Below are 57,671 nucleotides of genomic sequence, written 5' to 3'. Positions count from 1 at the left end.
GCCGCCACCTCCTGCACCAGCAGCGCCTTCGCCCCGGCGTACGGGGCGTCGGTGCTCAGGCGCATGCCGCCGGGCAGGTCGGGGCGCTCGGCGGTGGCCTCGACCAGCGCCCGGTCCAGGCTGTGCCGGGCGATCAACTCCTGCGCCTTGCCGGTCAGCGCCTCCGCCTCGGCCGGGAAGGTGGTCGACTCGGCCTTGGCCAGCAGCGCCCGCACCCGGTCGAGCAGCACCGAACCGCTGCGCCCCGGGGCGGCGCGCCGGGTCACGGTCGGCCCGCCCCCGCCCGGCGGCGGGCGCAGCATCGCGATCGGTGGCAGGCCGTCCAGCAGCGCCAGCACCTCGACCGCGTCGCGCAGCGCGATTATCCGGTCCTCGCCCTCGCGGGCCGCCCACCGGGTCAGCCAGCCGGCGTCGTCGTCCCACCACACCCGGGCCGCCAGCCCGTCGAGCTGCTCGTCCCACCACGGCGGGACGTCGCCGGCCTGCCCCCGCCGCTGGGCGGCGAGCGTGTCGCGGACCAGCCGGCCGGGTCGCGCGCCGAGGCGGCGGGTCACCATCCTGGCCACGTCGACCGGCTGCCAGCCGCGCGGCCAGAGCCGGGCGAGGGCGCCCGCCAGGCGGTCGAGGAGGGCGGCGTCCACCGCCGCCGTGCCGTCCGGGGCGCCGGTGCCGACCACGAGCCGGTCCAGCTTCCGCTCCGCGTCGCGTACGTCGGTGCCGCGCACCGCCGCGACCGCGTCGGCGATGAGGGCGTGGGCGTCCGGCACGGGTGGTCCTTCCTGGGCGAGACGCCCGGGTGGTGTCCGGATCGTCGGGAGTGTCTGCCCGGCAACGGTACCGGGTGCGGATTGGACGGCCGCAGCACTCATCCGCACGGGCCCCGTCCGCGTACTACTGCGCGAGCGGACGGAGGGTCGAGGGTGGGCAGCCTCACGGTGAGCGGGTCGGCCGACCGGAGCCGGCACCGTGGTCGTCGCGGGGCCGGGGCCCGGGCGGTCGCGCTGGTGCTGGCGCTGGTGGTGGTCGCCGGCCTGGGCGGCGGCGCCTGGGCGGCCCGGCGCGGCGAGCTGGACCCCGGCGCGCTGATCGGTGACGTCCGCCGGGCGCCCGCGCCGGCCCGCGCGGCGGTGGCCGCCCCGCCGGCCGACGCCCCGCCCCCGGGCCGACCGGCGGCGACGCCCACCGCCCCCGCCCTGGGCTACCCCGAGCGGGGTACGGGCACCTGGCGGACGGCGACCGCCCGGGGTGCGGTGGCCGGACGCGTGGGCGAGCTGCTGCGGTACCGGGTGGCGGTCGAGGGCGGCATCGACGAGGTGGAGGTGGAACGGTTCGGCCGGGAGGTGGCCGTGGTGCTGGCCGACCGCCGGGGTTGGACGGGCGGGGGGCGGTGGCGGCTGCAACGGGTCGGCCCGGACGTCCCGGCCGACTTCACCGTGCTGCTGACCACCCCGGCGACCCGCGCCGACCTGTGCGGGGACGCCGACGACCGCTACACCTCCTGCCGCAACGGCGACCGGGTGGTGGTCAACGTGGCCCGCTGGGCGCGCGGCGTGCCCGGGTTCGGCGGTGACCTGGCGACCTACCGGGCGTACGTGCTCAACCACGAGGTCGGCCACCGGCTCGGGATGGGACACGAGCTGTGCCCGGCCCGGGGCGTGCCGGCCCCGGTGATGCAGCAGCAGACGCTGGGGCTGCACGGCTGCACGCCGAACGCCTGGCCGTACGTCGACGGCACGCTGCACACCGGCCGTCCCGGCGAGTACGACGACCCGGTGCCGGCCGGGGACTGACCCCGTCGTCGGTGTCCCGCCCACGGGACGGAACCGTGCTTTCCCCGCCGCCTGCGGCTAGGCTGGCGGCGCTGGTCTCTGCCTTCTGCTACGAGGGAACGAGCCCGGTGGGCGTAGGGAGCAGTGCAGTGCACACCGAGCCTGGGCAACTTCTGTCGATATCGGCGGCCGACCTCCGGATCACTCTCACCAACCTCGGCCACCTCCTGCGGGTGAGCGTCGCCGGTGAGGTGGATTTCGCCACCTCCGGCGAGCTGCGCGCGGCGCTGGACGCCGTGCTGGCCGACCTGGCCGGCACCCCCGTCGAGGTGGACCTCGCCGAGGTGCCCTTCCTGGACTCCTCCGGCGTCCACGCCCTGCTCGACGCGTACGCCTCGGCCGCCGACCGGGACTGCCCGCTGGTGGTCGCGAACGCGCAGCCCATCGTCCGTCGGGTCCTTGAGATCACCGGGGTGCTCGCCCTGCTCGGGCTCGCTCCCGCTGGCCGGTGACGCTCAGCTCGCCGGTCTCCACCAGCTCGCGGGCCACGTCGACCAGCTTGACGTTGATCCGTTGGCTCGCCATCACCAGCAGCTCGAAGGCCTGGGCGCCGGTGAGCCGGTGCCGTTCCATCAGGATGCCCTTGGCCTGGCCGATCAGGTCCCGTACGTCCAGCGCCCGGCTGAGCTGGTCGAGCCGCCGCGCGTCGGCGACCGCCACGGCGGCGTGCGAGGCGAAGATCAGCCCGACCCGTTCCGACTCGTCGGTGAAGGCGTGCGGCTCGCGGGCGTAGAGGTTGAGCGCGCCCAGATTGTCCCGAGCGACGTAGAGCTGGAACGACAGCATGCTGCCGACGCCCAGCTCCCGCGCCCGGGCGATGAACCTGGGCCAGCGCTCCTCGGTGTCCACGTCGGGCAGCCGGACGGTCCGCTCGGTGTACGCCGAGGTGAGGCAGGGCCCCTCGCCGGTCTCGTACTGCGCCCGGTCGACCCGCAGCACCACCTCACCGGTGCCGGCGGGGGTGCTCACCCGGCGCCGTCCCTCGATCTCGGTGATCCCGGCGTGCCAGGCGCCGGGCACGGTGTCCACGGCCGCGTGCACGATGGCCCGCAGGGTGTCCTCCACCGTCCGCTCGCCCTGGAACTCGCGGGCGAGCATGGCGAGCCGGGCGGCGAGGGCGTGACCGCTGGTCGCCTCGCCCCGGCTGCCGGAAGGGGACACAGCAGGTCGGGAGTGCGCTTGTTCGTTGGCCGGCACGGTGCCTCCTCCCCGCCGCATGCGGGGGTCCGGCACGCCACCGACCCCGACGCGGTCCTTGACGAATCCGCCGATACCCAGGGGCGTCGCGCGTCAATCCGGTAGGTGATCAGGTCGACGGCTGGCCGGCGGGGCGGTGCCAGCGCACCAGCAGCACGGTCGCGTCGTCGCCGAGCTGGTCGTCCTGGTAGGCGAGGATCGCGTGCACCAGGCGGCGGGCGGCCTCCGGCAGGGGCGAGTCGTCGGCCAGCGCCCGGACGGCGAAGTCGACCAGCCGGTCGACACCGAAGGCCGTACCGTCGGCGGAGCGCGCCTCGGTGATCCCGTCGGTGTGGAAGAGCACGACGTCGCCGGGCTCCAGCGCCTCCTCGACCACCACCGGCTCCCGGTGCTCGCCGAGGGTCACCGGCAGCGCGGTCGGGGTGGGCAGCACGGTCGCCACCCGGCCGCGGCGCAGCACCAGGCCGCTGGGGTGCCCGGCCGAGATCACCCGCAGCCGGCCACTGCGTTGGTCGAGTTCGGCCAGCACCCCGGTGATCAGGCCCCGCGGGTCGTGGTCCCGGACGGTGGTGTCGATGTGGTGGTACGTGGGAATCAGGTCGTGACCGGCCCGGCGGGCGTTCCGGTACGCGGCCAGCGCCAGGCTGGCCAGCATCACCGCCCGCATCCCACCCTGGGAGCCGTGCCCCACCGCGTCGAAGAGCGCCAGGTGGGCGATGTCGCCGTTCACCGCGTAGTCGAAGGCGTCCCCGCCCACGTCGTAGCTGGGCTCCAGGATGCCGCTGATGGTCATGCTGCCGGTGGAGAAGGTCAGCGGCGGCAGTTGGGCACGGAGCATCTCGGCGGCCATCTGCATCGGGGCGCGGCGGCGCACCAGCTCCACCGTGTCGCTGTACGCGGAGCGGGTGACCACCAGCTCGGCCAGGAGTGCGCAGGCCGCCTCGAACTCGCCGACCCGGTCGGCGGGGACCGGTTCGGCGGTGACCACCTCGACCACGCCCATCCGTTCCAGCCCGTCCAGCAACGGCACCCAGAGCCGCGCCGGCCCGGGCCCGCCGTCGGCGGCGTACGGGCGCATCATCGCGTAGGCCCGGCCGGCCAGGGTGCCGTCGATGTTCAGCGGGGCCTGGTCGGTGGCCCCGCCGTCGTCCATCAGCAGCAGTTCCCGCTGCTCGTGGTCGACCAGGTAAAGGCGCATGTCGATGGCGCCGAGATTCTCGGCCAGCCCCCGGGCCAGCCGCGGCAGATCCTCGGGACGGGCGTGATGGGAACGGTGCAGCAGCTCGTACAGCGCTTTCCGCTCGGTCATCGGTGTCCTCCACCCTCGGTCCGCGTGCCGGTACCGGGTACCCCGCCGGCCGCCGCTCGGAACGCCGGCCGGTCAGCTCCGGGGGAAGGCGGCCCAGATGTTCTTGGTGCGGTCGGTGGCGTACCAGCCGACGTCCAGCGAGAGGGCCTCGGCGATCTGCAGACCCCGGCCGCCGGCCCCCATCGGACGGGTGTCGACCAGCTCCGGGATGGTGCTCAGGTCGTGGTCGGCGACCTCCAGGATGAACCGGTCCTCGGCGACCAGCAGGCGCACGATGGTGGGCGGGATGCCGTGCCGCAGGGCGTTGGTGGCCAGCTCCGTGGCGACCAGGACCATCAGCTCGGGCACCTCGCCCAGTTCCTCCCCGACGAGCAGTTCCTCGCCGGTCAGCGCCTGGTGCAGGGACGCCCGTAGGCCGCGCAGGTCGGCGGCACTGGACAGCTGCCACCGCCGCAGCTCGGTAGCCTGCGGCGACGGGGGTGAGGTGCGCAGCTGTGCCATGATCCTGATTTACCCTCGGTAGCGGCTTCCTATGCCGGCCGGGGATGTGTCGTGACCCTGACAGCTCCTCCGCCGCAGGCAGTGGTCCCGGCCGTGCCGAACCCGCCGGGGGCCGCTGCCCGGGCGGGTGGCGCGGGCGCGGGCGGGTGCGTGCTTGTTCTACGCTCCTCTATGTGAGCGAGCTCATTCCGGAACCGGTGCACCCGGGACAGATCCGTACCTCCGACGCCGACCGGGAGCGGGTGGCGGCCGTGCTGCGGGAGGCGGCCGCGGAGGGCCGACTCGACCTGGGCGAGCTGGACGAGCGGCTGGGCCGGGTCTACGCCGCCCGCACCTACGCCGAACTCGCACCCCTGACCCACGATCTCCCCGCCGTGGGGTCGTCGCTGTTCCCGCCTCCGCCGCCCGCGTACGTCGCCGGGGCGCCGGTGTCGCGCAGCGGCTTCGCCCTGGCCGGCAAGTTCGAACGGTCCGGCCCGTGGAGCGTCGGCCCCGAGTTCACCTGCCTGGCGTTCTGGGGCGGCGGGCTGGTCGACCTGCGCGACGCGATCTTCACTGTGGGTGCGGTGCGGATCAAGGCCTACGCCCTGATGGGGGGCCTGGAGATCTGGGTGCCCGAGCAGGCCACCGTGCACGTGACCGGGGTCGGGGTGATGGGCGGCTTCGACCACCGGGCCACCGGGCCCGGCGCGCCGGGTGCCCCGACGGTCACCGTCGGCGGGTTCGCCCTCTGGGGCGGGGTGGCGATCAAGCGCAAGCCCTCCGAGCGGGAGCTGCGGATCCGCAAGCAGGAGAAGAAGCGCAGGAAGCTGGAGAACTGGTCGCCCGACTCGGACGACTGACGACCGGCCGGTCCGGTCGCCCGACTCCGACGGTGGGACCGAAAGCGGTCCGTTTCGCCGAGGTCCGGCCGCCCGGCCAGCCGATCGAGCTGCGGTAGTGGGCCACCGGGCGATGCCGATCAGACGCCGGTTGAGATACCGTCGCGAGGTGATCGTCGAGGAGCATTGGTGGAACGGGGACGCGACGGCACGCGGCCGTCGCGACGTGTACATCCGCAGTGACGGGCTGCGCTGGGAGGTACAGGCACAGATCGGCGGCGCCTACGGCCGGTCGAAGGTGCAGGAGTGTCCGAGTCGTACCTCGGCGAGCATTCTCGCCGGGGCGTGGCGCGGGGGTAATCCCGCGTGGCGCGAGCTGCCCCGCTGAGCGCGGGCGCGTTCGCGCGAAACTGACGCCGACCCCCGCCGGCGCGGTGTCCGCGCCGCCGGGGTTCCGCCGTCCGCGTCGGGTCACCCACCACAAACGTTGATCACGGTACGTCCGGCGACCGTCCGGCAGCCGTGGTGGCCCGGGGCCGGGGTTCAGATGCCCGCCGCGATGCCGGCCTGCCGGTTCGCCTCCGCCATGTCGAGGCCGGACGCCTGGAGCGTCTCGCGACCGCGGTCAACCCACCGACCAGGGCGTTCGCGGTCCGGGGTACGGCGAGGTCCGGCCCCTCCGGTGACACCGTCCCCAACAGCACGGCGGTACTGCCGGCCTGCACCATCACCGCGCCGCTGCCGCGGAACAGCACCGCCACCGAGATCGCGAGCGCCACCACGAAGCCGGTCTGCACCGGCCCTGCGCCGATCACCTCGATGATCAGGTCCCCGGCCAGCCCCCCAGGATCACCCCGGCCAGCAGCTCGGCGGTCCGGCGTACCCGGTTGCCGATCGCGGCGGCGATCGTGCCCACCGCCGCCGCGGGCGCGAACAGCGGTTGCGGGTTGTGCAGCACGTTGCTGGCGATGGACCAGGACAGTCCCGCGGCCAGCCCCGCCTGGAGGGCGACGATGAAGTAGGTGCGCAGCCGTTCGTACGCCTCCCGCACGGCGCGCCGCGTGTTGTCCACGACCGCGTTCATCGGGCGTCCCGGGACGGCCCGTCCGCCGGCGGGCGGGCCGGGGGCGTCGCGCCGCAGTCGGGGGGACAGTCCGCAGGCGCGCTCACCTCCCTCCCTACCCGGCAGGCGGGGCCGTGGTCGTTCCACCCGGGCTGCGGTGGGCGTCGCGGCCGGCCAGCCGGACCGGGACGCCTGTCTCACGCGCTACGCCGCCCTGAGCAGGAGGTCCTGCCCCCGGTGATTGTGCCGATCCAGGCCGTGAGGCGTACCGTTGGCTTGTCGCCCGGGCCCCCGGTGGCCGTCAGGTGCCGTTGCCGCCAGTTCATGGCGGCCTTGACCAGTCGTCATCCCCATCGGGACAGCTGCTCGCCGTGCTGGCTGATCGCCCACCACGTCCCGACCGCACGATCCGCCGGTCACGCACGGTTCAGGGCTTTCCCGCCCCGACAGCCGGCGATGGGCTCGACCGGCGCAACCACACCGCCGTCCGTGAGCGTGACCGCCCGGACGGCTTCACAAGGGAGCACCCGAATGAGGATCGCCAGACACCGGATCGCCGCCGTCCTTCGCGAACGCGGCCAGCAGATGAGGGCCGACTGGATCGAACGCGAACTGCCGGAACTGGTGGATCCGGCGCAGCACGTCGGGCTGCTCGCCACCCTGCACCTCGATCCGGCCGACCTCGTGGATGCGCCGTCCCGCTGAGGGTGGCGCACATCGAGAGCGAGCAGGTCGGCACCGGCGGCCGGTCACCGGTCGCCGGGGCCGGGGCTGGGAAGGCGGTGCCGGAGCGCCCGCCCGCGGCCTGACCACCACCACCCCCAGCTCACCGCTGTGTACGTACGCCGCAGCCCGGTCCCAGGTGCGACCGGGCTGCGCTGTGCGGGCCCGATGGCCCGCCTGCTCAGGGGCGCTCGCCGGCGAAATGGCCGCGCAGGGTGGCCAGCGCTCGGGTGATGAGCCGGGAGACGTGCATCTGCGAGATACCGATCTGCTCGGCGATCTGGCCCTGGGTGAGATTGCCGTGGAAGCGCATGCTCAGAATCCGGCGTTCGCGTTCCGGCAGGGTGGCGAGGGCCGGGCCGAGGGCGACGCGGAGCTCGACGAGGTCGAGGCCGTGGTCGTCAGCCCCGAGGGTGTCGCCGAGTTCCATGCTGCCGTCGGCGCCGGTCGGGGTGGACAGGGAGGTGGCGCGGTAGGCGCGGGCCCCTTCCAGTCCTTCCAGGACCGTCTCCTCGGGCAGGTCGAGGTACGTCGCGATGTCGGCCACGGTCGGTGAGCGCCCCAGGGTGTGGGTGAGCGTGCTGTTGGCCTCGGTGATGGACAGACGCAGCTCCTGCAGGCGGCGGGGCACCCGCACGGCCCAGGTGCGGTCGCGGAAGTACCGCTTGATCTCGCCGATGACGGTCGGGATGGCGTACCCGGTGAAGTCGACGCCCCGGGTGGGGTCGAAGTTGTCGACGGCCTTGATCAGCCCGATCACCGCGGTCTGGGCCAGATCCTCGTCGTGTACGCCGCGTCCGGAGTAGCGGCGCGCCAGGTGGCGGGCGAGCGGCAACCACGCCTCGATGGCGCGTTCCCGCAGCGCGGGGCGACGAGGGTCGCCGGCCGGAGTCGCGGCCATCATCGCCAGGAGGGCATCCGCGCTCTCGGCGCTCTGCGCGCTGCTGCGCTCGCCGATGCGGGTGCTGGTCGTCGGTTCGAAGGTGGTGACCATGAGTGTGGCCTTCCCGCCCGGGCCCGCTGATCGGAACGACCGGAAGATCTCCGAACCGGCTGTCGCCGGGGCGCACGTACGGGCTGGTGCGCTGTCGCAAGGCCACGATCACGGGCCTCGCCACCGCGTCATGTCGTTCACTTGATGCCGGGAACGCTACCCGAAAGACGGATCAATTGCTAGCCGAAAGGATGAGGCGTCCCAGCGTGGCGGCCGGTGGCGCGGCGACGGTGGGAGGATCGCTCAATCCGCCCCGACACGGCTCGGCGATGGCTGACACTGAAGGTGAAAGGGCGCCGGGTCAGCCGGTAGCCGGCCGTCAGGAGGGAGTGCATCGTGACGTCGGGATCGATGACTGCACGGATCAAGGGTCTGCTCAACAGCCCGAAGGGTCGTGACCTGATGCGGTTCGGCCGTACCCAGGCGGCCAAACCCAGCACGCAGCAGAAGCTTCGACAGCTCATGGAGCGGGTGACCGGAGGATCGGGTCGACGCCGCTGATCGACTGGCGGCTGCGACGAGCGGACATGCGATCGTGAGTGACACCAGCATCGGCGCCGACCGCCAGCGGGGCAGTGACTACGCCGACCTGTCCCGGCAGGTCCGGGCCGCGGGTCTACTCGCGCGGCGGCGGGGGCACTACACCGTGCGGATCGGCCTCGTCGTCGTTTCCTTCGTCGGACTGTGGGGCCTGTTCGCCCGGTTGGGTGAATCGTGGTGGCAGCTGGGTGTCGCTGCGGCCCTCGCGGTGGTCTTCGCGCAGGCCGGATTCATCGGCCACGACGCCGGGCACCGGCAGATAGCCCGCACGCGGCGCGGGAACGACCTGATCGGCATGGTGCACGGCAACCTGCTGACCGGGCTCAGCTACGGCTGGTGGGTGGACAAGCACAACCGGCACCACGCCCACCCGAACACCGAGGGCAAGGACCCCGACATCACCGTGGCGCCCCTGTCCTTCACCACCGGCCAGGCCCGGCGACGACGCGGCCTCGGTGCGCTGGTGGTCCGCTTCCAGGCGTACCTGTTCTTCCCGCTGCTCCTGCTGGAAGGCCTGCACCTGCACGCCAACAGCGTGAAGGCCCTCCTCGGCCCACGCCGCATCGCGCGTCGGCCCGCCGAAGTCGGACTGCTCGCCCTGCACCTGGGTGGCTACCTCGCCGCCGTCCTCCTGGTGTTGAGCCCGGCGCAGGCCGTCGCGTTCATCGCGGTCAACCAGGGCGTGCTCGGCCTCTACCTCGGCTGCTCGTTCGCGCCCAACCACAAGGGCATGCCGATCCTCGACGCCGAGGACAACCTCGACTATCTGCGGAGACAGGTGCTCACCTCGCGCAACGTGCGCGGTGGGCGGTTCGTCGACGCCCTGCTCGGTGGGCTCAACTATCAGATCGAACACCATCTGTTCCCGAGCATGCCGTGCCCCAACCTGCGCCACGCCCGGCCATTGATTCGCCGGTTCTGCGCCGAGCACGACATCGACTACCACGAGACGACCCTCGCCCGGTCCTGGGCCGAGGCCCTGGGCCACCTGGACGACATCGGATCCGGCGAGCCACGGACGGACGCCGCACTGCGCTGAGGCCGGTTCCCCCGTACCTCGTGAGTCTGGTCCGCGGGTGGTCCCGATGGCGGCGCGACCCGCTCGCCCGCTCCTCGACTCGTCCTGCTCGTGGTCGGCGGGCCGGATGCCCGACGGCGTCTGGTCAGTCGCGCTGCTCCGGGTCGTCACCCGTGGTCGCCGTCGGCCGCTTCGAGGGGCGGGTGGGGGTCACCGTGAAGGGATGGCGCAACTGCCGCATCGCCTCCTCGCTGCCGTCGAAGGTCACGCCCGCGTCGTCGCGCTCGTCGGTGTTCGGCGTGGCGAGAAACAAGGCGGAGCGATCATTGTCGTTCGATGTCATGCAACAGTCCCATTTCGGCAGGTGAGGAGCGCACTGGTTCGCGGGCAGTTTTCGCCGCGCATTCGTGGTAACCGTCCGGCGCTCGCAGTGGCGCTCGGTGGCGGTGTCTCGATCACGGGCGACCGCCCGGCGACACACACCGCACCTTACCCGGCCCTGCCCTCCGCCGTGCACCGCCGCCGCAACGGACCGCCCGTCGGCCGCGACCGCGGTCGGCCGCCGACGGCCGTCGGAGCCTCCAGGTGCCGGCGACCGCAGTCAGTCGCCGCCTACCCGGCATCCGTCATCGGACGATGTGCAGCCCGGCCGCGGCGGCGCCGCGGGAGTTGAGGTAGCCGGTGATGCGGTCCATGGCTGCGGTGTAGAGGGCCCGGCGGCGATCGACAGACGGCATGTGCTCGACGATCGCGGGGAGGTTGACGACGCGGAGGGTGGGTTTGAGGGACAGCCAGATGGGGGTGGCTTGCGCTCGGGTGACCTTCCAGCGGTGGTTGGGCTGTTCGGTGAAGGTGAAGCTGGCGATGACGCCTTCCCGGTTGGCGTCGACGGGGAAGTCGTGGCGGGCGAGGGTGTTGCCGACGCCGTAGGCGATCCACTTGTCGCCGACCTTCTCGAAGGGCTGCACGACGTGGGCGTGGTGGCCGATGATCAGGTCGATGTTCGGGTCCGCGATGAGTTTGCGGGCCCAGAACAGCTGGTCTCCGCTGGGCTCGTGGACGAGCTCGGTGCCCCAGTGGGCGGAGAGCACGATGATCTGCGCGCCGGCCTTGCGGGTGGCGGCGGCGGCCTTCTTGATGGCCGGCACGTCGATGCGGTTGGCTATCCATGCCTTGCCGGTCGGGGGCTTGAACCCGTTGAAGTGCATGGCGTAGGACAGGTGCCCGATCTTGACTCCGTTGACCTGGTAGATCGTCGGCCGGGCTTGCTCGGCGGCGCTGCGGAAGGTGCCGGTGTGGCGCAGGCCGGCGGCGTCAAGGGCGTCGAGGTTGTCGTAGACGCCCTTCTCGCCCTGGTCCAGGGCGTGGTTGCTGGAGGTGGAGCAGGTGTCGTAGCCGGCGGCCTTGACGGCAGGGGCGAGGTCGGTGGGGGCGCGGAAGCGGGGGAAGTCCTGCGGGCTGCCGGGGCCCATGGGGGCTTCCATGTGGCAGATGGCGAGGTCGGCGGCCGAGACGACGGGGCGGATGTCTTCGAAGAACGGGTCGAATTCGTAGCCGTCCTGGCCGGCCTTCTCGGCGTCGGAGCGGGCCTGCTGCCAGGTGGGCGGGTGAACGAGAATGTCGCCGGACCCGGCGATGGTGATCTGCCGAGGGCCCGCGGGTGCGGCGGTCTGGCCGGCGACGCGCGGCTCGGCCGACAGTCGCTCGCGGATGATGTCGCCGCGTAGCGCCCACACGGCGACGGGGGAGAGGACGAGCGCGACGATGAGGATGATGCGGAGTGCACGCATGAGCGTTCCTTAGAGGCGGATGACCCGGCGCAGCCGCTGCCCGAAGTAGCCGGAGTCGATGACCCCGTCTCCCCGTACGTCGCCGAAGGTGGGGCCGTCGATGGTGCCGCGGGACGACACGAACCGCATGCCGCCGTTCTGGTCCTTGCCCAGGTAGATGCCGGAGTGGGTGATGAGGGTGGGATCGTCGTGCAGCGCGAAGAACACGAGGTCGCCGGGCTGCACGGCGGACAGCTTGGCCGGCGGTTCGCTGGCGTTGCGGCCGGCGGCGACGAGCACCGATCGGGCGTAGGCGGCCATGCTCGACGCGGTGCGGGGCAGCGCGTCGACGGTGGTGGTCACGGGTTCGTTGAGCAGCGGGATCCCGAACCGGTAGCCGTAGATCAGCCTGATGTAGCCGGAGCAGTCCAGGTCACGGTCCCACCGCTTGGATGGCTTGACCCGGCCGCTGTCGCTGAACTTCCACGGGATTTCCAGGTAGTCGTAGAAGTCGGCGCCGTCCCGCTCGTCGGCGCTGTGCACGTAGCCGAACCCGGCATCGCCGATGTAGCGCACGCCGTCGTCGTTGTAGCCGTCCGGGGCGCCCGGCAGGTACTGGGTCGAGGCGGCCAGGATGTCGATCGGCGGGTCACGGTCCTCGAGCTTGTCGAGCAGCCAGCTGGCAACCTCCTCGTCGATGTGTCGCCGGGGCTGCCAGGGTCGGGGCGCCAGCCGCACCCAGGACGTCGAGTCGATCACCGCGGAGGTGCTCGACGGCTCGGTGAACCGGCGCTGTGGACCGGCGAAGACGACCGTGCGGGCACCGACGGTCAGGGTGGCGACGACAGCCCCGTCGGTCCGGCGCTGCACCTCGGTGCGGTCCGGACGGGTCTGGTCGACCAACTCGTATCGCTGCGCCAATCGCTCGGCGTCGTTGCGCGGGGCGGTGGTGGCCCGGGCCGTTCCGTTGGGCTTGGCGCCGGATGTCGTGGGCTCGTCGTGAGTGAGCCGAACGACGACAAGGCCGACGACGGCGAGGATCACGGCGAGGATCACGGCGGTGACCCCGGCGAGGATGAGCTGCGAGCGGCGCATCAGAGCGAAATCATCAGTAGGGCGACACCGCCGGTGCCGGCGCTGACCACGCCGGTGGCGGCGAGGGTCTGCAGTGCCCGCGGCCGCACCAACTGGTAGGTCATCAGCCCCGGGATGATGAACGAGAGCGTGTCCCCGCCGAACAGGAACGGGTAGCGCACGTGCAGCAGCACGAACGAGGTGACCGACATGAAGGACGAGACCAGCACCGCCACGGCGAACAGTCGCTTGCCGTACAGGATGGTGATGCGCTGCAGCAGCTTCATGAGGGCGACCGTGACGGCGGTGACCGCCACGACGGTGAGCAGGCTGCGGGCGTCCTGCAGCGCGGTCAGCACCAGGCAGCCCGGCACCATCAGCCCGGCCGGCGCGACGTTGGTGACCAGGTAGCCGACAAGCCCGAACAGCAGCCCCGAGGCGATGATCACGGCGCTGAGTTCAGAGGACAGGTCGAACGTAGGCATCAGAATTCCTTCGCTGCGGAGCGGGCCGCGCGCCGGCGGTCGGCGTGCAGGACGGCGATGTGGGCACTGTTGAGCACGGCGGTGGCCATCAGGTCTGCCCGCGACAGCACCACGGTGGCGTCCAGGTCGACAGGGCCCTTGCTGTCCGCGCCCGCCTTCGAGGCGCTGTCCAGCTTGTAGATGCGCTCCAACGTATGGGACAGCTCGTCGAACGGCGCCGCCGCCGTCGCCGCAACCGTGACCTGGTGCAGCGCCTCGAGTAGTTCCTCACCACGGCCGTGGATGTTGCCGATCATGAGCAGGGCGATGCCGGTCGAGCCCGCGCCCATCGCCGCCACGATCGCGTCGCGCAACTCGACGCCACTGCGGTGCTCGCCGTCAAGGTCGACCACCCGGTCACGCCACTTCTCGTCGATCAGGTGCGACGCGCTGCGGGTGGGCGAGCCGATGAGGAAGACCCGTTCCGGGTCGATGTCGGAAATGATGGAGCCCATCTGCCCGTTGCGCTCGATCCGGTCCGGCCGGCAGTTGATCACGACCGCGACCCGCTGGCCGATCAGGCGGCGCTCCCGCAGCAGCCGGATGTTCATCAGCGTCGAGGCCGGGTCGTTCGCGGCGAAAAGGTTCACCGCCGCGAACCGCCGCCCGTTGTGCGAGCAGGCGTCCACCCGCAGCACACCCGGGTCCGGCGCCGCCTGCCACATCCCCTTCAGCGCGGTGGCGCGGTCCACGCCGCACAGCTGCGCGACCGCCAGGGCCAGCGCCACGTTCTCCTTGAAGGTGATCCACCGGAAACGGCGCATCTCCGCATCCGTCACGGTGTCAGGATCGACCGCGACCAGCCTGGACTGGCGGCTGTCGGCCTCTTCCTGCAGGATGTGCAGCCTGTCCCGCTCCGCGGTGACCACCGTGCCGAAGTGCGGCATCGACCGGCTGAGCGATCGGGCGACGTCGTCGAGCGTCGGCCCCATCTCCTCCAGATGGTCCTCCCGCACGTTCGTGATCACCACGATGTCACTCTCGATGAGCAGTTCCTGGTTGACCTGCTGCAGCTCAGGCAGCACGGCCATGCACTCGATGACAAGGGTGTCGGCATCCGCGTGCACGGCCCGCCGGACCACCCCGATCTGCTCGATGACGTTGACCCCGCCCAGGCCGCGGCGGATCGGCACCTCACGACCGTTCGGATAGATCAGTCGGGCCGCCGTGCCGGTGGTCTTGGCGAACACGGTCCGCCGCTTGTTGGCGCGCAACGCGCCGGCGATGAGCCGAGTCACGGACGATTTACCCCGGATGCCGTTCACCACGATCCGGGTGGGAAGTTGCGACAATTGCCGGCGGTGGCGCGCCCGCTCCACCACCAGGTAGACGAGCAGGGCGGCGATACCGATTCCGAGCAGCCACAGCGGCACTTGCATCGCCGTCATCGGGCTGCCTCATGCCGACAGATCCGCAGCAGTTCCCACTCCCGAGTCCTGCCGCTGATGGCAGTTGGCGCGACGATCCAGCTCACCCGCCACATCCGAGTTCCGCACCGTCCGCGAGACCGACAGGGCGCGATTCCGCCAACCTCACCTGCGTAGACACGCCCGACCCCCGTAAAGCCGATGACCTGACCGACCGCCTGCGGAGCAGGCGGAGCGCTGCCGCCGGAGCGACGGCGGGCCAGGCCGGAAGGACCGGTACGCCTATCCCCACCGTTGGACGTAGCCCTGACAGCGCAACATGAGCTACAGCGCCAACGGGAAGCACCCTGTCACATGGCACCAGCGGCCAGATTCCTCGGGTGTGCCGGGCGGACATCACCCGAGGCGCGAGTTGCGTAGATTCGAGGTCCGGAATCACCTCGTGAGGACGATTCGCGGCAATCGCTCCGACCCCAAGGGATGAGGGCAATCCTGACCGAGCGAGGGGCCGGTATCAGCGCACCCTCCCTAAAGATCCACCAGCGTGGCCGACAAAAGTGAACCGAACGGCCGGTTGACGGCGGTGGGACAAGCTCTCCTGCACCAGCACGGACGCAGTGCCGCCGCCGATCGCCCAAGCCTGCTCTGCTTAGGTGCGAATCCGCCCGACGTCGGCGAGGAGATCCACTCCGCCGAAGGTGGCCGGCCTCCGCGGCTTCGGCGACAGCTGCCGCTCCGGTCGGCCCGACGGCCTGAAGAAGAATGGCCTGCGGCGATGCAGCCGCAGGCCATTCTCCTCGCCGTCGCGTTTCCTAGATCCGCTTCACCAGATGGGCCGTCGACACCTTTGGTGTCGCAGTTTCGGGGCGGCCCGTCCCGAGTCGGGGTTGCGGCGCAGCGGACGTGAGATTGCTACCCCACCCGACGGGCGGGGTCGGCGGATACAGGTTGAAGGTGCCGACGACGTCCACCACGAAGTTGGTGTATCCGAAGGCGTTGTGGACGTTGAACTTGTCGTCCTGGCTGATCATCGTCTGGACTGCGTTGGATACGAGCGAGCCTGCCTTGGGATTGAGGCTGGACGTGTTCGGCCGGGGCACCCCGGACGGCCATACCGTCATGACGGTCGTCGAGGTGGGCTTCACCGCGGTGACGTTCGTAGCCAGGCCCCACGTGTCGACGTTCGCGACTGTCCTCGGCGTCGGGACCGCCGCCGTGGCGCCCGGGCCGAGACGCGACGGCCAGCCCTGACCGGTACGCGTATCGGCGATCCGGGTCGGCGTGATCGACTGGAAGCGCAAACCGTTGGGCAGCGACCCGTCGTCGTAGAAGCCGACGATGTCGACGACGATGTGGGTCGGCGCGTGGGTGTAGACGCCGATCGACGGCCAACCCGACGCGCTGCCGCAGTTGGCGCACGGCGTGGTGGGCACGACAGCGAAGTTCGGCACCGTGGCCCCGGTCGAGTAGTTCAACGTGGAGGTGTTGGGCAGGTTGTCGGGGGATCCCTCCCAGGCGGTGAGGAAGCCCGACGAACTCGGCTGCGTCGCCGTGATGCTGACCGCGAACGCCCTGACCCTCGGGTTGATCGTCGATCCCCACGAGGCTGCGGAGTTGATGTAGTGCTCGCGGGGCACCCGACCGGTGCCCCAGGTCCGGGTGTCGGTGATGCGGATCGGCTTGGAGAGCGGGTGGTACTGGCCGCCCATGTAGCCCGAGCAGCATTCGTGGCCCTTGGAGTAGTAGCCGTCGACATCGACGATGATGTGCGTCGAGCCCGCGTGGTTGTAGAACTTCACCTTGCCGTCGGCACCCACCTTGACCGTGACCGAGTTCGCGCCGGTCCACCCCTTCGTGAAGTTCAGGGAGGAAGCGGTCGGGCGGGAGAGGCCGGAGGGGTAGGCGGTGACGAAGCCGTCCATCGTCGGACCGGTGACGGTCACGTTCAGCACCACGGTGGAGGCCTCGGTGGTCACTCCGCCGGATCCGGTGACCTGCAGGCTGACCACCCCGCCGGGCCCGACCATCCGTTTCGGAGCGCCCTTGCCGGTGCGGGTGTCCATGATGCGGTAGGGCGCCACCGGGTAGTAGGTGCCGCGGTCGTCGGGGTAACCGTTGACGCCCAACGAGAGCTGCGTCCTGCCGGCGAAGCTGTTGTCGGGAAGGGTCAGCAGCGCCCCCACCTGCGTCGGTGACGACGGACGGGCGACCGCGGTGACCGAGCAGCTCTGCCCCTTGCTCAGGGTCTTCTGGGAGCAGCCGTCACTGGTGATCTTGAACGAGGAGGCGTTGTCGCCGCCGAGCGTGGCCTGTCCGAAGGTGATCGGGAGGTCGCTCGCGCCGGTGAGCGTCACCGTCTGCGGCGCAGACGTCTCGTACGCCGGCACGTCCCCGAAGCTGAAGTACCCCGGAGCTGCGGTGGCGTCGCGAGGGTCGTAGCCGGTGAGCGAGAGCAGGCGGGTGACCTTGCCGGCGACCGAGTCCTCGACCAGGGTGAGAACCGCGCTCTGCTCGCCGAGGGCCGAGGCCTTCGGCGAGATGCTCAGCTGGCAGGTCTGCCCGTAGTTCAGGGTGTTGCCGGAGCAGGTGTTGGCCGATATCTCGAAGGCTCCAGGGTCCGTCCCCGAGAGGGACGCCGCGCCGAAGGTGGTGGGCACGGTGCCGTTCGCCTCGACGGTGACGTTCTGCGTCCTGCCGCGCATGCCGGCCGGCTGCGCTCCCATCTGAAGTTGGTAGGCCCAGGTGTCGGTTGCCTTGTAGCCGATGCTCGACTGGAAGCGGATCTCGCCCTTGGCACTGCCGCGCCAGCCGCAGGGGACGGAGAACGTGGCGGCGAAGGCGGTGAACCTGCCTGCATCGTCGTATGCCGCCTCCTTGACCTCGATGGTCCCCGGCGTGCTGCTCCAGCCGCAGCTCTGCCCGTCGCCACTGATATTGAGGACGGTGATCGAGTCCTGCGGCGAGAAGTTCGTCGTCGTCTGATACTTCTGGCCGGCCAGGAATCGGGTGCCCTTGGGTGGGGTCACATCCAGGTAGTGCCAGTTCTCTGCCGCGAAGCCGCGCATGACGAGCGCGTAGCCGTTGGCGTTCTGCTGGTAGATCTCGAGACTGTTCCGGGACGGCTCGTAGGAGAAGCTCCCGTCGATGTAGCCCCAGCCGTCGAAGTTCATGGTCAAGGCCGTGTGCGGGGCGGAAGGCACGGTGCTTTCCGCCGCCTGTGCCGCCCCGGCCGGTGCTGTGGAGGTGATGAGAAGTGCGATGGCGCCAGCGATGGCGCCGCGAAGGGTACGCACGAATGCCCCATGATTGTCAGAGACTTGACGCCGAGCATCCGCCCGGGCTCAGGCAGCGTAAATAGCCGAGTGATCTTCGGCAACCGTCAAAACGTCCGTCTGCGACGCGGTCGACGACGGCCTGCCCGTTGGCGAACGCCGCACCAATAGTGCTGCGTTGAACGTTGGTGTTCGCCCGGAATTGTCATTCCTGGCAGCACCCGAGCCTTGGCCCGGTCCGCGCCGAATCGCTTGGGCCGCAGGGGTCCGGCGGGCAGGCCGGGGGCGCGGCGTGGCGGCCGCTGCAGCGCCGACCGTGGGCCCAGCTGGGGCCACCCCGGCCGATGTCGACGAGCCGGTCGACGCCGCCACCGAACTGCTTCAGCCTCTGGACGTGACGGCGGCGATCTTAGGCCCGCTCGCACGCGCGACACGCCTCGCCGCAGATGCGGCAGTGCTCGTGCTTGTCGGCGCACTCGCCCCCGCAGGACTTGCAGGCCGTGGCGCACGCTCCAGCAGGGGCGGCTGATGTTGGCGCCGTAGCCGGTGTGTCGGGACAGCACCCGGGCGGTGGTCGCGCAGATGTCGGCGCAATCCAGGTTCGTCCGGAGGCACGTGGCCAGCTCGGCGGCCATGTCCTCGCTCAGGCAGGCGTCCGCGCACGCCGTGCAGGCCTGGGCGCAGTCGTTAGAGCGTCGATCGCCGCCGCCCTTCGAGCCGCGCGCGGCACCGGCGTGCTGGCCGCCGCCGTCCCCGATCTTCCGATCGGCGGGCCGGCTGCTCACCGACCGGCTGGCCTGGCTCGCGGTGCCTCACCGCGACGATCATCTTCGTCCCGGCGGCGGTCAGCCGGCGCGGTCATCCCGGGATGCTCCGGCAGCCCGGTCGACGAGGGCCTGTGCCACGTCACGGACCTTGCGGTTGGAGTCCTGAGACACCTTCGCCAGAATCGCGAACGCCTCTGCGGGGGTGCACCGGCGTTCGCCCATGATGATGCCCTTGGCCTGCTCGATGACCGCGCGGCTGGCCATCGCCTCCTGCATCTGCCGGGCAAGCGTGGCGGTGCTGTCGTAGAGCTGCGCGTTGGCCAGGGCGACCGCGGCGTACGCGGCGAAGGTCTGCAGGACCTCCACCGTGTCGTCGTCGAAGGTGTGCGGGGTGCGAGCGTAGACGTTGAGTGCTCCGACGACCGCATCCTGGATGGGCAGGCCGATCGACACGGAACTGCCCACTCCCGCCTTCACCCCGCGTTCGGCCCAGTCGGGCCACCGGTCCTCGGCGGCGAGGTCGGGTACGGACATGACGTCGCCGCTGGCGGCCGCGTCCAGGCACGGTCCGCGTCCCTGGGCGTACTGCCGCTCGTCCATGTCGCGGGCCAGGTCTTCGGTGAACGCCGCAGTGTGTGCGGTGCCGTCGCGGACCAGCGTCACCGACACCTCCACCGGTGTGGGCAGGGCACGTTTGGCGAGTTCGGTGACGCGTTGCAGGACATCGTCGAGGCCACCCTCGGTGAGCTTGATGCGGCCGAGTTCGGCGAAGGCGTCCGCAGGGTCCGTGGGCGGGTGGGTCATGGCAGCAGATCCTCACGACCGGCGCGCCGTCACAGAGCAGAACCGGGGTGGGCGCGCGGATGGCAGCCCGCACGTCGCGGACCGCTGCACGGACCCACCAGGGCGGAGCCGGGACCCACGCCGGTTACTTGACGCCGGTTCGCCACAACCGCTGCCGCGGAGGTGGACTACAGCTTCGTCAGAGTACTCGTCTTTCCATCGAGCCTCCCCATCGAGCGCTCCGGTCCGGGCACCACGCGAACCGGAACCCGCTTCTTCAGCGCCCACGGCATCACCGCCCTGCTGCGAACGCAGCGCGCCGCTACCTGCGCCCAGGTCACGCTGACCCTGCGCGAGGCCGCCCCGTGCGTCACCTACCTGCTGGCGGCAACCGGCACCCGGACGAACCTGGGCGCACCGGCAACCGGTGCGAGTCGGTGATCCCCTTCGGACTGGGCAGCATCGGCCGGGGAAGACTGAGCCTGCTCCGCGGCCACGGCGTGTGCCGATGGACGCCGGTTCGTGGCCGAGCACCTGCGCCGGTGGTGGTGCCGTTCCAGGTCTGCGACACTGCGACCGCGTCGACGTCGACGCGGTACGCCAGTTCACCCGCACCTGGTTCGACGACCCCCACTCCGGACGCGCCGAGTGGCAGCCGGCAGGCCGCCCCGGCGCGCCCGGCTGTCTTGTTGTCGGGCGTCAGTCGTGTTCGGGCTCTCCCGTGACACGGTGCGCGGCGGCGTTCAGGACCTCGGAGACCAGCCGGCGGACGTGTCCGCCGCGGGCGGTGTAGAGGGCGCGGCGGCCGTCGCGGCGCACCGTGACCAGCCCGGCCAGGCGCAGCTTGGCCAGGTGCTGCGACACCGCCGGTCTGGCCACGCCGACCGCCGTCACCAGCGTGGTCACGTCGTGCTCACCCTCACTGAGCAGACACATCAGCCGCAGCCGGGTGCCGTCGCCGAGCATCCGCAGCATGTCGACAGCAGCTGCCACCTCGGCGTCACCGGGCCGGCGTTGTTGCCGCTCGTTGGCACCTGCAACGTTGTCGCGTGCGTACATGAGCACATATTATCCGGACGGGATCCGGCGGGGACCGACCCCGCCGAGCCGTGCCCGAGGGAGCCTCAACCCGTGCGGGACCAGCACCAAGACCATGACCACGGCCACGGCCACGACAGCGCGGGCCGACGGCGACACGACGCCGGTCATGACGGCCACGACCGCCGGGACGCGCCGCACGACCACGACCATGACCACGCGCATGGGCGTGGGCCGGGGTCGTGGTGGGACCGGCTGCGGCACACGCTGGTGCCGCACTCGCACGACTCGCGGGCGAAGGTCGACCAGGCCCTCGAATCGTCCCGCGACGGGCTGCGCGCGCTGTGGATCTCCCTCGTTGGCCTCGGGATCACGGCCGCCGCGCAGGCGGTCATCGTGGTCCTGTCCGGGTCGGTGGCGTTGCTCGGGGACACCCTGCACAACGTCGCCGACGCCCTGACCGCGGTGCCGCTGGGCATCGCCTTCCTGCTCGGGCGCCGCGCCGCGACCCGCGCCTACACCTACGGCTACGGCCGCGCCGAGGACCTCGCGGGCATCGTCATCGTCCTGGTCATCGCCGGCTCGGCCGTGGCCGCGGCCTGGACCGCCGTCGACCGGCTGCTGAACCCTGCGCAGGTCACCCACCTGCCCTGGGTGCTAGCCGCCGGGATCGTCGGCTTCGCGGGCAACGAACTCGTCGCCCAGTACCGCATCCGCGTCGGCCGCCGCATCGGCTCCGCCGCGCTGGTCGCCGACGGCCTGCACGCCCGCACCGACGGATACACCTCCCTCGCCGTCGTCGCCGCCGCCCTCGGCGCCTGGGCCGGCTGGACCTGGGCCGACCCTGTCGTCGGCCTGGCCATCGCCGCTGCGATCACCTTCGTGCTCAAGGACGCCGCCCGCGAGGTGTACCGACGTCTCATGGACGCCGTCGACCCGGCCATCGTCGACCAGGCCGAGGACACCCTGCGCGCCGTCGACGGGGTCCGCGATGTCACCGCGGTGCGGCTGCGGTGGATCGGCCACCGCCTGCACGCCGAAGCCGACCTCGTCGTCGACTCGAACCTGACCCTGATCGCCGCGCACGAAATCGCCGCCGACGCCGAACACCAGCTCACCCACGCTGTACCCAGGCTGACCACCGCCACCGTGCACACCGACCCGCACAGCCACCCCGGCGCCCACCACCACACCGACCTGTCCCACCAACGCCGCAGCGCCGAAGCGTAGAACCAAGCCACCGTTTCACGCCCAGCCGCGGACACCGGGTCGTCACACACTCTGCCGAAAGATCTGGTGGCTGACGGCGGTGCTTCGTGTCCGTGCTTCCGGAACACCGCGTATCCCCCCGCCAGATCCGGAGCGAAACCAACGCCCGGCAGGCAACCGCCGGCGGGGGTGCGGCGTGACTAGGGGTACGACCAGGCGGGGAGGGAGGGACGCATGTCAGGCGAGGAGAGCTTTGACGCGTTCTACCGAGGTAGCAGGCAGCGGCTCTACGACTGCCTGTACGCCCTCACGGGCAACGCCGCCGAGGCGCAGGACGTGGTGCACGAGGCGTACGCCCGGGCCTGGCAGCGGTGGTCGACGGTCGGCGAGTACGCCGATCCGGAGGCCTGGGTACGGACGGTCGCCCGCCGCGTCGCGGTGAGTCGCTGGCGGCGGGCCCGTTCGGCGCTGCATGCCTACCGTCGGGCCGGCCCACCGCCGGACGTGCCCGGCCCCAACCCCGACAGCGTCGCGCTGGTCGGCGCGCTCGCCCAGTTGCCGCCCGCTCAGCGGACCGCCTTGGTGCTGCATCACCTGGTCGGTCTGCCGGTGGCCGACGTGGCGCGGGAGACCGGCGTGCCCGAGGGCACCGTGAAGGCCCGCCTGTCCCGCGGCCGGCGAGCGCTCGCCAACCTGCTCGAGGCGACACCTGCGGAGGCGCACAATGTCTGACGGATTCGAGAGCACCTTCGCGCCGCTGCGGGGGCAGCAGCCGCCGGCGCCGTTCGCGTTCCCCGAGGCGGTCCGCCGTCGCGGACGGCAGCGCTCCCAGCGCCAGGCGGTCGTAGCCGGCCTGGCCGTCGTCGCCGTCGCCGTGGCGGGGACGGGGGTTGGCTGGGCCGCGAACCTCGGGCCGGGCGACGGCTCGCCAACCCCCGGCGCCAGCCGGACGACCGTGGCGCCAAGCGGCACCGGGTCGCCGAGCGTGGCGCCGAGCCCGACGACCCCGGCGGCGAGCGCCCCGTCGAGCCCGAACGGCAGCGGCAGGCCCGACCCCGGCGCGGCGGACCTGAGCACCCTCATGCTCCGGCCAGCGGATCTCGGGCCGGGTGCGTGGCGGAAGCAGCTGCCCAGCGAGCCGTTCTCCGGCGACACGTGGCGCTGGGCCGACCTGTGCGCGGCCTACCGCAGCTCCGACTACCCGTCTCTGCGCCGGCAGGCGGACCTCGACTTCACCGGGTACGCCACCGGGTCGGCCGGGTACGTCTACGAACACCTGCACCGGTATGCGGGCGGGTGGGGCCCGCGGGCGCTCGACGACGTACGTCACGTCCTGGCGACCTGCGCCGGCACGGGGACACCGTCGACCGCGCCCGGAAGTCCGGCGCCCCGCAGGTTCACCGTCGTGGGCACCGGCTTCGCCGGGGACGAGGCGCTGCTCGTCCGCGAGGAGCAGTGGAACTACGAGGGTGGGACGCTTGCCGCCGATCCGATCGTGACGCTCGTCGCGGTGGTCCGGGTCGGCGACCTGGTCGGCACCGTGATGTTCTCGCCCGACCGGGACGAGCCGTACGCGCGGATGGTCGCCACGGCGGCGGCGGGCCGGCTCGCGGCGAGGTAGCCGACGGCGGACGCGCGTGACGACAGCTCGGGCGGGCGGGGTGCGCTGCGGCCGGTCAGCTGCCGGAGGTCGCGGCGGCATTCCGCGGTGTGTCGGAGGGTGTCTGGACAGTCACCCGAAGGCACAATCACAGGCGTTGGGGTGAACGGCGGCGTTCCATCGGAGGTGCCTGTTGTTGCGGTGTCCAGGCCGGCTGGCTCGGTGGACGCTGCGTGGCGCTCTCCTGATCGGAGGCGTGGTCGGTCTTTGGGGCTTTCACGAGGCGGTTGCGGATGATGCTGCTCGGGCCGCCGGCTCTGCGGCGTCTTGCCCCCTCGGCAACCTGCTCAGCGTCGGCGAAACCCTCCGTGGCGGCTCCCTGGAATGTGGGCCCTTCTCGCCTACCGGCGCCGGGATGGACAGCCCGTCAGGCGGCGTCGGCGGTGAGATAAGGCTCGCTAGTTGGGGCGAGCTGCCGGGCTTGGACCTACCGGTGCGAATGCCGACGGATGAGGGGTCGGCGGGTGTGCAGCTTGCAGTAGGTCAGGTGGTGGACCAGACGGCAGCCGCCGAGGCCGAAACGGTCGTCGAGGAAGCCACCTCGGCGACGCGTCCCGTGGGCCTGGCGTCGCCCGTTGTGGAAGAGTTCGCCGGGGCAGGCCCGCTGGAACCGGTCGGCACTGTCGTCCGGGCAGTGACCGAGCCGATCGTTGACGTTCTACCGCCCGCTCTGGCGCCGGTGCTCGGCCTGATCCCGCCGATCATCGGCTCACCCGCCGCACCGTCGGCGCCTGCCGTCGACACGCCGCCATCGGTGGATGAGGCACCGCCGGTCGCAACGCCCACCGCGATCGTCCGGCCGCTCCCGCCAATGGCGGCGGTCCACCCGATAGCCCCGCAGGCGACGCGGACGTCCGTGACAGCGAGCGTTGACCCGCGGTCGACGAAGGCGGTCGGAACGAGTCAGGTGCAGTGGGCAGGCGACCTGGTCCATACCCTCGGGTTGACTCAGGGTGCTCCTGCCAACGCCGCCGGCCACGGCTCCGCTGCCGGCGGGACAGGAATCCCGGCTGACGCTGCGCCGCGCTCCTGGGTCCCGGCCCTGCAGCCTGCCGGCGGTTACGTCACCGGATGCGAGAAGCTCGCGAGCCGCTCCGGTCCACCGGACACCAGGCCCGCCTGAGCAACCCCGGCACCCTCACCTCAGGCCGGACAGCCGCGACCGCCATTCGCCCCACACAGGCACCGTCATCAACGCTGCCACCTGGGGTCCGGTCCCGCCTACACGGCCCTGCGGAACCGCTTCTGTCCGTACCACTCCTGGCGTCATCGGCGCGGATCGTGAAAGCCGCGTCCACTTTCGGGCGTCATGACGTCCCAGAACTCTGCACAGCCCGGCGACAACGCCATCGCTGACCAGCCGCATCTGCTAACCGGAGAACCGCGTGACCAACAACCTGCCCGTCTGCCGCGCCCATTGGCACGACATCCCCCACATCGTCGATCTTGTCGTCGGCCCCTTCGCCGACAGCGCGATCGGCGCATGGCTCGTACCTGACGAACACCGTCGGCGGGACATCCTCAGCGCCGTCGTCCGCGTCTGGACCGAACACGCTCTGCTGTTCGGCGAGGCCTTTCTCCTGCAGGACAATTCCGCCGCCTCCGTGTGGCTGCACCGTTACGGTCCCCTCTCACCGCCAACCGCGTACGGCGAGCGGCTCGCCGTCGCCTGCGGCGAATACGTGGACCGCTTCCTGCACCTCGACGACGTTCTGCACACGCACCGACCCCGCGGCCCGCACAACCACCTGGCGTTCTTCACCGTCGCGCCAAAGCCGTACCGGGTCAGGCGTGCCAGCACCCTGCTCGCCACCAGCAACGCTCGAATGGCCCAGGCGCTGCTGCCCACCTATACGGAGGTGACAACCCTCGCCGACCGAGACCTGTACGCACGGCACGGCTACGTCCCCCTCGAGCCCTTCACTCTCCCGGACGGCAGCGCCACCTATCCCATGTGGCGCACCCCAAGGCGGCGTCGGCCCCGCGACCGTTCACTCACCCCACCCACCCGCCCGGACGAGCCGGCCCCCGCCCTGAACGACCTGCCGATCCGGCTCATCCTCGACACCTCCGCCATCCTCGCGTTCGCCGAGGGCTCGACCGCCGTGGGCGAGGCGATCGCCAAGGTCGCCGACGAGGGCCGCCTCTTCGGGCTACCCGTGATGTGCCTGGCCGAGGCAGCCCGATCAGTCACCGACACCGACCGGCTCGACCTCCTGGTCAACCACCCGGCCGCGGCGGTGCTGACCGTTGACCCGCTCCAGTGGAAAACCCTCGCCGCCACCCACCGCGCGGTCGGCCGGCTCGACACTGCGGGCGCCTTACTCGCGGCAGCGGGCAACGACTGCAGGGTTCTGACCGGGCAGTAGCGGGACCGACCTCAGCAGGCGAACCATCAGCTCAACGAATGGCAGGGGAGCGGGACCACCCTCCGGAGGGCGGGATCGGACATGGGGAGGGCCGGACGAGACCGCAGGGAGGTCTGGGAGCAACGGTCCCGTCCGGCCGAAGAGATGGCGTTCGACCGTCTCCCAGGGACAGCGCTTGTTTGTCACTCGCCGTTACAGCCACAAGGTGGTGAGGCAAGCCGGTAGCGGTTGGAGGTGGACAGCCGCCATGCGCATGCAGACCTGCATATGTCGAACGACAGCAGTACGAGAAGCGCCCCCGACATGTTCGATCGGTTTCTCGGCTGGCCCGCCCGACACAGCCGCTCCTACGACCGAGACCGGCTCGCCGCAGGCCCAGGCGGCATGACCATGAGCGGCACCGCCGTCGTCACCTTGCAGGGGCTGCTGACTGTCGCACGATCGGGTGCCTCTGGCACGGCGCCGGCTACGGTGGTGCCGGTCGGTGAGCACGGATGACCCGCAATGTGGCGCGGAGGGGGTGACCCGATGCGCCCAGCGCGGTAGCTGAGATCTCCAATTGGGTCACCAACCTTGTAGCATGCGGCGGACGACGGCCGGCAGCCGGAGCGCCAGCTCTGGTACGACTCGGCGGACGGCACCGCCGGGCTGCCGCGGCGCCGGTCAGGCCGGGGCCGGAGTGAGAGAGGAACCTGCTCGGCGTGTTCCAGGAACCGGACCGAACCCAGATGACCGGCGGAAATTCAATTGGCGGGGCGCCAGGCGCCGACCCGCCGGAGGCGTGGGACGCGGAGCTGGCCAGGGCGGTGCGGCACGTCGCCGTGTTCCGCACCGGGTTCTACGTTGTCGTGCTGCTGATCGCGCTCGGCGGCCAGGTGTCCGGGGCGATGGAACGGCTCGGCATGCCCTGGTATGTGGCCCTTCCCGCCGTTGGCGCGTTGGAGTTGGGCGGCGTCGTGGTGCTGGCGAACGCCGACGTACGGCGTCGACTGGGCGAACCGGCGATCCTTTCCCGCGTGTTGTCGGCCGGTATCGCCACCGCCGCGGTCGCCTTCAACTGGCTGGCGCACAGCAACCATCTCGAAGGCGGTTTCTACGCGGGCATGTCCCTGCTCGGTTATCTGGTGTGGCTGATGAACACCGAGAACCAGCGGCGGGACCGGCTGCGCGCCAGGCGGCAGCTGCCGCCCACGACGCCGGCGTATGAACCGGTCGGGCACTGGTTGCGACACCCGTGGCTGACCCGCCGTGCTCGCTCGCTGGCCAAGGCCGACCCCGGCCTCGGGCTGTACGGCTCGCTCGACGCGGCCCGCGCGCAGATTCGCGCCGAGCGGCGGCAGGCGGCGCTGAGCAAGGTGTTGCACCGCAAGATCAGCCGAGCGCTGGACGCCACCACCGCGGACATCGCCGTGGCGGTGTACGACCTCGACGAGATCGCCCGGCGGCTGGCCGAGCAGGCGGACTACGACGGGCTCACCGCGCTGATCGCCGCCGATCTGGCACCTGCGCGCGTGCTGGCCGGGAACCTGCCGACGGGCGGCCGCCGCCGGCGGTGGCGTCGGACCGGTCAACCCGACCCCGTCGCGCTAGCCTCCGCCGCGCGGCTGCTCGCCGACGCGCCGGACCCGGTCACGGACGCGGTCCCCGTAGCCCCTGCGGCGGACGCGGCCTCCGGCGGCTCGGCGCGGCCAGAGTCGGCCGGGAACGCCGTTGAGCAGGCGGACGCCACCGAGCAGGCGGGAGACGGTGCCGAACAACCGGGATCGGAGCGATCTCGGGCGGCGACGCCGGACCGTACCGTCCGGCAGTTGGAGCGGGCCGAAAGCACGGGCCAGCTCACCTCGACCACGGATCAGGCCGACCCGCCCCGCGCCTCGGACTGGGCGGCGCTGCACGCGGAAATCGCCCCCCTCCTGCCGGCAGCCGCACCGCGAAGAACGGCACGCAACACAGCAGGCCGGTCGGCCACCAGCCGGGCGGAGGCACCGTCGACCACGGACGCACCAGGCTCCGTCGCGGAGCCGGTCGACACCGCGCCGCCGGCAACGACCCGCAGCACGGCAGCGATGGCGCCGACCGCGACGGGACGGGCACGTGTCGCCCGAGTCGCCGACCCGGCGGACGACCCGGGGCCGATCGCGGCAGCCACGCGAGAGCTACCCCTGGTGGTCGGGCGGGACCTGCCGGACCTGGTAGACACCGCGGCGAGCCGTACCGCACCACCGGTCGCGACCCCCGACACCGGGGAAGGGGCCACCGAGCAACTCTCGGCTCCGCGACCGCGGCAGCGCCCGGTAAGACGACGCGGCCCGGCGACCGGGCTCGGAGACCGTCCGGCGTCGGTCGAGCACCCGGTCAGGTGAGGCCGATCGGCCCTGGCCGGAAGGTCCTCAACGGCCTGATCAACGAACACTCCCCGGCCGCGAAGCTGAAACCGGGGTTCTCGAGCGGTTTTCCGGTCTTGGAACCGGCGAGGACCTGCTTTGGTAACGGCGCGCCAGATGGGCCTGCAGCTCACGGTGCCGGAACTGATAGACCATCCCGGCCTGCCGGACGACCTTGAGATCGTGCGCGCTGCGCAGCAGGCCGGCCACCGACCGGCTGCCCGCACCCGTCCCGCGGGCCGCCAGGGGAGCGAGCAACAGCAGGACGGCTGGCCCCATTCCCAGGAAGAGACCGAGCAGTAGGCCGAGCCCCGGCCCGAAACGGATGCCGTAGTCGCTGGCATCGTCGAACTGACCGCACAGGGTGAGGAACACCGACACGGCGGGCATGGCGACGGCCACGACGATGCCGGTGCGCAGCAGGTCGGAGCGATAGCTGCTGACAGGAGTCATCGTCGGTGAGTCGACCAGCGGACGCGACCAGATGGCGAGGAGGCCACGGTCGCGGGGACCGAGGTCTCCGCCGAAGAGGCCGAGCATGAAGAAGCCCGTCCCGATGGTGGCCCCCGCGGCTACGCCGCGGACCAGTCCGACCCCGATGCCGAACGGGAGGCCGACGGTGAAGGCCTGACCGAGTACGTGGGTGGCCTCGGCGCGGTCCGGCCAGCGGACTCGTAGGCGCGCCGGACCGGTCCGCGATGCCATGAACCGGTTGAACGACAGGCCGCCGTAGACGCCGCCGACACCGAGCCCGAGCATCCAGGCGGCAACGGTCATGACTGACGGAGGTTGGCGCACGGCCAAGTCCCCTAGGAGCGCGAGGATGCTGGCGAGCGCCCCTGCCGTGATCGTGCAGACGCCGGCGAGCCGGTCCGGCGACACCCAGGCCGGGATCTTCCACCAGTGCAGGTCCGAGTTGTCTCGCAGATGGAAGGCGGTCCACTCGAGCAACGCTAGGCCGCGGCGTCGCTCCCGCTGCATCCGCCACCGGGCCGCTGCCGTGACCTTGCGCCTCGGCCCGCCCGTGGTCGCACGCCGGTGCGCCTCCTGACGTGCCAATTCATCGGGATCGGCGGGATAGGCGCGGTGCAGGAAGAGTTCGATGACGTCGTTGCGGATCGCGGTGTCGGACGTCGCCTTTAGCAGGTCGCGGGGATCGTGGCAGGCCGGCAGCGGCCAGGCATACGCAGCCAGGGCCAGCGACACGATCAGCGGTGTGTCGAGAGCGGAGGCCACAAGCCCATTCGGATGGTCGCGCAGGTGGGCGGCCACTTGCGCCCAGGCGGTCGATTCGTCGCCGGTGTGCCGCCGGGTGACGTAGGCGGCGACGGTTTCGGCGTCCAGCGGTTGCAGTTGCACCACCACCGGCGCCGGGATGCGGCTGCCGGGGATCCTTGGCCGTACGTAGCCGTCCGGGCGGGCCGTGACGACGATCCGGAGTCCGGCCCGGACTTCCCGGGCGGCGGCGGTCATGGCCTTGTCTCGCAGGTCGTCGGGCATCTCGTCGAGGCCGTCGAGGAACAGCGCGACCGCCCCGCGTTCGATCAACTGCTGCGCCATCCCGGGTCCGAAGTTACGGTCGTTGCCCAGCGCCGGGAGCATCCACTCAAGCGCTTCCGCGGCGAGCTGCCGCAATGGTCGTACGTCGGGATTCCAGCCGCCGACCGTGATCCAGACCGGAACCGGCAGGCGTCTCGGGGTGCCGCCCCGGGCGAGGTCGCGGCGCAGCCGCGCCTCGCGGTCCTGCAGGGCCGCAAGCAGAAGCAGCAGCATAGCCGCCGACTTGCCGGTGCCCTTCTGGCCAAGGAGAACCAGCAGCGTCGAGCGAGGGAGTAGGTCGTAGACCCGTTCATAGAGCCGGTTGACGACGCCGTGCGCCGGAGGACGCGCCTTGGCCGGGAAGTCGTCTCGTGAGCGGGACCGTTTCGGATCCCATGCCCAGGCGACCGGGATCGGATCGGCAGGATCGAGGTCGTGGACGGCGGCTTCCGGCAGCCACTCGGCGAGGCTGCGTTCGGCGAGGGCATCGGCCGCTGCGTCCAGCGGGACCTTGTCGGCCGTGACCGCGAAGGACGGCGAACGGCGGTCGATGAGCGTGAGCGTCAGCGCGACCAGGGCGACCAGCAGGCTCGCCACGCTGGCGATCTGGTCCGCGATGCTCAGGGGCTCCTTCTGATGTGTCACGTACCAGCCGCCCGCGGTGAGACCGGCGAGGATCAACAGGGGTACAAGGACGGGCGGTCGCCGACGATCTTCATTGAGTGGCACCGATCAAGCATCCCGGCTACGCCGCACCGAGCCCAGAAATACCACCCGTCGCTTTGCCGACAGCCGGCCCTGCGCTTGTGCGCCCACCCGCATCAAGCAGTGTCATCGCAGCGGGACGAGGTCAGGCTGATCATGTTCCGGCTGTGCCAGCGCGGCGGGGACCGCAGGGAGGCCCGGGGAGCATTCCTCACCCTCGCCTGCGCCATCATCTGCTGGCGCTGACCCCCAACGCTCAAAGAGTTAAGGAGCGCTCATGGGGCTCACGTGTCCGCCTCGCGGCCTGACGCGAATCGCGCCCTGACAGGGCTGGCGCGCTGCGACACTCGGTCGGTGGCTGGCAAGCGGTGGGTGGAGCGGCTGGGGCCGGCCGTCGCGGTGGCCCCCGGCACCCGCGTTGACCGGTTCGAGATCTTCTTCGACCTGGTCTTCGTCTTCTCGTTTTTCATCATCACCCGGGCCACCGCGGTGAACATCACCGGCGACAGTCTGCTGCACGCCATGCTGGTCCTCGCCGTGCTCTGGTGGTGCTGGGTGGTGCACACGGTGGTCGCGACCCGGGTCCGGCTCGGCGTGGGCTTCGTCCCGGCGCTGATGGTCATCGGGATGGCCGCACTGTTCTGCTTCGCGCTGTCCCTGCCGCAGGCGTTTGGTAACCCGGTGCAGTTGGCTGTCGGGCCGGTGGTGCTCGCGGTGAGCTACCTGGTGCTCCGCGGCGTGCACCTGCTGCTGTACTGGCACGTCGCCGGGGAGAGACCCGGCGAGCGTCGCCTGTTGCTGAAGTACTCACCCGAGCTGGTGATGAGCACCCTCCTGCTGCTGGGTGCCGCGTTGATCCCGCCGCTGATCGACGATCGGGGGCGGGCCGACATGGTGCGCGACGGGCTCTGGATCGCCGTCGTCCTGTTGCAGTACAGCGCCGGGCTGGTCGCCAACACGTGGGGCTGGGTGCTGACCTCCGCCGAGCACTGGACCGAACGGTACGATTTCATCCTCATCATTGCCCTGGGCGAGTCGATCATCTCCGTCGGCGTCGGCGGCAACCTGCTCGGTGAGCCGGTCACCTGGCGGGGCGTCACCGCCGCGGTGCTCGGCATCTTCTTCACCGCCGCCCTGTGGTGGACGCACTTCGACATCATCGCTCCGGCCGCCCGGATCGCGCAGCACGCGGCGCAGGGGCGCTCCCGGGTCGTCATGGCGCGGGACGCCTACGCGTACTCCCAGCTCGTCATGATCGGTGGGATCATCCTGTTCGCCCTCGGAGCGGAGGAGATCGTGCGGCAGATCGCGGACCGCTCGATCAACCTCGCCGAGTCGACGCACGGCCCGGGGGTGCCCCTGCTGTTCGGCGGGGTGATCTGCTACCTCTGCGGCGGGATGCTGTTCCAACTGCGGACCCTCGGCACGCTCTCCTGGACCCGCGTCGGCACCGTGCTCGTACTCGCGGCCGCCATCCCCCTCGCCACACACCTCCCCGCACTGGCGGCGCTCAGCCTGCTGACCGCCATTTGCATCGGGCTGGTCGCAACCGAGATGGCAGTCATGGCCGACGCCCGCCGAGCCCTGCACAAGGCGGTCTTCGAGGAAAAGACCAGCTACGAGAAGCACGAGGCCGAATGGCGGGCCCGCTGGCACGAAGAAGCCCCCGACGAGAAGCCCCGCTGAGGAGCTACTTCCCAACGTGTGTGGGAGAAACGGTCGGCCGCCTGCCGGGCGATGTAGAGGTGGGGATCGCGGCGGGTTAGGTGATGGGGTTCATGGGCGGTTGCTGGTCAGGATGGCTGAGGGTGGTGGCTCGTGTAGCCGCCGCCGTAGCTCGGCGGCGTGGTGGGAGTCGATCATCATGACGGCGGCGGTGGCGGCCGTCAGGATGGTCAGCGCCCACAGCGGCGGCAGTGGGCTGGTCACCGGCGCGAGGATCGCCACCAGCAGGATTCCGGTGGCCCGGATCCAGCGGATCTGGTGCCGGGTGCGCCACCAGAATGCCTGGTTGGCGAGGAGATAGACGAGCACTCCGGCGAAGAGGATGGCGTGCCCCAGCGGGGTACGCGCCGGTCCTGACGGGTCGCTGACCACGTCGAGGGTCTTCCGTATGCCGAAGGCGAGCAGCATCAGCCCGACGATCATGGGCAGGTGCAGGTAGGCGTATGCGTCGCGGGCCAGCGTGGCCCGCCGGTTGCCGGTCCGGTCTTGCATGACGCGCTCTCCGACGATGGCGTCCGTGTCGAAGTACGCCCACCAGAGCGTGGCCAGCAGGACCATGCTGGTGGCGCTGGCGACGATCACCGACCAGGAAATCGCGCGGCCAAAGACGGCCACCCCCGTCGAAATGATCGACTCGCCCAGTGCGATGAGGATGATCAGGGCGTACCGGTCGGTCCAGTGTTTGGCCGAACTCACCTGCCAGAACCGCTGGACGATGAGGTAGCCCCCGGCGAGGTCGACGACGATGGCCGCCAGCCAGAGGCTCGCCACGAGCGAGCTCAGCTCATCCGGGGCATGCGGCCGCGAGGAAGCCAGCGCGGCGAGCAACAACAGGACGAGCGCGGCCACCGTCGGAACGCTCGCCCGCAGCATCCGGGCGTGTGGTGCCCGGTCCGGGCGGACGACCAGCCGGAGCGCGATCAGGTGCAGCACGCGCAGCGCGATGTAGCAGACCACGACGATCATCGGACCGGGCAGGCCGTCGGGTACAACGTCGAACGCCTGTGGGATAGCGATGCCGATCGTTAGGGTCAGCGCCACGACCAGCAGGACACTCAACCGGACGGGGATGGACTCGCTTCGAAGGACATTCCCTAGCTGGGTGTAGAGGGACCAGGCGACCCACAGCAGGCTGAGCACGGCCAGGGCCTGGGCGACACCGGCCCCGGTGGGGTGCCGGGTCATCAACACGGTGACCTGGATGAACGTGTAGACGACCACCAGATCGAGGAAGAGTTCCTTTGGTGTGACCCCGGTGGTGGCGGCATGGACCGCCGCCTCCGCCGCCTGCCTGTGCAGCAAGTGATGCCGCCGGCGGAAGACGGTGAGGTCGGCCAGGACCATACTGGTGAGAACGGCGGCGAGCAGCCCCACCGCCCCCACTGGCGGCAGGCGGACCGCGACCGGAGCCAAGGCGGTCACCAGGACGATCCCCAGCAACGGGCTACGACCCAGCAGGCGGATGGTGCGGTGCTCGAGGGCCACCATCCCGAGCAGGTAGACCAGGACACCTCCGTAGAGGACGAGTGTGTTCAGCTGGTCCCACCGGTACGCGGTGGCGGGTTCGACCGAACTCAACGCGCGTTTGAGCCCCAGCGCGATGAGGACGAGACCGATGATCATGACGACGTGCAGGACGCTGTACGCGTCCCGGCCGAGTCGGGACCTGCTGGCTGCCGGCCACCGCTGCAGCGCCTGCTCGGCGGCGAATCCGGCGATGTCGAAGTAGCGCCACCAGAGCACTGCCACGACGACGAGGCTCAGGGTGGAGCCCCCGATCACCGACCAGGTGATCGGTGGGTCACCGATGAGGCCACGGGCAGTGCCGATCGAGATGATCGTCTCGCCCAACGCGATGAGCACGACCAGCCGGTGCCGCTCGGCCCAGTGCGCGACGGACACGATCCGCCAGTTGTCCGCACCGAGCGCCCGCACGCCGACGAAATCGACGACGGTGGCGGCGAAGAACAGGGCCAGTTGGACGGACCCACCGTCGACGCCCGCCGGCAGGTGGCGAGGCAGCAGCGCACCGGACAGGAGCAGGACCGCGCCGCCGGAGAACGGCAACCATGCGCGTAGAAGGGATCCTCGGGTCCCACCCGAAACGGTGTACGTCAACATCAGTAGCGCGCCGAGCTGGGCCAGCAGGAAGGCGACGACGAAGATCAACGGCCCGAACAAGCCACCTGGTCGATCGGTGAAGATCACCGGTGTGGCGATCCCGATCAACAGGATGGTCGCCGCCACCCCGAAGATGAGCGGCCGCATGATTCCCTGGTCCAACCTGACGAGGTTGCCGAGCACGGTGTACGAGCTCCAGCACCGCCAGAGCAACAGGACCACCAGCACGCCCTGGAACAGGCCCTCGATCCGGAAGTTCTCCGCCACGAGGTCCGTCACGCTCAGGAACGCGTAAACGAACACCAGGTCGAGGAACAGCTCCAACCGGGTCACCCCGGGGCCCCCGGGGGATAGTTGAATCCCCCCGAGGAATCGCGCGCGACGCTCACCGGAATGCCGCGCCAACCGGCTCCTGGTCACCTCCCCCACTCTGCCAAGCGGTAGGCGGACGGAGGCCGAATTCAGCCAGCCCGCACGCAGCCGGCGGGGATCACCGTCCGTCATAGAGACCTTCACATATGCGGCGGCCGACCGTGGCCGCCTTCCCAGGCCGTTCGTCATGTCGGTCGAGGGAGAGGGGATGACCTCTGCCGCTCGCGCCGGGGGCCGTGCCATCCACGTGTCAGTAGCCCGAGCCGTCCACGGTCACGAGCGGGCACGAATGGCCTACACGTTCTGTCTGTGACCTCGCCCACCAGGCCCGTCGAGGTCGTGATCTTCGTCCTTCCAAACTGGCAGTGCGATTGCGGCGCAGCACTTGCGTTCAGGCAAGGTCGCGGGCCGTCCCGGCCACAGCTGACCGGAACCCAGGCGGAAGGGTCGACGCGACGACGGCCGCCGCCTTTCGTGCGTTGACTCCTTCGGCCACTAAGGTCCCGCCAGGAGCGACTACCCGAAAGCGGTTTCCATAGGTGGGCTCGATATGCGGCACATCGGCGGAGTAGGGGTAACCGGTGCAACGGCTGAAGCGCAGCGTGTTGAGGCTCTGGAACGGGAACAACCCCCCGCAGTACCGGTTGACCTGCGGCCGCTTGGACGGCCGGTCGCACCAGATCCGGCGTGCTCTCAAGAAGCAGACGCCATTCGACCTCGATCGCCGTCCCGCGTTCATGTGCGAGCGCAAGCTCCCTCACGTTCATGAACGGGTAACGCTCCCGAACCTCCGCCAGCGTCGCGCCGCCACACCAGAAGGCCAGCAGCCCCGCTGTCACCTACCCTGCCGGCCGACAAGCGACCGGTCAGGGTGACGGCGTTGGACCATCTGGCGCCTGCCTTTCCCTGTGGTCCAGCAGTCGTCCCAACCCGCACGAGTCATCAGGAAGGCACCGAACGCCCTGACACGTGACCGACGCCAATGAGCACAGCCGGCAAGACGCCGAGGGTAGGACCAGAGGGAACGGTACTCGCCGACACTGGCCGACAACGCTGATCAGGCGCCCCCGGCGGGGTCGTCGCCTTGTTCAGTGAGCGTTCCGCCGTGGTCACCACAACCCGTTCACGTTGAGCGGGCGCGAAACAGGACCACCGCCGCGGCTGACAACCTGCATCCCCTCTGATTCAGCCGCACGTGTGCCGCTCGCAACGGGTTGGCGCTGTGCTCGTGCGCCGGTAGATCAGCAGGCTGGCTGTAGGACCTGCTTGACCGCCTTTCGCGGTTGCCCTGCTCACGTGGCGGCCGCTCGTAACCTTCTTATCCGTAGCCTCGGCGGCCTCATCCAAGGTCGTCCAGTTCCGTCCGTTCTTCCTCGTCACCGGCCTATCGCCGGGCTCGCTCGTCCGATCGAGTCCGGTGCTGTAGCTGTCGCTGGTTGCTGTCGGGACGGCCGGTGACCGATGGTCCAGCCTGGTTGGCGGTGGGTCGCCGACGTCTAGGGTCTCCGCGTGGGTGAGTTCTTGGCGGTATCCGCGTTCCAGACCGAGGATGTAGATGGTGTGCTGGCTGCTGCCGGCCGGTTCTTCACGGCCAACGCCTGGCCGGCAGAGCCGGTCCCGGACGCCGAACCCGTGGCCGACGATGACGTGCTGGTGTTCCCGCCTGTGAACGGGTGGATAGTCGTCAACTGGCCGCGATACTTCACCGAACTCGCGACTGCGGAGTCCATCTCGCGTGACCTTGGTGCCCTCGCCAGCACCGTACGCATCCACGATGGGGACTACTGGAGCCATGCGCTGCTGTCTAACGGGGCAACGCTGGACCAGTTCGCGACGATGCCGGACTACTTCACCGACGACCCCGCAGAAGTCGCACGGCTCGCCGCCAAGTACGCCGGCCAGCCGGCCCTGATCGCCGCCACGGTCGGCAGCGCTGTCGAGCAGGTCGCGCCCTACCTCGTGCACGTCAACCTGGAAGATGACGAGGACGAGGACGGCTACTACGTCGCGGAGCCCGAGATGGGTCGGGCGTTCCCTGACGATGAGTTCGAACTCGGCTCCCCGTGGGTGTTCGTCGACTTCTGGCGGCGGATCGGCCCTCGCTATCCCGACGACATCTCGGCATGGGTGCGGCGCCTCCGTTTGGCCGAAGGCTGGATGGACAAACTGCCCGCCGGGGACGCCGAACTGTGACCACAACGACCGATCGGATGACTGTCAGACCCGAAAATCCAATGGTGAGTGGGCAGGCGGCAGCACCCGGCGCAGCGCAGCGGAGCCGGGTGTGGGTGGCTTGGTCACGCGGCTTCGGGTTCGGGTTCGGGTTCGGCGATGATGGCCTTGCCGTCGCGGATGGTGATCTTTTGGCCGGTGACGGCCTGGAGTTGGGTGGCGGGGTTTCGGGCCCTGCGCTGTTTGTCGATACGCGTGTCGAAGTGGTCGGCGCCGAGGTCGCGGAACCGGACGGCAGGGTCGGACAGCAGGTGGTAGACGATGACGAGGACCGCGTTGCCGGTGGCCACGGTCGCCTTCTGTTTGCCGCGGCGTTTGGCGATGCGTCGGTGCCGTGCGCCGAGGAAGCTGTCGGTGCGGCAGGCGCTGCCGGCGATGTTGCCCAGGGTGGCGGCCAGCCACGGGCTGCCTTTTGCTCGGCCCTTGTTCTTCTTAATCCCGGCGGGCTCGTGGGTCTGTGGGCAGAACTTGGCCCAGGACACCAGGTGCGCGTCGGACGGGAAGCGGGTCATGTCCACGCCGACGTCGGCGATCAGTTCCTGCGCGGCGGTGGGGCCGACTGCGGTGATCTCACTCAGCTGCGCCACCTGACGGGCGAAAGGGGCGACCGCCTCGGCGATCGTGGTGTCCAGGGCGGTGATCTGGGCGGTGAGCCGGTCGATGTTGTCCAGCATCATCGCCAGGATGGCGCCGTGGTGATCGGTGAAGAACCCCCTCAGCGCCTCCTGCGGCTGTGCAATCTCGACACGCAGCCGGCCCCTGGCCATCTGGGCGAGGACCGTCGGGTCGCGCTGTCCGTCGATGAGCGCGTGAAGTATCAGCCGCCCGGATACCACGAACACGTCGCTCACCACAGACGTGATCTTGATTTGGGCGTCTTCGAGCAGTTTCTCCACCCGCTGCATCTCCCGGGTACGGTCGCGGATGAGCGAACGCCGGTAGCGGGTCAGGTTGCGCAGCTCACGGATGGGTTTGGGGTGCACCAGCGACGGCCCGGCACATGCCCCGCTCGACGACCTTGGCCAACCACACCGCGTCGGCCTTGTCGGTCTTGGCCCGCCCCGGTACGTTCTTGACCTCGCGGGCGTTGACCAGCCAGCACTCGAAGCCCTCGGCCTCGAGCAGATAGTAGACGCCCTTCCAGTAGTCGCTGGTTGACTCCATGACGACCCGGGTGACGCCCCAACGGCGCAACCAGCCGGCCATCTGCAGCAGCGCCGAGGTGGTGGTGGCAAAGCCGCGTACCTCCTGCATACGCCGACCCGGCCTGGACTCGTGCGGCACCCGCACGCACGCCTCCAACACCGCTTTACCCAGGTCGAGTGCGGCCACCCGCTCGACGTGTAACTCCTGCTCGTCGACCTCTTCCATGACGGTCTCCCGTGAGGGGTTGGGACAGGGAAAGGCCGCCCGCGGGAGCCGGCGGAGAAGATGAAGAGTCGGACCCTCGTGCTCGTAGCAACAATGCGCAGCCCCTCAAAGCGGCTCCCAGCGTCAAACAGCTTGACGGCCTCACCTGCGCCATGAAGTCACCGACGTCGGCGGGCGACCATCCCGGATTTTCCCGCATGCGCGGCGCCCCGAAGGGACCCGAAAACAGCTTGGGAGTTGTCGATGTCTGGCTGCCTGCTGGGCTGGCGGCCTGGTCTTGGCGGTCCTTCGTGGCCTCGGCTGACCCCTGCTGTCCTGGCGCATGCGCGGGCGGCTGAGCCGGCCTGGCGCCAGCCCTGGCCCCCGCGCCAGGCCCGGCCGCCTCACCGCCGAGGTAAACCGGCGATGATGCGGCGGGCCAGGTTCTTACTGGCCAAAGCGGGCGCGGATGTCGTATGGGTGGGACGCCCGCTGCCAGATCACCGAGAAGCGACCAGTCGGGCTGGAGTCGACCCGCACGACGCGACCATTGGTCGACAGCCGCTCGGCCGCGCCGAAGACGCCGTCCCGGGCAACCGTGCGGGCGTGCACCTCCTTGGCGGCGTACGGGGGACCGGGCGAGTGCCACGCGGCAAGCCCGTTGCCGTCGTCGTCCACCGTGACTGCGGGACGGTCGCCGACGCCGAGGTTGGTGATCGTGCCGAGCGTGCCGCTGCGGGAGATCCGGCGACCGTACACCTCGGTTGTGGTGCTGCTGGTCCGCCGGCTCCACACCAGCACGGAGTCGCCGTCGAGGTCCGTGGCGAGAGCAGAGTAGAAGGTCACGTCGTGCGTGGACGGCGTGGCGTAGATGACGTCACTCAGCGTGCCGGCGCGGCTGTACAGCCGGACCCGGACGCGTGGCAGCTCGCTGGTGTGCGACCGCCGGTAGCTGATGACCGCGTCGCCGTCCCGGTCGAGGTTGGCCGAGACGCGGCCGTACCCGACGCCGGTGACCGGGGAGGCGATGGTCCGGGGGGAGGACACGGAGTCCTGCTGGACCCGCGTCGCGACGACCCGCTGGTAGCCCTCCGTCCACACGACGAGGGCGCTTCCTTCGCGGTCGATGGCGACCGCGGGCTTCTCGCCGGAACCGGAACCCAGGGTCAACTCCGGGCCGAGCGAGCTGTCCGTGTTGAAGTAGCGGGCCTTCGTGGTGTACGCGCCGTCCCGGGTCTCCGTCCAGGTGACCAGCGCACGACCGGTCGGCTCCACCGCGACCGAGGGGTTGATGGCGCTCCAGGTCGCGATGGTCTGGAGCGTGCCCAGCGAGCCGGTGGCCGACACCCGGCGACCCACCACCAAACCGTCCTGCTCCCAGACCACGGCGGAGTCACCGTCGTCGTCAGAGGCGGCGTCGGGCCAGGACGACGAGCTGCCGAGCGGCGAGAGCGTCTTGATCGAGTCCATCGAGCCGTTGGCCGGCACGATCCGGGCCTGCACCTGGTGCAAGCAGTACGTCGAGTTCAAGTCGCAGGCCGCCCAGACCAGCAGGGCGTCGCCCTGCCGATCGGTTGAGACCGTGGGCGAGTCCTGCCCCATCCAACCAGTGGCGGACACGCCGTAGATCGAGGTCCAGGACGCGGCCTGAGCGGGAGACGCGACGGTGAGCAACGAGATGGTGAGTGCGCCAGTCATCGCAGCTGCGACAATCCGGGTCAGCCGCCCCGTTCCAAGCCTGGTTCCACCCTGCATGGCCACCCTCTCAGATTGATGATCTCTAGTATGATTTAGGCGCATCATGCCATTCAACGCCTGTGACCGCTCGCCCCTGCGGTCACCAGCAGCAGGCCAGGGTCCCGCCGGGCGGCGTTCCGGACTGGATCGGGCGGCGGTCAGTCCCGGTGGGCCGATGCTGTCGGCGGGCGTCGGTGGCTGGCGTTGACCTGCTCACCCTTGTCGTCTCGCGTCTGCCTATGACCGGGCCAGTCGGCCGGCTTGTCTGTACGGATGGCTGTACCGCCAAAGCCTGGAGTGAGGTCGCTCAGCGGCCGGGGGTGGATAAACGGGATCGAGGAGCAGGCCCTGCCGGCGGTAGTTGGCACCGACTCCCAGGAATTCTTGGCACTGAAGGCCTCCGCGTGCCGGCCGGGCACTATGTATGACAACCCCGCCGTGACGCTAGGGCGGTGTCTGACAAGCCTGCCGTTGTCAGACGTCGCCAACCTGACGGCGGCACTGGTGTCTGTCACGGCGGCAACCCGGCGCCGAACCGCGATCTGACAGCGGCACCGCCGAATGACACGACGTCGCGGCGCTGTCATAGACGACGTTGCCTGACCGCGCCAGACCTGACACGCGGGCCCTGGCGCGACGCCGCGCCCGTCTGACGGTGCGGTTCACGCACCAATGTCATCGACGCCCGTCGTTGCGTCGGGCGGGGGTGCCCGTCACCCTCCGCCACGATGAACGGCCACGACGACCCTGGGGCGCCGGTCTGATCGCATCGCCCCGCCTGCGGCGGGGCCGGCACGGTGGTGCTGTCAGACCTCTGTCAGGCCGAGGGGTGTCCGCCAGAGCTGACAAATGCCGGTTTGAGGGGTGCCAGCGCATCACGGCGCGGCGCGGAGCCCATATCCAGATGAGCGAGCACACGCCGCAGTCCGCTCATCGGCAGTGAGCGGACGCTTGGTGGGGGACGTTCATAGTCGGCACCACGGTGGGTCCGAGCGATTCCGGAGTGAGTGCTCCGTGGTTCTCCGGTGGCGGCGCATACGATAGGTAGGCGGGACGGAACGTCGTTGATCTTCGATGATGTGCGCGGTGTGTGCTCTCCAGCGGATGCCACCCCGGGTCAACCGGTGCCAGCGCGGGTCACCGTGGCGGAACGCCCGTGGCAACCCCGGGTTCGTGTGCTCCGGTTGTGGTCCTGGGCTGGGAGAACAGGGGGCCGGGTGACGTGGGTGAACGTAGGCCACTCCCTGCCACCCCAGGTGAACCCCCAGGTCGCTAGACTAGGCCCTCGCGCCCTCGTAGCTCAGGGAATAGAGCATCGGTTTCCTAAAACGGTGCTGGTCGATTGGTGATGCCTGCGTGACGTGCGATTCAGGCATCACCGCCGCCTTCTACCGCTCGCATCAGCGCGGACTCTGATCGGTCGGTCGCCCATCCGGGAGTGCGGGTGGAGCTACCGATGCGGTCAGTAGTCGTGTGTCGGCCGGAAGGCGAAGCCGGTGTTGTTCCGGTAGGTGTGGTGACTGACCGAGGACCCGGACCATCGACGCCGATCAGGCTGACCCGACGCTACCACCAGGAGAGAGCGCTCTTGGCTGTACCTCTGTTACGTCGACACGCCGCTCAGTCACATAGATGATTATCACATGCGCCGGTTTGGGCGGCATGCCTTGTTGTAGCCCAAGGACCCACTTAGCCTGAGCGCGCTCGAGGTCCAACGGGGGAGCGGCGAGATGCAACTGGAGATTCGACTGCTGGGCGCAGTGGAGCTGTTCGTCGATGGCCAGGTCGTCACGCCCGGCTCAGGCAAGCGAAGGGCCGTGCTCGCCGGGCTCGCGCTGGAGCCGAATCGGCCGGTCTCTCTGCAGCGGCTGGCAGAGATGGCCTGGTCTGATTCACCACCGGCATCCGCAGTGGCGAACCTCCGTTCCCACGCCGCTGAGCTCCGTCGCACACTGGGTGACCGCCTGATCGCCCGGCTCAACGCTTATGAGCTGCGGATGGCACCTCACGAGTTGGACGCCAGCGAGTTTCAGCGATTGGCGGGAGAGGGCCGCAGGCTGCTGGCGACGCAGGAGGCAGCCAGCGCCATTCCCGCGCTTACCGATGCGCTGGCGTACTGGCGGGGCCCCGCCGGTGGTGGTATTCCCCGCGGTACCGCCCTCGACAACCGCTGGGCCAGCTTGGACGAGCAACGGCTCCAGGTGTTCGAAGAGCTGACCGAGGCGCGGTTGGCCGCAGGGCGACACAGCGACGTACTGGCGGGATTGCGGCAGCATCTGGCCGCCCACCCGTTGCGGGAACGGGCGTGGGAGCACCTGATGCTCGCCCTGTACCGCTGTGGGGATCTACCAGCCGCTCTCGCCGCCTACCAGGATGCACGCGCCGCCCTCAGCGAGCAGCTCGGTGTGGAGCCTGGTGGGGAGCTTGCCGATCTGCACCGGCAGATGCTCGAGCGGGCACCCCAACTTTCCCGCACCCTGCCGAGAACCGAGGTCACGATGGCGGTGGCGGCGCCGCCGCGGCCATCCGGGACCATTGCCTGGGCTGTGCCCCGCGAGCTGCCGCCAGATCTGGCCGCCTTCGTCGTACGTACTGAGGAAACCGCGGCGGTTGTCGAGACCGTGACCGTGGCGACCCCTGCCGCCGCGGTCATAACCGGCCCTCCCGGCAGCGGCAAGACGGCGACGGCCGTACGCGCCGCCCACATGGTGGGCCGCGATTTCCCCGACGGACAGGTCTTCATTGACCTCGGGTACCGGGTCGGGGCGACGTCGGAGGAGGTGTTGGCACGAGCCCTGCGCGCGTTGGGGGTCGCGCCATCGGACGTGCCGGACGGAACGGACGAGCGCGTGGGCTGGTGGCGCTCGCTCGTCGCCGGCCGCCGGTTGCTCCTCGTCATGGACGGGGTTACCCGGTCAGCCCAGGTGCGGCCGCTGCTGCCCGCCGGCCCTGGCCCAGCGCTCATCGTCGTCGGCCAGCGCCAACTGGGCGGCCTGGATGGCGTGCGAAGGGTGGGGCTCGCACCGCTGACTGCCGCCGGGGCCCGTGGCCTGCTGGCCACTCTCGCCGGAGGTGAGCGACTGGCGGCGGATCCCCACGCCACAAAAGACCTCGTGCGGCTCTGCGCCGGTTCGGTGCTGGCACTGCGGATCGCTGGCTCGCGGTTGGCGCGGTGGCCCCAGATGCCCGTCGCAGCACTGGTTGACCAACTCGGCGACGGTCGAGACCGGCTCGACCTGCTGGCATGCGAGGACCTGTCGGTACGGGCGAGCTTGGCGAAGGGCGTCGCGGCGATCTGCGGCGACAGCGAGGTGGCCAATCAGCTTTTCAAGCGGCTGGCGGAGTCTCCCGATACCCCGGCATTGGTGGACGCGCTTGCCCGTCAGCTCGGCGTCTCCACTGTGCAAGTGCGGCGAGCCGTCGACGATCTGATCGACGCGCATCTGGTACATCGCGACGGGGCCGGCCGCTACCGGCTGCCGGCGCTGGTCAGGGACTACGCCGCTGAACTGGCCGCGGCGCCTTCTGGGCCGGTGTCCCTTCTGCACAGGAACAACGACCCTTTCAGGTTGCGGCCAGAATCGGCGTGAAACGTCCTACGACACCTATATCCTGGCCCATTTTCCAGCAGGCACCTCGGCCCGGCCAGCAGGACCTGAAGCGGGCCGCAGCGTGCGTTTTCGTCGGCCGCCGTGGGCGGCCCGGGCGGTGCGGCTTGCCACCGGGCAGGCGCCGGCGTCTGAGGGACCGGTAGCCTCCGGGTCGCCCTGCATTTCGGCGCCTCATGGCGGCCCGTCTTCGGAAGCTGTCCTACTTGTTGGAGTGGCAATACGTCGGCCATATCCCTCGCCAAGTCTTCATTGCTGATTTCGTCGGCGGATTTCCATGTGGTTCTCGGCCTGTTCATTCGCCTGGGGCCCGCCGCTCTGAGGGAAAGGACCAGGAGAGACCACGGCGGCGGTGCCCGGGCCGGGACCTCGGACACCGCCGCACGTTTCGTCTTGTGGTTGGAGCGCTGACAGTGGGCGCGGGTGTTTTGCGCGAGGACTACCCGCATGTCATCCCTGTGAGCGCTGGCTCATCGACCGTGGCTGCCCCTGCCTCCTGCTGCAACCACAGTGGCTCCCGCGGTTTGCTGGATCCAGTCGGCGATGCGGTCTACCCGTGACGTCGTCTCCTCGCGGGAGTGCGGGCAGGACGGCCCGTCGGATTCCACCGAGACGAGTGTCTGAGTTCCGTCCGCGTTTTCCGTGAAGTACGGGGCACCGGAGTCCCAGAGGCAGGCGCTGGTGTCGGGTGCCGGGGCGTAGCCGACCACCATGACCGACGTTCCGGCGACCCGGGTGATCTTGAACTGGCCGGTCTGGAGGTGGGTGGCTGGCGTGGGGTTGACGGAGCTGGTGGCGCCCCAGCCGGTCATCCGCAGGACTGCGCCGGTCTGCGGCGAACTGGAACTGACTGGGAGTGGCGCGATGTCCGTGATCGGTGTGGCGAGTTTGGCCAGCGCCACGTCGTGTCGGGAGGCCTGCCGCACCTCGGTGACGTCAACGACGTAGCCGGTGGTGGCGGTCATGTCCGTGCGGCCGACGGTCGCGGTCGTCGAGTACGGCACGGGTCCGCTGACCCGGTTGCCGGAGGTGTCGTGGAAGCAGTGGCCGGCGGTGATGATCCACTGCGGGGCGACGAGGGCGCCGGAGCAGGCACTGTCGTAGACGGTGCCGTCGGCGCGCGGGATGTTGGTCATGGTGAGCTTGGTGGAGAACTGGTATTCACCGTCGGCGACGGGAGTGCCGTTGGCGATGGCGTGTGCCACGCCCGGCGCAGCCAGCACGGTGGACAGTCCTAGTGCTGCAAAGGCCCAGCTCATGCGGCGGAGGCGGGCCCTGCCCCGTGAAGAAATCATTCGGCGAACCTAGCATGGCTGAAACTCGTGGCAGGTACCTGAGTCGATATCTTTTGTGTCGCCACGAAGGTATGAAGGAATATTCCGATCTATATAGGTCGTGGTCATAGTCTCCCACTCTACGTGTCCGCCTTGGCTCGGAGGGTGACGGATGAGACAGAGACTACGAGGGCCACTGATCGTGGCCCTGGTGCTGGCCCTGGTGGCCACGCTCGGCGGAATGGAAACGCTCCGCCAGTACCAACCGGACCCGGCGGCCAGCGCCTCGGCCGGTGACGACGACACCCTGACCCGGCTCGGCAAGGCCGCCCGCGGCCTGGTCGGCGGCGGGGCCGCGAAAGCCCCGGCGGAGGCGGTCCGCGCCGGCCTGTACGTGGAGCAGAAGCTCCCGGCCGGCGTGCGGAAGAAGCCTGCCAAGCGGGTGAAGGAGCTGACCGGTCGCCGGTCGGCGACCACCCGGGTGTACAAGATGTCGGACGGCCGCCTGCAGGCGGAGGTCTCGGCGACGCCGCAGTTCTACCAGGACGCCAAGGGCACCTGGAAGCCGATCGACACGACGGTCTCGCCCTCGAAGGCCGGCGGGTTCGCGGCGGCGAACACCACCAACACCTTCACCAGCCGCTTCGGTGATTCAACCACCGCGCTGACCCGGTTCGAGCTCGACGGCCAGCAGGTCACCCTCGGCCTGGCCGGCGCGCCGCGCGCGCTCAAGCCGGTACTGAACGGCCACACCGTCACCTACCCCGGCATCGCCGACGGCATGGACCTGGCGTACGACGTGACCGCCACCTCGCTCAAGGAGCGGCTGGTGCTGCGCGCCCCGTCCGCCGCCGCGGCGCTGACGTTCACCCTCGACGCCGGCAAGCTGAAGGTCGCGCAGGGCAAGGACGGTTCGATCGAGTTCCGGTCGCCGTCGGACAACCGGCTGCTGCTGGCGATGCCGGCGCCGTTCATGTACGACGCCAAGGCCGACAAGTCCTCGCCGTACGGCTTCGCCTACAGCACGAAGGTGACGCAGACCCTGCGGGCCGACGGCGGCCGGTGGGCGATCGACGTGGCGGCCGACAAGGGTTGGCTGGCCGATCCGAACCGGGTGTACCCGGTAACTGTCGACCCAACCATCAAGGTCCAGCCGGACAACCAAGCCGGGGCGCAGGACGCGATGGTGGTATCCGATGGCCCGAGCTCCAACTACGGCACCGGCTGGCACCTGTCGGTCGGCACCACCAACTTCGGGGCGGCGCGCGGCCTGGTCAAGTTCGACCTGAACTCGATCCCGGCGAACACGACGATCGATTCCGCCTCGCTGCAGATGTACTACGACACCACCCACACCACGGACGCGTACGACGTGCCGCTCGAGGTCCGCGAGGTCACCACGGCGTGGGACGAGTCCACGGTCAACTGGACCCAGGTCAAGGACGCCATGGGCTCCGGCGCGGCGACCGTGGAGATGGTCGACGACACCGACACCGGCAAGGTCGCGGCGAAGGGCGCCTGGCCGGTCTCGGACAACGCCACCCTGAGCAAGCAAGCCGTCAAGCTGACCTACCTGTACAACAGGGACGACATCGCCGGGGACACCTACACGTGGGTGCCGACGGTGCCGGAGGACGGCACGTACACGGTGGAGGCCCACTACCTTCCGGCCAATGACCGGACCGACAAGGCGCAGTACACCGTCACCCACGACGCTGGCGTCGCCACCCCCAATCCGGTCAACCAGAAGCTGCCGGCCAACGCCGACTGGGCCAGCCTCGGCCAGTACCCGTTCAAGGCCGGCACCACCGGCCGGGTCATGCTCAGCGACGCCAACACCAACAGCACCACCCCGGTGATCGCCGACGCGGTGCGGCTGACCAAGTCCGGCGGCCTGATGCGGGCCAAGGAAGCCAATGTCTGGCACACCTTCGCGGCGACCAACCTGGTGCAGAAGTGGGTCAACTCGGGCGGCAACAACGGCTTCATGGTCAAGGCGGTCGACGAGGCCCGGCTCGGCCACGGTGGTCCCCGCTACCAGGCGGCGGAGAACGCCTACGGCGGTGAGACCGAGAACGCCCCGAAGCTGGTCATCAACTACGGCAACCCCGGCGTGGTCGTCGACACCCCGCGTACCCTCTACCCGACGGGCGCCGCGCTGCGCTGGTCGGCGTACGGCGGCGCGGACATCGCCGAGTACCAGGTGCACCGCTCGACCACCCCGAACTTCACCCCGACCGCGGCCACCCTGGTCGCCCCGGTGAGTAAGGCGGTCACGTCGTTCACCGACACCACCGCCACGCCCACCGCGGCCAGCTCCACCGACCCGTACGGGCAGACCTACTACTACCAGGTGGCGGTCAAGACCACTGGTGGAGCTGTCGTCCCGTCCACCGCGGTGACGGCCAAGCTGCCGAAATCCGGGCAGGTGGTGCAGACCCTCCAAGCCGCCGCCGACGTGACCCTCTCGTCCCACCCCGACAAGCAGACCACCAACCTCAACACCTTGAATGGCAAGACGCAGCTGATGGCGGGCAACAACTCCGTCGATTACAACTCCGCCAGGTCGCTGCTGCGCTTCGACACGTCGTCCATCCCGGCGAACGCGAAGGTGCTGTCCGGTTCCCTGAGCCTGTGGGGCTTCAGCACCGTCATCGGCACCTCGCAGCAGTCCACCTACTCCGTGCACACCCTCAACAAGGCGTTCGACCCGACGGCCGCGACCTGGGTGAAGGCCACCAGTACCACCAACTGGACCACCGCCGGCGGTGACTACTCCGCCACGCCCGCCAGCTCGCTGGCCAACTTCGGGGTGGACGACGCGCCGCAGTGGCGGCGCTGGGCGGTCAAGGACGCCGCCCAGAACTGGATCACCAACCCGACCACCAACAACGGCTTCCTGATCAAGTACACCGACGAGCCAGGCCGGCTCAAGGGCCACAGCCTCTTCACCTCCAGCGAGGGCACCGAGGCGCTACGCCCGCAGCTACAGGTCGTCTACACCCAGCCCGACGCGGTCCAGACCTACTACGCGCCGACCACCCCGTCGGTGATGACCTCCAACGGCACCTACAGCATCCCTGTCACCCTCTCCAACCCGACGGCCACCAAGTGGCTCAAGAGCGAGTGGGCGCTGACGTACAGCTGGGCCCTGCCCAACGGCGACGCGGTCCCGACGGCCGGCACCTCGCTGCAGACGGCGCTGCCCGTCGACGTGGTGCCGATCGGCGACGCCGGCGTCAGCAGCGTGGACGTCACCGCGCAGGTCAAGGCCCCGGCGACGAGCGCCGACGGCAACCGGCGCAACAACTACACCCTCAACTGGGAACTGAAGAAGACCGACGGCACCAAGCTGACCGGGATCGCGCCGCTGCCGCAGGACATCGCGGTGGAGGAGCCCACCTCCGACCAGCTCGGCCTGGAGAAGTTCTACTCCTACGCGGGCAAGAACACCGGCGCCGGCGGCACGTTGATGAACAACCTGTTCGCCGGCAACACCGTCTGGTCGTACAACGCGTTCAACAACCCCTCCCGGGGCCTGTCAACCTTCGTCCGAATGTCCTACAACTCGCTGGACACCTCCGACTCGGTGGCCGGTCTCGGCTGGTCGCTGCAGGCGTCATCGATGATGCGCCTGGGCACCCCCCTCGATTTCCACCCGAATCCGAACCCGACCAAGGTCACGCTGACCGACGGTGACGGCACCGCCCACCGGTTCACCCGCAACGACCAGACGGGCGAGTGGATCAGCCCGAAGGGTGTCCACCTCTACCTGCAGAAGGTCACCAGCCTGGACTGCAAGCCCAACACTCAGGAGCGCCGGGCCTGGCTGCTGACCAAGCCGGACCGCACCCGGTTCTACTACGACTGCGAGGGCTTCCTCACCAGCGTGGTCGACAACAATGAGAACGAGATGGTGTTCACCTACGAGGAGCGGAGGTCGAACAACAAGCCGACCAAGTTCCTCCGGTACATCACCGACCCGGCCGGTCGCACCACGTTGACCCTGGACTACTACGCCAAGGGCCAGGACTACGACTACATCGACGACACGGACTGGAACCGGAAGTCCGCGACCAACCTGACCAACCCGAAGATCATCGACCACGTCTCACAGATCACTGACATCTCCGGGCGGAAGATCACCTTCTTCTACACCGACAAGGGCCTGCTCGGCGAGATGGTCGACGGCGAGGGCTCCAGCGGCACCATGGGCACGCCGAAGAAGTTCCAGTTCGACTACGACGCCACACAGGGCAACAAGAACGTCAAGCTGGTCAAGGTCACCGACCCACGGAACAACGCCACCGAGCTGGAGTACAACTACCCGCAGACCGGCGACGACCCGAAGTGGCACTGGAAGACCAAGTGGTACAAGGACCGGACGCTCAACCTGACCCAATTCGCGTACCGGGATCCCGATGCCACGGACAACATCGAGACCACGGTCACTGACGCGGAGCAGCACAAGACCATCTACCTGATGGACGCCCTCGGCCGGCCGAAGGAGACGACCAACGCCAAGCTCCAGAAAACCAAGCTGCAGTGGGACGGTGACCACAACGTCGAGCGCCTCGAGGAAGCCAACAACGCGGTCTCGACCTGGCAGTACGACGCCAAAACCGGCTACCCCACCGAGATCAAGGACGCCGAGGCGGTCGCCAACGGCACGCCGGGGACGGAGCTTAAGTACCAGAGCCAGCTCAACGGCTACGTCGCCGATCTGGTTGAGAAGCTCAGCCCGGAGCGGCGGAAGTGGACCTTCGGCTACGAGACTGACGGTGACCTGTCCTGGGTCGTCGACCCGAAGGGCAACACGACGTCAGACCCGGATGACTACAAGACGTGGTACACCTACGACGCCTGGGGTCAGCTCGAGACGGTCAAGGACGCCAACGACAACGTCACGGCCAACAGCCGCTTCGACCCGAGCGGTTACCCGCAGACCATCAGGGACGCGGAGACCCGGGCCACCGAGTTCGTCTACGACGAGCGCGGCAATGTTCTGAAGGTCACCGACGCGCTGGACCACGACACCACCCAAACGTACGACACCTTCGGTCGGCCGCTGGTGAGCAGCGTGGCCAAGAACCAGGCCGCCAACGAGTGGATCAGCACGCCAGCTCCGTTGTACGACGAGAACGACAACGTCTACGAGTCGTACGCGCCGAACGGTGCTGTGATGAAGGCGTCGTACGACGAGGCCGACCAGATCGAGTACACGCTGGCCCCGGTCGACGAGGCGGGTGACCCGCAGCGGAAGACGTCCTTCACCTACGACAAGGTCGGCAATCTGACGACCACCACTGAGCCGAAGGGCAACCTGACGCCGGAGGTGGACGGCGACTACACCACCACCAACGAATACGACGAGATCTACCAGCTCACCAGCGTCACCAACGCCATGCGCCACAAGATCACCTACGAGTACGACAACGTCGGCAACGTCTCTAAGGTCGTCGACCCGCGCAAGAACGTGACCACGGACACCCTCGACTACACCAGGCGGTACGGGTACGACAAGGCGCACCGGGTCACCAAGGTCACGGACGCGCTGGGCAAGTTCACCAGCGCCACGTACGACCGTGACGGTGTGGTGAGGACCGCGACCGACCAGCTGGGCAACACCACAGAGGTCATCCCCGACCCACGAGGTAAGCCGAAGCAGGCCAAGGTGCCGCACAAGAATGACAACGGCACCATCACCTACCGCATCACCGAGTACGACTACGACGAGGTCGGCAACCAGACCAAGGTGACTAGCCCGCGAGGCACGGTTACGGACGACCCGGAGGACTTCACCACGGTCAAGGTCTACGACAAGCTGAACCGGGTCAAGGAGATCCACACCGCGTACGACACGGCCGATGCCCGCTACACCGCGGCGGACATCACCACCTACGAGTACGACGAGGTGGGGCGGCTCAAAATCCTCTCGGCGCCGCCGTCCGCGGGGGAGTCGACCCGCAACGACACCACGTACACGTACTTTGACAACGGTTGGACGAAGACCAGCAGCGACCCGTGGGACATCGTCACCGCCTACGAGTACAACGAGCTGGGCGCCCAGACCACGCGGACGCTGACGCCGGCCGGGGAGAACCCGTCGAACTCGTCGGCGAACCGGACGATGACCTGGACCTACTACCCCGACGGCAAGCTGGAGTCCCGCGCGGACAACGGCGTGCCGGTCGGCAAGCAGGTGGTGCTGGTCGACAACTCCGACTTCAACAACACCACCGCCACCGGCACCTGGACCCCGGCCACCACGGCCGGCAACAAGTACGGCACCAACTACGCAACCCGGGCCGCAGGGACCGGCGCGAACACCTTCACCTGGCAGTTGAACGTGCCGCAGTCCGGCACGTACGAGGTCTTCGCCCGCTACCCAACGGTCACCGGCGCGGCAACCGACGCCAAGTACACGGTGAGCCACGGCGGCGGCAACACGCCGAAGACGGTCAACCAGACCGCGGGTGCCGGTAGCTGGGTCAGCCTCGGCTCGTACAACTTCACCGAGGGCAACAACCACAAGGTGTCCCTGTCGGACCAGGCCACCGGCACGGTCGTGGCCGACGCGGTCAAGCTGGTCCGGGACAACTCCACCGACGTCGACAACGAGAAGCAGCACTACACCTACCGGTACGACCCCAACGGCAACCTCGAGACCATCACGGACAACCCCAACGGCAACCTCGAGACCAGCACGGACCCGTCGCCGGACACTCGGGTCGACACTTACAAGATCACCTACACCGACCTCAACCAGGTGAAGACGGTCACCGAGAGCAAGTCCGGGACGGTCAAGAACACCACCTCGTTCACCTACAACGAGAACAGCGCTCCGCTGACCACCAAGCACGACAAGCAGTACTCGGCCTACGAGTACGACGAGCGGGACTTCGCCTCGAAGGTCACCAACGGTAAGTCGCCCACCGACACCGACGCGAAGGTCACCACCTTCACGTACACCGACCGGGGCGAAAAGCTGAAGGAGACCAAGGGCAACGGCAACGCCGTCGAGCACACGTACTACCTCGACGGCCTGCTGAACACGCAGGTGGAAAAGAAGCCCAACGGGACTGTGGTGTCGGAGCACACCTACACCTACGACCTCAACGGCAACCGCAGCCGTGACGTGGCGAAGAAGATGAACGCCGACAACCACTCGACGTACCTCAACACCACCAGCGACTACACCTACGACCCCCGCGACCGCCTCACGAGGCTGGTCAAGACGGGTGACGGCGCGGACACGGAGATCTACGTCCACGACGCCAACAACAACGTCATCGACCAGACCGTCAAGGACGTCAGGACGACGTTCAACTACGACCGCAACCGGCTGCTCACGGCGACGGCCGGCGGGGCGACCGCCTCGTACAACTACGACCCGTTCGGGCGGCTGGACACCGTCACCTCCGCCGGCACCGTGATGGAGCGCAACGTCTACGACGGCTTCGACCACATCACCGAAAACCGGAAGAAGAACGGAACCACCACGTCGGTTACCAAGTACACCTTCGACCCGCTGGACCGAACGACCACCAAGACCACGGATGCCGGTGGCACGAAGGAGAAGACCACCACGTTCAACTACCTGGGACTCTCCTCTGAGGTGCTGGATGAGGAGGTAGCCGGCAAGGTGACCAAGTCGTACCAGTACACGCCCTGGGGCAAGCGGCTCTCGCAGGTCACGCATAAGGACGACGGCACCGAGGAAGACGCCTACTACGGCTACAACCCTCACACTGACGTCGAGCAACTGACGGACGACACGGGCGAGACTAAGGCCACCTACGGCTACACGGCGTACGGCAAGAATGACGAGGCCCAGAGCACCGGGATCGACAAGCCCGACGCCGCGGACCCCACCAAAGAGCCGTACAACGCCTACCGATTCAACGCCAAGCGGTGGGACCAGAACTCCGAGTCGTACGACATGGGCTTCCGGGACTACAGCCCCGGCCTAAACCGCTTCCTTACCCGTGACAGCTACAACGGCGCACTCGCCGACATGCACCTCGGGCTCAACCCTTGGAACGGCAACCGGTACGCCTTTGCAGGTGGCAACCCCATCACCGGCGTGGAAATCGATGGGCATGACTTCTGGGAGGCTGTGGAAGATGCCTGGGCCGGGTGGCAAGACGGACTGGGGAACTACTCCACAGACAAGGTAGATGGGGTCAAGCAACTAGTTACCGATCCCGTTGGCACGTTGAAAGCCACGGCAGACGAGGCGAATTACTGGACCACTATGTCCGGTGGGAACTATGGGGTCGGCGGCGGTTGTGCTCTGACTGGAATCTGTCAAGCCATCATGGACTGCTCTACCGGCAACTACTACGACTGCGGATACGGGGCAAGCCAGGCCACGGTGGATGTCGCGATCGGCGCTGGTCTTGCCGCTAATACGGCTGGCGTCGGCGCTATAGCCGGAGTGGCTCTAAGAGGTGCGGCAGCCCTTTCTCGCAGGGGCCCCGACGGTGACGGTGGCAGCAACATTGCGCGGAACAAGGCGGCCGGTGATGCGGCGGCCGATGCCATTGCCAGCCAATACCCTGGTGCCCGGCGAGAGGTCACTCTTCAGGCCACAGGGGGATCCCGTAGACTCGACGTCCTGACGCCAGGTGGATTGGCGATCGAGTCGAAGCTCGGCCGCACGTCGCTCACAAAGGAGACGAGGCGGCAGATTCAAAGGGACATTGAGCTGATGAATGACCCAAACAGTGGTGTGACATCGGTAGAATGGCACTTTACGGAGAGCGACGCCACAGGTCTTGGGGGGCCCACCGGACCACTTCGGCGAGCACTGGAAAGGGCAGGGATTGGTGTGGTGATCAGGTGAGCGTAAACTGGGATGACTACAACCCCTACGAGCCCCCGTACTACGGGCCGCTGGCAGAGCTGTCCCGAGCTGAGGCACGCGAGTCGTTCAATCAGTTAATGTCAGCCAAGTCGGAACGAATTGACATGCTGCGTGCGCTGCTTAAGGCAAACGGTCTTCCCCTCAGCGGTGACGATGACTCGGTACAACGTCTCGCTGAATGGTTGCGGAGCGAGGTCGAAGCGAACCCTGAGCATCCGGAACGACTGCGCAATATTTGGTATGCGGTTGTCAATGATGTAGCGCTGTTCCTCGGCGAGACCCTCATCAATCGTTGCCCAGGTCTCCGCTGGGAGATGTTTACCGCCGGGAGGCGCGACGTTGCCTATCAAAAGCATGTGATCACGGGCTTTCGAAAGGTAGCGAATCCCAAGTACAACCTGGACATCGACCGCCTCGTAGCGACCTACCTCCATCAGGTGATATCAGGAAAGCCAACCGATCCTTCCTACTTCGTGAATGTGCTAGAAGCGGCAGCGGCGAAAGTTTGAATCCAGCGTCCCGGCATCGGATCGCGAGCGGCCCGATGCCGGGACCGGAAAGTGCCGGAGGAGAGGAGATCTGCTCCACCAACCGGATAAGCCCTGTTTATCGTCGCGGCCGTGGCATCGGCACCTTGCTGCTTTGGGCGCGTTCTCCGGGTCACCACCGCCTCTGGGTGTAACCAGCATGAGCGTTGTCCGCTTCTGATAGGCGTGATCTCGTAAGGCATGCCTGCCGCAGCACCGTTCCTCCGCCGCTGGGGACGACTTGAACGTCACCTGGCCCGCCGCGCAGCAGCATGTCCACCCGATCTACGCTGCGGGGTTTCCGAGCTGGCAGCTGGCGGTACGACCGCTCTTCCTGTCTGCACCGACGGCGGCTGGGTACTACTGCGGGACCGCCTCGTCTGTTGCTGTCTGCAATGCAGCCGGTCCCCGCGCTGGTCGTCGCGGGGACCGGTGGTCGGTGGACTGCAGCCGGGGCTGCTCCACCTGCGGGTGGCCGTGGCCAGCAGCCGTGGCGGCGTCCTCGCCGACCACCTCAGCTTCCCTGCCAAGACGTTGGCACGCCGCGGCAGCTCCTGTGGCTGTGGATAATTCTCGCGTCTGTGGATGACGTCCTGATCATGATCCGGCTGTTCTAGCTAGGTCTCGTTACGCCGTAGGGTTCGGCCTATGGGTTGGTTCGGGACGCTGCTGTTGGCAAAGCCGACGACCGCCACGCTTCCCACGCAGCCGGGGGTGCGCGAGGCGTTCGGCTCTTCCTTCGCCACGCCAGGCCCATGGGGCAACAAGGTCGGGCTTTACGACCTGGGCCAGGGTTGGCAGCGAGTGGGCGTCGCGCCGTTCTGCACCGAGCGGTTGCGGTTGTCCGCGGGGGTGGACGGTCTGGTGGCGGCCACGGCGGCTCCAGCTCTGGCGGCATATGTGTCCAACAGCGATTGCGCCCAGCTGGAGGGCCGAACTGCTACGGGCATCAGCTTCTCGCTGCACCTGCCGAACACCAATGAGCCGTGCGGGTACGAGCACGTGGAGGGTAGGCCCGAACCCGTCGACACGCACCTCGCGGTAGACGCGCTGCGTACGTGGGCGGTGGAAGCAGGCCGGACGCCTTCGACGGAGGTCATCACGGCACTTCTCACGTGGGATGACGAAGGCTTCCCGGTAATGGAGGACGCCGTGTTGGGGCTGTTCGCGGGTCTGGGCTTCACACCAGAGGCGGAGATTCTGCCCGTCATCAATCCTGACGATCCGGCGTTCGGAGACTTCGAACGCGTGGTGCGTATGGCCGACGTTAGGGCTTCGGGCGAGCAGTACATGGCGAGCAGAGGTTGGCCGCTTGAGGATGACCTGAAGGCGACCCCGGAGGACCTCGACTACCTGCGCTTCCGCGACCTGCTGTGGAGTTCGGTGTACGGCGGAGGAGCGACCCGTGACGAGCTGGTTGCACAGTACGAGCAGTTGACCGCTCGATGGAAGAAGCAGTGACGGTGGTTCACTCCTGGTAACACGCGGCGGTCGCCGCACCGCGCCGAAGCCGAAGCCGAAGCCGATCATGTCAAGCATCTGGTGGGACGCCACTGTGAAGCATGTCCCGTGACACGACACCGGGGCAGCGCGAACAGTTGCCGAATTCCGCTCTATCAGATCAAGGCGGCCCGCAAAGCGGGCCGCGCCGGCCCGGCCCCGGCTGCTGGCGACCTTCGGCCGGCATCGGCCGGGCCGGCCGGCCACGCTTGGAGACGACAAGACCAGAAGACCTCGGGGTTCCACCCCGAACCCCGGCCCTCCTCAGAGATCGGCCGGGGCGGATCACCTGCCGGGCACCACAGGGGCTACCAGCCTCCCCCGGACGGGGCCAAGGTCGTTCCTTAGGGTTCCTGCGTCTGGATGTTGTTCCGGGCCGCCGGGGCTGGCTGGGTGTGGCTCAAGGTCGTTTGCCGTTGGGTGGCCATAGACGAGCGGCCGCCCAGCCAGTCCAGGGCGCCTTGGCCGCTGATTGGGGAGTGTGGATCTAACGGTGTTTCCGACCTGACCCGCCGGGCTTGGTGCCTGGCGGGGAAGGTGCCGTGATGACCGCGACACCCAATGATGTGACCCCACGGAGGAAGAAGCCTGAGCCGTCGGCGGAGGAGCAGGCCGCCGCCGAGCTGGTCCGGCTGGCCAAGGAACAGGGCTTGTCGCTGACCGGCCCGGACGGGCTGCTCAAGCAGCTGACCAAGACGGTGCTCGAGACCGCGCTGAACGAGGAGATGACCGGGCACCTGGGCTATGAGAAGTACGATCCGGCCGGCGCGGGGTCGGGCAACGTCCGCAACGGCACCCGCTCGAAGACGGTGCTGACCGAGGCGAGTGGTCATGTCGAGATCGACGTGCCGCGTGATCGAGCAGGGATCCCCGTCAATCTCACAGCTGAGTCCCCCCGTAATGATCTCATCGGAGGGCTCAGCGCCATGGAGGTCCGGGGCGTTACTCGGCTGCGCGCTGGCTAAGTGCGTGTTTGAAAAGGTCCGATGTGGATGGCGTGGCGGCATGACATTGGCGTTGGAGACGGGCAGGGTGGCGCGGTGTCTGCGCGTCGTGGTTACCCCTCGGACCTGACCGACGCCCAGTGGGCGCTGATCGAGCCGCTGCTTCCGGAGCCGAACACTGACGGCCGGCGGGAGAAGCACCCGCGGCGGGAGATTGTCAATGCCATCCTGTATGTCGTCCGGTCGGGCTGCCCATGGCGGTACCTGCCGGCGGATCTGCCGCCGTGGCAGACGGTGTACTGGTACTTCGTCCGGTGGGAAGACGCCGGCGTCACCGAGAAGCTTCTGCACACGCTACGGGTCAAGGCGCGGGTGCAGCAGGGCCGTGACCCTGAGCCGTCGGCGGGGATCATCGACTCCCAGAGCGTGAAGGGCGCCGACACCGTCGGTCGGGACAGCCGGGGCTACGACGCCGGGAAGAAGATCAACGGCCGGAAGCGGTTCATCGTCACCGACACGGCTGGCCTGTTGGTCACCGTGACCGTCCTGGCCGCGAGCTGGCAGGACCGCGACGGCGCCAAGGCCGCCCTGCTCGGCGCCTACATGGCTACCCCGATCCGGCACGTCTTCGCCGACCAGGGCTTCGCCGGCCGCCTGGTCGACTGGGCCCGCGACATCCTGCGCACGACGGTCGAGATCGTCCGCAAGCCCGCCGACCAGCGCGGATTCAGCGTGATCTCCCGCCGGTGGGTGGTCGAGCGGACCCTGTCCTGGTTCACCCTCTGCCGCCGACTCGCCCGTGACTACGAACGCCACCCCGAGGTCTCCGAAGCCATCATCCGCTGGGCCGCCATCGCCGGGATGGCCCGGCGGATCACCCGCGGCCAACCCGTCGGGACTGCCCCCGGTTCGGTTGACTCCTGACCTGTGAGGATGCGTTCCTCGCTGGAAGGATGT

At 69.3% G+C, this 57,671-nt stretch carries 44 protein-coding genes and 1 pseudogene (1 of these 45 running past the window's edge); 24 read left to right on the top strand and 21 right to left on the bottom strand.

Annotated features, from left to right (window positions below; translation table 11 throughout):
• Positions 1 to 767: the 5' portion of a DUF2786 domain-containing protein gene (locus V6U89_RS18965; protein WP_334572624.1), read on the bottom strand. The gene continues 475 nt to the left of window position 1, outside the view; only the first 767 of its 1,242 coding nucleotides appear in the window; the start codon lies at positions 765 to 767; its stop codon lies beyond the left edge, outside the window.
• 153 nt (positions 768 to 920) lie between these two features.
• Here V6U89_RS18965 and V6U89_RS18960 point away from each other — a divergent pair, with 153 nt between their 5' ends.
• Together V6U89_RS18960 and V6U89_RS18955 are read left to right on the top strand one after the other, a co-directional pair.
• On the top strand, positions 921 to 1,790 hold the full coding sequence (locus V6U89_RS18960; protein WP_334572622.1) for a DUF3152 domain-containing protein: 870 nt from the start codon (positions 921 to 923) through the stop codon (positions 1,788 to 1,790).
• Between the two features lie 128 nt (positions 1,791 to 1,918).
• A complete protein-coding gene (locus V6U89_RS18955; RefSeq protein WP_334572620.1) occupies positions 1,919 to 2,281 on the top strand; it encodes an STAS domain-containing protein in 363 nt (120 codons plus the stop codon).
• Here V6U89_RS18955 and V6U89_RS18950 read toward each other — a convergent pair.
• The 3 genes from V6U89_RS18950 to V6U89_RS18940 form a co-directional block, all read right to left on the bottom strand.
• Entirely contained in the window at positions 2,235 to 2,990 is a 756-nt protein-coding gene (locus tag V6U89_RS18950; RefSeq protein ID WP_334572618.1) for a GAF and ANTAR domain-containing protein, read from the bottom strand. The genes V6U89_RS18955 and V6U89_RS18950 overlap by 47 nt on opposite strands.
• Positions 2,991 to 3,135: 145 nt before the next feature.
• Positions 3,136 to 4,335 carry a PP2C family protein-serine/threonine phosphatase gene (locus V6U89_RS18945; protein WP_334572616.1) on the bottom strand — a complete coding sequence of 400 codons (1,200 nt, stop codon included), beginning with the start codon at positions 4,333 to 4,335 and terminating at the stop codon, positions 3,136 to 3,138.
• Positions 4,336 to 4,407: 72 nt separating this feature from the next.
• Positions 4,408 to 4,836, bottom strand: a complete 429-nt coding sequence (locus V6U89_RS18940) for an ATP-binding protein (RefSeq protein ID WP_334572614.1) — start codon at positions 4,834 to 4,836, stop codon at positions 4,408 to 4,410.
• A 173-nt stretch (positions 4,837 to 5,009) separates the two neighbouring features.
• Between V6U89_RS18940 and V6U89_RS18935 the strand changes: the two genes are divergently transcribed.
• Both V6U89_RS18935 and V6U89_RS18930 read left to right on the top strand, forming a co-directional pair.
• Positions 5,010 to 5,678, top strand: a complete 669-nt coding sequence (locus tag V6U89_RS18935) for a DUF1707 SHOCT-like domain-containing protein (RefSeq protein WP_334572612.1) — start codon at positions 5,010 to 5,012, stop codon at positions 5,676 to 5,678.
• 148 nt (positions 5,679 to 5,826) lie between these two features.
• The gene (locus V6U89_RS18930) at positions 5,827 to 6,045 is read left to right on the top strand and encodes a hypothetical protein (RefSeq protein WP_088964186.1); all 219 of its coding nucleotides are present in this window, start codon (positions 5,827 to 5,829) and stop codon (positions 6,043 to 6,045) included.
• A gap of 435 nt (positions 6,046 to 6,480) precedes the next feature.
• On the opposite strand, the gene V6U89_RS18925 is transcribed toward V6U89_RS18930, so the two are convergent.
• Positions 6,481 to 6,741: a hypothetical protein gene (locus V6U89_RS18925; protein WP_334572610.1), complete on the bottom strand. Its 261-nt coding sequence runs from the start codon at positions 6,739 to 6,741 to the stop codon at positions 6,481 to 6,483.
• 510 nt (positions 6,742 to 7,251) lie between these two features.
• Between V6U89_RS18925 and V6U89_RS18920 the strand changes: the two genes are divergently transcribed.
• Positions 7,252 to 7,425 (top strand): hypothetical protein, encoded by a 174-nt coding sequence (locus tag V6U89_RS18920; RefSeq protein WP_334572608.1) that lies wholly within the window; start codon positions 7,252 to 7,254, stop codon positions 7,423 to 7,425.
• 199 nt (positions 7,426 to 7,624) lie between these two features.
• On the opposite strand, the gene V6U89_RS18915 is transcribed toward V6U89_RS18920, so the two are convergent.
• Complete coding sequence (locus V6U89_RS18915; protein ID WP_442933951.1) at positions 7,625 to 8,347, bottom strand: SigB/SigF/SigG family RNA polymerase sigma factor; 723 nt, start codon at positions 8,345 to 8,347, stop codon at positions 7,625 to 7,627.
• 441 nt (positions 8,348 to 8,788) lie between these two features.
• Here V6U89_RS18915 and V6U89_RS18910 point away from each other — a divergent pair, with 441 nt between their 5' ends.
• Together V6U89_RS18910 and V6U89_RS18905 are read left to right on the top strand one after the other, a co-directional pair.
• Positions 8,789 to 8,938, top strand: coding sequence for a hypothetical protein (locus tag V6U89_RS18910; protein WP_334572604.1), 150 nt, complete (start codon positions 8,789 to 8,791; stop codon positions 8,936 to 8,938).
• A 31-nt stretch (positions 8,939 to 8,969) separates the two neighbouring features.
• Complete coding sequence (locus V6U89_RS18905; RefSeq protein ID WP_442933950.1) at positions 8,970 to 10,016, top strand: fatty acid desaturase family protein; 1,047 nt, start codon at positions 8,970 to 8,972, stop codon at positions 10,014 to 10,016.
• Positions 10,017 to 10,140: 124 nt separating this feature from the next.
• On the opposite strand, the gene V6U89_RS18900 is transcribed toward V6U89_RS18905, so the two are convergent.
• From V6U89_RS18900 to V6U89_RS18870, 7 genes are all read right to left on the bottom strand, one after another.
• Complete coding sequence (locus V6U89_RS18900) at positions 10,141 to 10,338, bottom strand: hypothetical protein (protein WP_334572601.1); 198 nt, start codon at positions 10,336 to 10,338, stop codon at positions 10,141 to 10,143.
• Positions 10,339 to 10,621: 283 nt separating this feature from the next.
• Positions 10,622 to 11,785 carry a CapA family protein gene (locus tag V6U89_RS18895; protein ID WP_334572600.1) on the bottom strand — a complete coding sequence of 388 codons (1,164 nt, stop codon included), beginning with the start codon at positions 11,783 to 11,785 and terminating at the stop codon, positions 10,622 to 10,624.
• Between the two features lie 9 nt (positions 11,786 to 11,794).
• Positions 11,795 to 12,859, bottom strand: a complete 1,065-nt coding sequence (locus V6U89_RS18890; protein WP_334572599.1) for an NlpC/P60 family protein — start codon at positions 12,857 to 12,859, stop codon at positions 11,795 to 11,797.
• Complete coding sequence (locus V6U89_RS18885; RefSeq protein ID WP_334572598.1) at positions 12,859 to 13,323, bottom strand: poly-gamma-glutamate biosynthesis protein PgsC/CapC; 465 nt, start codon at positions 13,321 to 13,323, stop codon at positions 12,859 to 12,861. Before V6U89_RS18885 ends, V6U89_RS18890 begins: the two co-directional genes overlap by 1 nt.
• The gene (gene pgsB / locus V6U89_RS18880; RefSeq protein WP_334572597.1) at positions 13,323 to 14,750 is read right to left on the bottom strand and encodes a poly-gamma-glutamate synthase PgsB; all 1,428 of its coding nucleotides are present in this window, start codon (positions 14,748 to 14,750) and stop codon (positions 13,323 to 13,325) included. Before pgsB ends, V6U89_RS18885 begins: the two co-directional genes overlap by 1 nt.
• 791 nt (positions 14,751 to 15,541) lie before the next feature.
• Positions 15,542 to 18,022 carry a choice-of-anchor D domain-containing protein gene (locus V6U89_RS18875; RefSeq protein ID WP_334572596.1) on the bottom strand — a complete coding sequence of 827 codons (2,481 nt, stop codon included), beginning with the start codon at positions 18,020 to 18,022 and terminating at the stop codon, positions 15,542 to 15,544.
• An 824-nt stretch (positions 18,023 to 18,846) separates the two neighbouring features.
• A complete protein-coding gene (locus tag V6U89_RS18870; protein ID WP_334572595.1) occupies positions 18,847 to 19,572 on the bottom strand; it encodes a GAF and ANTAR domain-containing protein in 726 nt (241 codons plus the stop codon).
• 162 nt (positions 19,573 to 19,734) lie between these two features.
• On the opposite strand from V6U89_RS18870, the gene V6U89_RS18865 reads away from it, so the two are divergent.
• Entirely contained in the window at positions 19,735 to 19,992 is a 258-nt protein-coding gene (locus V6U89_RS18865; RefSeq protein ID WP_334572593.1) for a hypothetical protein, read from the top strand.
• Positions 19,993 to 20,250: 258 nt separating this feature from the next.
• Here V6U89_RS18865 and V6U89_RS18860 read toward each other — a convergent pair whose 3' ends face one another.
• Positions 20,251 to 20,610: an ArsR/SmtB family transcription factor gene (locus tag V6U89_RS18860; RefSeq protein WP_334572592.1), complete on the bottom strand. Its 360-nt coding sequence runs from the start codon at positions 20,608 to 20,610 to the stop codon at positions 20,251 to 20,253.
• 234 nt (positions 20,611 to 20,844) lie between these two features.
• Between V6U89_RS18860 and V6U89_RS18855 the strand changes: the two genes are divergently transcribed.
• The 7 genes from V6U89_RS18855 (at position 20,845) to V6U89_RS18825 (ending at position 28,190) form a co-directional block, all read left to right on the top strand.
• Positions 20,845 to 21,819, top strand: a complete 975-nt coding sequence (locus V6U89_RS18855) for a cation diffusion facilitator family transporter (RefSeq protein ID WP_334572742.1) — start codon at positions 20,845 to 20,847, stop codon at positions 21,817 to 21,819.
• A gap of 213 nt (positions 21,820 to 22,032) precedes the next feature.
• A complete protein-coding gene (locus V6U89_RS18850) occupies positions 22,033 to 22,530 on the top strand; it encodes an RNA polymerase sigma factor (protein WP_334572591.1) in 498 nt (165 codons plus the stop codon).
• The gene (locus V6U89_RS18845; protein WP_334572590.1) at positions 22,523 to 23,419 is read left to right on the top strand and encodes a hypothetical protein; all 897 of its coding nucleotides are present in this window, start codon (positions 22,523 to 22,525) and stop codon (positions 23,417 to 23,419) included. Before V6U89_RS18850 ends, V6U89_RS18845 begins: the two co-directional genes overlap by 8 nt.
• Before the next feature lie 526 nt (positions 23,420 to 23,945).
• Complete coding sequence (locus V6U89_RS18840) at positions 23,946 to 24,581, top strand: hypothetical protein (protein WP_334572589.1); 636 nt, start codon at positions 23,946 to 23,948, stop codon at positions 24,579 to 24,581.
• Positions 24,582 to 24,843: 262 nt separating this feature from the next.
• Complete coding sequence (locus V6U89_RS18835) at positions 24,844 to 25,827, top strand: hypothetical protein (RefSeq protein ID WP_334572587.1); 984 nt, start codon at positions 24,844 to 24,846, stop codon at positions 25,825 to 25,827.
• 234 nt (positions 25,828 to 26,061) lie between these two features.
• Positions 26,062 to 26,325, top strand: coding sequence for a hypothetical protein (locus V6U89_RS18830; RefSeq protein ID WP_334572585.1), 264 nt, complete (start codon positions 26,062 to 26,064; stop codon positions 26,323 to 26,325).
• 203 nt (positions 26,326 to 26,528) lie between these two features.
• Positions 26,529 to 28,190, top strand: coding sequence for a hypothetical protein (locus V6U89_RS18825; RefSeq protein WP_334572584.1), 1,662 nt, complete (start codon positions 26,529 to 26,531; stop codon positions 28,188 to 28,190).
• 39 nt (positions 28,191 to 28,229) lie between these two features.
• Here the strand turns inward: V6U89_RS18825 and V6U89_RS18820 are convergent, their stop codons facing one another.
• Complete coding sequence (locus tag V6U89_RS18820) at positions 28,230 to 30,479, bottom strand: hypothetical protein (protein ID WP_334572583.1); 2,250 nt, start codon at positions 30,477 to 30,479, stop codon at positions 28,230 to 28,232.
• A gap of 99 nt (positions 30,480 to 30,578) precedes the next feature.
• Between V6U89_RS18820 and V6U89_RS18815 the strand changes: the two genes are divergently transcribed.
• Both V6U89_RS18815 and V6U89_RS18810 read left to right on the top strand, forming a co-directional pair.
• Positions 30,579 to 30,701, top strand: a complete 123-nt coding sequence (locus tag V6U89_RS18815) for a hypothetical protein (protein WP_334572582.1) — start codon at positions 30,579 to 30,581, stop codon at positions 30,699 to 30,701.
• Positions 30,702 to 30,809: 108 nt separating this feature from the next.
• Entirely contained in the window at positions 30,810 to 32,141 is a 1,332-nt protein-coding gene (locus V6U89_RS18810; RefSeq protein ID WP_334572581.1) for a low temperature requirement protein A, read from the top strand.
• A 90-nt stretch (positions 32,142 to 32,231) separates the two neighbouring features.
• On the opposite strand, the gene V6U89_RS18805 is transcribed toward V6U89_RS18810, so the two are convergent.
• Together V6U89_RS18805 and V6U89_RS30205 are read right to left on the bottom strand one after the other, a co-directional pair.
• A complete protein-coding gene (locus V6U89_RS18805) occupies positions 32,232 to 34,634 on the bottom strand; it encodes a low temperature requirement protein A (RefSeq protein WP_334572580.1) in 2,403 nt (800 codons plus the stop codon).
• A 430-nt stretch (positions 34,635 to 35,064) separates the two neighbouring features.
• The gene (locus V6U89_RS30205) at positions 35,065 to 35,412 is read right to left on the bottom strand and encodes a DUF6193 family natural product biosynthesis protein (protein ID WP_442933947.1); all 348 of its coding nucleotides are present in this window, start codon (positions 35,410 to 35,412) and stop codon (positions 35,065 to 35,067) included.
• A 770-nt stretch (positions 35,413 to 36,182) separates the two neighbouring features.
• On the opposite strand from V6U89_RS30205, the gene V6U89_RS18800 reads away from it, so the two are divergent.
• Positions 36,183 to 36,866, top strand: coding sequence for a hypothetical protein (locus V6U89_RS18800; RefSeq protein ID WP_334572578.1), 684 nt, complete (start codon positions 36,183 to 36,185; stop codon positions 36,864 to 36,866).
• 104 nt (positions 36,867 to 36,970) lie between these two features.
• On the opposite strand, the gene V6U89_RS18795 is transcribed toward V6U89_RS18800, so the two are convergent.
• The 3 genes from V6U89_RS18795 to V6U89_RS18785 form a co-directional block, all read right to left on the bottom strand.
• Entirely contained in the window at positions 36,971 to 37,888 is a 918-nt protein-coding gene (locus tag V6U89_RS18795) for a transposase (protein ID WP_334572577.1), read from the bottom strand.
• Positions 37,866 to 38,276, bottom strand: coding sequence for an IS110 family transposase (locus tag V6U89_RS18790; protein ID WP_334572576.1), 411 nt, complete (start codon positions 38,274 to 38,276; stop codon positions 37,866 to 37,868). The genes V6U89_RS18795 and V6U89_RS18790 overlap by 23 nt, the downstream gene beginning before the upstream one ends.
• Positions 38,277 to 38,702: 426 nt before the next feature.
• A complete protein-coding gene (locus V6U89_RS18785; protein ID WP_334572575.1) occupies positions 38,703 to 39,953 on the bottom strand; it encodes a hypothetical protein in 1,251 nt (416 codons plus the stop codon).
• Between the two features lie 1,769 nt (positions 39,954 to 41,722).
• On the opposite strand from V6U89_RS18785, the gene V6U89_RS18780 reads away from it, so the two are divergent.
• Positions 41,723 to 43,582 carry an AfsR/SARP family transcriptional regulator gene (locus tag V6U89_RS18780; RefSeq protein ID WP_334572574.1) on the top strand — a complete coding sequence of 620 codons (1,860 nt, stop codon included), beginning with the start codon at positions 41,723 to 41,725 and terminating at the stop codon, positions 43,580 to 43,582.
• Positions 43,583 to 44,070: 488 nt separating this feature from the next.
• Here the strand turns inward: V6U89_RS18780 and V6U89_RS18775 are convergent, their stop codons facing one another.
• Complete coding sequence (locus tag V6U89_RS18775) at positions 44,071 to 44,859, bottom strand: S1 family peptidase (protein WP_334572573.1); 789 nt, start codon at positions 44,857 to 44,859, stop codon at positions 44,071 to 44,073.
• Positions 44,860 to 45,046: 187 nt separating this feature from the next.
• On the opposite strand from V6U89_RS18775, the gene V6U89_RS18770 reads away from it, so the two are divergent.
• From V6U89_RS18770 to V6U89_RS18750, 5 genes and pseudogenes are all read left to right on the top strand, one after another.
• Positions 45,047 to 53,722 (top strand): golvesin C-terminal-like domain-containing protein, encoded by an 8,676-nt coding sequence (locus V6U89_RS18770; RefSeq protein ID WP_334572572.1) that lies wholly within the window; start codon positions 45,047 to 45,049, stop codon positions 53,720 to 53,722.
• Positions 53,719 to 54,252, top strand: coding sequence for a hypothetical protein (locus tag V6U89_RS18765; RefSeq protein WP_334572571.1), 534 nt, complete (start codon positions 53,719 to 53,721; stop codon positions 54,250 to 54,252). The genes V6U89_RS18770 and V6U89_RS18765 overlap by 4 nt, the downstream gene beginning before the upstream one ends.
• 666 nt (positions 54,253 to 54,918) lie before the next feature.
• Entirely contained in the window at positions 54,919 to 55,731 is an 813-nt protein-coding gene (locus V6U89_RS18760; protein ID WP_334572570.1) for a hypothetical protein, read from the top strand.
• Positions 55,732 to 56,315: 584 nt separating this feature from the next.
• A pseudogene (locus tag V6U89_RS18755) lies at positions 56,316 to 56,636 on the top strand (transposase); the annotation flags it as partial.
• Positions 56,637 to 56,810: 174 nt separating this feature from the next.
• Positions 56,811 to 57,638, top strand: a complete 828-nt coding sequence (locus tag V6U89_RS18750; RefSeq protein WP_334572569.1) for an IS5 family transposase — start codon at positions 56,811 to 56,813, stop codon at positions 57,636 to 57,638.
• The last annotated feature ends 33 nt before the right edge of the window (positions 57,639 to 57,671 follow it).

Source organism: Micromonospora sp. CPCC 206171, assembly GCF_036906755.1.
Taxonomy (GTDB): Bacteria; Actinomycetota; Actinomycetes; order Mycobacteriales; family Micromonosporaceae; genus Micromonospora; species Micromonospora purpureochromogenes.
The sequence above is the reverse complement of the archived record's forward strand: the minus strand, read 5'-3'. Positions and strand labels throughout refer to the sequence as shown.

Excerpts from the sequence above, each read along its gene's own strand:
- V6U89_RS18910 (WP_334572604.1), top strand. The coding sequence starts at position 8,789 with ATGACTGCACGGATCAAGGGTCTGCTCAACAGCCCGAAGGGTCGTGAC.
- V6U89_RS18760 (WP_334572570.1), top strand. The coding sequence starts at position 54,919 with ATGGGTTGGTTCGGGACGCTGCTGTTGGCAAAGCCGACGACCGCCACG.
- V6U89_RS18775 (WP_334572573.1), bottom strand. The coding sequence starts at position 44,859 with ATGAGCTGGGCCTTTGCAGCACTAGGACTGTCCACCGTGCTGGCTGCG.
- pgsB (WP_334572597.1), bottom strand. The coding sequence starts at position 14,750 with ATGACGGCGATGCAAGTGCCGCTGTGGCTGCTCGGAATCGGTATCGCC.
- V6U89_RS18900 (WP_334572601.1), bottom strand. The coding sequence starts at position 10,338 with ATGACATCGAACGACAATGATCGCTCCGCCTTGTTTCTCGCCACGCCG.
- V6U89_RS18845 (WP_334572590.1), top strand. The coding sequence starts at position 22,523 with ATGTCTGACGGATTCGAGAGCACCTTCGCGCCGCTGCGGGGGCAGCAG.
- V6U89_RS18870 (WP_334572595.1), bottom strand. The coding sequence starts at position 19,572 with ATGACCCACCCGCCCACGGACCCTGCGGACGCCTTCGCCGAACTCGGC.
- V6U89_RS18860 (WP_334572592.1), bottom strand. The coding sequence starts at position 20,610 with ATGTACGCACGCGACAACGTTGCAGGTGCCAACGAGCGGCAACAACGC.
- V6U89_RS18850 (WP_334572591.1), top strand. The coding sequence starts at position 22,033 with ATGTCAGGCGAGGAGAGCTTTGACGCGTTCTACCGAGGTAGCAGGCAG.
- V6U89_RS18885 (WP_334572598.1), bottom strand. The coding sequence starts at position 13,323 with ATGCCTACGTTCGACCTGTCCTCTGAACTCAGCGCCGTGATCATCGCC.
- V6U89_RS18895 (WP_334572600.1), bottom strand. The coding sequence starts at position 11,785 with ATGCGTGCACTCCGCATCATCCTCATCGTCGCGCTCGTCCTCTCCCCC.
- V6U89_RS18940 (WP_334572614.1), bottom strand. The coding sequence starts at position 4,836 with ATGGCACAGCTGCGCACCTCACCCCCGTCGCCGCAGGCTACCGAGCTG.
- V6U89_RS18790 (WP_334572576.1), bottom strand. The coding sequence starts at position 38,276 with ATGGAAGAGGTCGACGAGCAGGAGTTACACGTCGAGCGGGTGGCCGCA.
- V6U89_RS30205 (WP_442933947.1), bottom strand. The coding sequence starts at position 35,412 with ATGAACGCGGGACGGCGATCGAGGTCGAATGGCGTCTGCTTCTTGAGA.
- V6U89_RS18785 (WP_334572575.1), bottom strand. The coding sequence starts at position 39,953 with ATGACTGGCGCACTCACCATCTCGTTGCTCACCGTCGCGTCTCCCGCT.
- V6U89_RS18920 (WP_334572608.1), top strand. The coding sequence starts at position 7,252 with ATGAGGATCGCCAGACACCGGATCGCCGCCGTCCTTCGCGAACGCGGC.
- V6U89_RS18780 (WP_334572574.1), top strand. The coding sequence starts at position 41,723 with ATGCAACTGGAGATTCGACTGCTGGGCGCAGTGGAGCTGTTCGTCGAT.
- V6U89_RS18915 (WP_442933951.1), bottom strand. The coding sequence starts at position 8,347 with ATGATGGCCGCGACTCCGGCCGGCGACCCTCGTCGCCCCGCGCTGCGG.
- V6U89_RS18945 (WP_334572616.1), bottom strand. The coding sequence starts at position 4,335 with ATGACCGAGCGGAAAGCGCTGTACGAGCTGCTGCACCGTTCCCATCAC.
- V6U89_RS18925 (WP_334572610.1), bottom strand. The coding sequence starts at position 6,741 with ATGAACGCGGTCGTGGACAACACGCGGCGCGCCGTGCGGGAGGCGTAC.
- V6U89_RS18770 (WP_334572572.1), top strand. The coding sequence starts at position 45,047 with ATGAGACAGAGACTACGAGGGCCACTGATCGTGGCCCTGGTGCTGGCC.
- V6U89_RS18890 (WP_334572599.1), bottom strand. The coding sequence starts at position 12,859 with ATGCGCCGCTCGCAGCTCATCCTCGCCGGGGTCACCGCCGTGATCCTC.